The organism is Halomarinibacterium sedimenti (genome assembly GCF_019312585.1).
GTDB classification, from domain to species: Bacteria; Bacteroidota; Bacteroidia; order Flavobacteriales; family Flavobacteriaceae; genus Halomarinibacterium; species Halomarinibacterium sedimenti.
This window is the reverse complement of the sequence record NZ_JAHWDP010000002.1, coordinates 1-57,671: the sequence shown is the minus strand read 5'-3', so window position 1 is coordinate 57,671 and position 57,671 is coordinate 1. Positions and strand designations below refer to the sequence as shown.

The following is a 57,671-nucleotide window of genomic DNA, read 5'->3' as shown; positions in this document are numbered from 1 at the left end:
TAAGAGAAATATCAGATTGTAAAGAAATTTCCTTAGGGGAAGGCAGTGTATATAATCCAGCCTTGATTTTTAGATTAACAAAACACCTAAAAAACTACGATATTGTGCATACACATTTGTTTCCATCCCTTTATTGGGTGGTTTTTTCTTCTTGGTTATCGTTTAGTAAAACAAAATTAGTTTACACAGAGCATAGTACTAGTAATAGAAGGAGAAATAAACTCATCTTAAAAATGTTGGATAGAATTATTTACAGCGGTGTTGACAAAATAATTACCATTGCCGATGAAGTTGATTTTAATGTGAAAAAGCATTTAAGGACTAAGGAATCAAAATTCATACTAATAAATAATGGAATAGACTTAAAAAAGTTTGAAGAGGCCATTCCATATGAAAAGAGTAAATTTTTTAGACCTCTAGATACAATTTTAATCCAAGTTTCTTCTTTTCGAGAACAAAAGGATCAAGCCACGCTTATTAGATCTATTGCAATTCTTCCAGAAAATTTTAAGTTACTATTAGTAGGGGATGGGCCCTTAAAAAATGACTTAGAAACCTTAGTTGCTACTTTAAAACTTGAAAATAGAGTTAAATTTCTAGGGATAAGAAATGACATACCTAGGTTATTAAAAACAGCAGATGCTTCGGTTCTGTCTTCTTTTCATGAAGGTCTTTCACTATCAAGTATTGAAGGTATGGCTGTGGGCAAACCCTTTATTGCATCTAAGGTTCCTGGCCTTAGAGAGATAGTTGATGGATACGGATTACTTTTTAAAAAAGGAGACGAGCTTGATTTAGCGAATACATTAAAAAACCTTTTTCAGGATAAGAAGCGCTATGAAGAAATAAGCAAAAGATGTTATTCTAGAGCCCAAGATTTTAGCATTGAAAAAATGATTAATAAACATATTGAACTTTATAAAAATCTTTTAATCAAGTAAAGTTCGTTAAAAATGAAATCTAAACTAATACGTATAACAACAGTGCCAAGCTCTCTTAAAATTCTTTTAAAAGGGCAACATTCTTTTATGAGTGAATATTATGACGTTATTGGAATTTCAAGTAAAGGTGAAGATTTGGATGAAGTAAAAAATAACGAAGGAATTGAAACCATCGCCGTGGAGATGACGCGTACCATTTCACCTTTTAAGGACCTTCGATCTGTTTGGAAGCTTTATCGAGTATTTAGACGAGAGCGCCCCAAAATTGTCCACACGCATACCCCAAAAGCAGGTATAGTAGGAATGCTTGCGGCAAAACTGTCAGGAGTACCCATTAGATTACATACCGTAGCAGGGTTACCCCTATTAGAAGCTACTGGATTAAAGAGGTTCATATTAAATTCTGTTGAAAAATTAACGTATTCCTGTGCGACCAAAGTTTATCCTAATTCTGTAGGGCTATACAATATCATTTTGGAACAAAAATTCTGTAAAAAAGAGAAGTTAATGGTCATTTCAAATGGCAGTTCTAATGGTATTGATATTCATTACTTTAATCCAACCGCCGTTTCAAATAAACAACAAAAAGCATTAAAGGAACAATTACAATTAAAGCCAAACGATTTTGTTTTTATATTTATAGGAAGACTCGTTGGAGATAAAGGGATTAACGAATTAATAACCTCTTTTAAAACCATATCTAAAAGTCATAAAAACTGTAAACTTCTTTTGGTAGGTGCTTCAGAACCAGAATTAGACCCTCTTTCTTTCGAAACTATTTCAATAATGAAGGAAAACAAAGATATTATAGAAGTTGGTTTTCAAAAGGATGTGAGGCCTTATCTTTCTATAAGTAATGCACTTGTTTTTCCTACCTATAGAGAAGGGTTTCCTAATGTTGTTTTGCAAGCTTGTGCTATGGGGCTGCCTGCTATTGTGACTGATATTAATGGGTGTAACGAAATTATTATGGAAGGAAAAAATGGAACTATAATTACGCCTAAAGATATTGACGCCTTAACAAATGCAATGCAGAAGTTTTTAAAAGAAAAGGAACGTTGGCAAGATGTAAATTCCTATCGAAAAACTATAGTAGATAGATTTCAACAAGAAATAGTTTGGAAAGCATTATTAGCAGAATATAAAACACTGGAAGCTCATGTATGCTAATTTTATAAAAGTTATTTTGGATTTTTGTACAGCATTGGTCATTCTAATATTGCTTAGCCCAGTATTTATTTTTGTTTTTTTGGCTTTAACCATTGCAAATAATGGACAACCATTTTTTTATCAAATTCGCCCTGGTAAAAATGAGAAACTATTTAAAATAGTAAAGTTTAGGACAATGAATAACAAAAGAGACGACAACGGTACATTATTGCCAGATGCAAAACGATTAACATTTATTGGGAAACTTGTTCGTAAAACTTCTTTGGATGAATTGCCACAACTCTTCAATATTTTAAAATTTGAAATGAGTTTAGTTGGACCTAGACCTTTATTGCCAGAATATTTACCTTTGTATACCCTTGAACAAAAGAAAAGGCATCTCGTTAAGCCAGGAATCACCGGACTTGCTCAAGTGAGAGGAAGAAACCAAATGTTATTTAGTGAAAGATTGAAAAATGATATTTTTTATGTTGAAAATCAATCCTTTATATTAGATTTGAAAATCATTTTTGAAACGATATATACTGTTTTTTTCAAATCAAAAAATGTAGTTTTAGGTCAAACGGTAGACGAGGTAGATGACCTAGGTTTAAGTAGAAATTTAGATTCTAATCATTTTAAAACAAAAAAATGAACATCCACGGTAAAAAAATAATACTTCGCGCGATTGAAGAGGAAGATTTAGCTTTAATACACCAATGGTCCAACGATCCAGAAATTAACTACAATCTTGGAGGATGGCATTTCCCATCAAGCAGACAAGATCAACATAAATGGTTTCAGTCCTTAAGCCTAAAAAATAATGACCAAAGATTTGCTATTGAGACAAAGGAAGATGGAATAATAGGGATGGCAAATCTTGTAGACATAAATTGGAAAGATAGAAATGCTTTTCATGGCATGCTACTTGGATACAAAGAAATAAGAGGAAAAGGATATGGAGTCGATACCATAATGACCATAAATAGATATGCTTTTGAAGAGCTAGGACTTAAAAGACTAGATAGTACCATTATTGCATATAATGAAGCTTCCTTACACGTATACCTCACTAAATGTGGATGGAAAAAGGAAGGGGTTAAAAAGAATTTTTATTTCAGAAAAAACACTTGGTGGGATCAGGTAATTATGGGTATTACTTCGGAAGATTATTTTCAATTTATTTCAGAAAACCCATATTGGTAAGATGAAAAGAAAAGAATTCGGTTCCGAATTTCATTACCCAATCCATTCAAAATGGTTGCTAAAGGAATCCGATGAATCCTTTTTTTCTTCAAAAGGGTTTAGTTTTCATTTTTCTGGGCGCGCAGCACTTTATACTTTAGTTTCAGAGGGGATACAAACAAAAGGCTGGAAGAATTTATATTTTCCAAGTTATTATTGTCACGAGGTGATAGCTTACTTAAAGGATTTACCTATTAATGTTCATTATTTTAATTTCAATCCATTTTTAGATACAGAAATTTCCATTCAAGAAATAAAAGATGATCCTACAAGTGTTTTGGTGCAAGTTTCATTCTTTGGAGTTAAGTCTATAAACTTACCTTCTATTAAAAAGATAGCTATTATAGAGGATTATAGCCATAATTTATTGGCCCTTAAAGAAAGTAAGGCAGATTATTGTTTTGGTTCTTTACGTAAGGAATTGCCTATTCCTGTGGGTGGGTTTTGTTACTCACAAAATCATTCACTTGCCCAAAGCAATTCAAATAAAAAAGCAGAAGATGTAGCGAATGAGAAGTTAAAAGCTATGTTGTTGAAAGAGCAGTATTTAAGAGGGGAAATTGAAAACAAGGAAGGCTATAGAACTCTTTTTCAAAAAGCCGAGCAGGATTTTGAAAAAAAATACACAAACACAAGATTACCAGAAACTGCTACAAAAATTTTAAACTCCTTACATGTTTCAAAGATTTTAAAACAAAAGCATGAAAACGTAGAAGAGGCGCTTAAAATTCTCAACGATATTCCAAATGTTTCTTTTAATATAGATACTAAAGATGCTAATCCTTTCGGTCTTATTTTTAAATTGACCTCAAATAAAAGTAGGGAAGCCTTAAAAACATATCTCATTAAAAACAATATTTTCCCTGCTGTTTTATGGCCTAACCAAGTAAATAAAAAAGACCAAGAAATAGAAAAGCGCACCCTTTTTGTACACTTAGATTTTCGTTATACTTCCAAGGAGGTTACCTTTGTGGCCAATAAAATAAAGGCCTTTTTTAATGAATAGTTCACAAAAAATATTCTTGGAAAACCCAGAATGGGATGAAATAGTGCGCAGTTGCTATGCATACGATTTTTATCACACACGGTCTTACCATAAAATGGAAGTATCAACAACAAATCATAAAGCGGTTTTATTTGTGAGCTCTTTAGATTCAAATTTTATAGCCCTACCACTCCTAATTAGGGAAATTGAAAACACTTCTTATTTTGATGGTACTTCTGTTTATGGGTATTGCGGTCCTATTAGTAACCTAGAAGATAAAAAAATACCTCCATTGTTAGTTGAAAAATTTCAGACTGAAATAGAGAATTTTTTTAAAGAACAGAATATTATTTCGGTGTTTGCCAGATTACACCCATTAATTTATCAAGAATCCATTTTAAAAGGGATTGGAAATACAAAAGACATAAATCAAACTATTTTTATAAATTTAAAGGATACTCCAGAAGAACAGCGTAAACAGTACCGGAAATCTAATAAATCTGAAATAAATCAACTACGAGGCAAAAAGGGGTATGAAGTAATAAGAGCAACAACAGAAAAAGAAATTTTATTATTTGCTTCAATCTATAATGAAACCATGGAGCGTGTAAATGCCGGGGACTATTATTTTTTTGAAGAAGAATATTTCACTCAATTACTGAATAATTCTTCCTTTGAAGCACATCTTTTTTTAGCTATTAAAGATAAAGAATTTACGGCGGGTGCTATTTTTACAGTAACTAATGGAATTATGCAATACCATTTAGCTGGAACGAAAGAAGAATATAGTAAAGATACCCCTATGAAACTTATAATTGATGAAGCTAGATTATACGGTCATCAGAAACAATTAGAATTTTTACATTTAGGTGGTGGGCTTAATGGTAGTGATGATGACTCCCTTTTTAGGTTTAAATCTGGCTTTTCAAAAAATACGAGTCAATTTAGGACTTGGGAGTATATTGTTAATGAGGCTATATATAAAGAATTGGTTTCAAAAAATGGAGTTTCAAACAGTACTTTTTTTCCTCTTTATCGTGCAAAAAGAATCAATAAATGAAATCTAAAATCTATTTGTCATCTCCTCATATGGGAGGTAAAGAACATGTTTATGTTCAAGAGGCATTCGATACAAATTGGGTAGCTCCCTTGGGGCCTAATGTAACCGGATTTGAAACAGCCATAGAAAATTATTTAGGCGAAAGAAGCCGTGTGGCTGCATTAAGCTCAGGTACGGCAGCTTTGCATTTGGCTTTAATATTATTAGGAGTTAAAAAAGATGATGAAGTCCTTTGCCAGAGTATGACGTTTTCTGCATCTGCAAATCCCATTGTGTATCAAGGAGCAACTCCTATTTTTGTTGATAGTGAAAAGAAAACATGGAATATTTGTCCAGAAACATTAGAGGAGGCTATAAAAGACAGGCTTGAAAAAGGGAAGAAGCCCAAAGCCATTATTGCAGTTCATCTTTATGGAATGCCTTATAAGGTGGATGAACTTAGAGCAATTTCGAAAAAATATGAAATTCCTATCATTGAAGATAGTGCCGAAGCCCTAGGGAGCCATTATAAGGAACAAAAATGCGGAACATTTGGGGATATCTCTATTCTTTCTTTTAACGGAAATAAAATTATTACAACATCGGGTGGAGGGGCTTTAGTAACAAAGTCTCAAGCATTAAAGCAAAAAGCAATTTTTTTAGCCACTCAGGCTCGTGATGAAGCACCTCATTATCAGCATTCAGAAATAGGATATAATTATCGTCTTAGTAATATAAGCGCAGGAATTGGGAAGGGTCAAATGGAAGTACTCGATCAACGAGTTGCAGAACGGAGAAAAAACCACCAGTTTTATATTGAAGCTTTTTCAAACGTTAAAGGAGTTTCAGTTTTCTCAGAACCTTCGCCAGATTATTTTTCAAATCATTGGTTAACGTGTATATTAATTGATTCGAAGTTGGCATCATTTACACCTACAGAACTTAGGCTAGCTCTTGAAATAGAAAATATTGAATCGCGACCTCTTTGGAAACCTATGCATATGCAACCCGTGTTTAAAAACGCTCCCTTTTATGGAAAGAATAGGGTTTCAGAATCCCTTTTTTTACAAGGATTGTGCTTACCCTCGGGTTCTAATCTTACTACCGAAGATTTACAAAGGATTAACATGGTTATTCAGCAATTCGCATAGAGATTCTGTATCTTTGCTGCATTTATTTAAAATAAATATTGGAAAAGGAAAAGAATATATTGAAACACTTATATAGTGGAGATAATAAGATTAAACTGCTTGATCAGAGGTATTTACCGAGGTGGATAGTGGTTTTAATCGATACCGCCATTGCTGTGCTTTCTTTTTATTTGGCATATTTAATTTTAATGGGAACTCCCATAAAATTTCATACGGTATTAACGATATTTCAACAAGGAATAATTCTGGTATCAGTTAATCTTATTTTTTTCTTCTTGTTTAAAACCTATTCAGGAATTATAAGGCACTCCACCTTTACAGATATTACAAAACTTGCTTTTTCATCACTATTCACTTTTTTAACGGTTGTTATTTTTAATACTTCCTATGAATTAATCGAAGGCAATAAAATATTCCTCAACACGTCACTAATTTTATACATGTTGCTTTCGTTTTCCATTATGCTTCTATTTCGAATAGGAGTTAAAGAAACGTATCAATATTTACGAAATGTTTCATCTGGATTAACCAAAAAAAGAGTAGCCATTATAGGAGTAGATGATGATACTATTTCTGTGGGTAAAGCTTTAACAACCGAGTCAAAACTTCCTTTTAAATTAATCGGTTTTTTAACGCAACAAATTGATTCGAAACGATATAAAATTTTAGGTAAGCCAGTGGTGCCGATAAAAGCATCATTTTCTGAAACTGTTAAGGAATTACATTTGGATGGTGTATTAATAGTAAGTGAATCATTTTCTAGAACAGTAAAGAATAAAATTGTTGAAGATTGTCTCGATTTAGGTATTGAAGTTTTTAATGTTCCTTCCATGGAAAAATGGAATAAAAAAGAAGACATTACAAATCAAATAAAGCCCATTGAGATTGAAGATCTACTGGAACGCGAAGAAATTAAAATTGATGATCAACTCATCAAAAAAGACATTTCTGGAAAAACGGTTATGGTAACTGGAGGTGCTGGCTCTATTGGAAGTGAGATTGTTAGGCAGTTGGCAGAATTTTCACCTGAGTTGATTGTCATTTTAGACCAAGCAGAATCGGCGTTACATGATCTAGAATTATATTTAATAAAAAACTATCCAAACCTTAATTTTATTATTGAATTGGCGGACATAAGCAATATGTACCGCTTGGACTTAATGTTTAAGAAATATTCTTTCAATATAGTTTATCACGCCGCCGCCTACAAGCATGTTCCTTTGATTGAGAGAAATCCACACGAAGCTATTTATGTAAATATATTAGGAACGGTAAATCTTTCTATTTTGTCTCTAAACTATGAAATTGAAAAGTTTGTCATGGTCTCTACCGACAAAGCGGTAAATCCTACCAATGTTATGGGAGCATCAAAAAGAGCAGCCGAAATGTATGTACAAGCACTTCAAAATGAAAAGGGTGTTTACACAAGATTTATTACTACACGATTTGGTAATGTTCTTGGTTCTAGTGGGTCTGTTATCCCATATTTCAGGAAACAAATTGAAGAGGGTGGCCCAGTGACGGTTACCCACAAAGATATTATAAGATATTTTATGACAATTCCTGAAGCATGTCAATTGGTGTTACAAGCAGGAACCATGGGTAGAGGGGGTGAAATTTATGTTTTTGATATGGGGAAACCTATAAAAATATTGGATTTGGCAGAGAAGATGATTCGCCTATCTGGACTTGAGCCTTACAAGGATATAGATATTGAAATTACAGGGCTTAGACCAGGTGAAAAATTATACGAGGAGTTGCTTAATGATGTTGCCACGACATTACCGACACATCACCCCAAAATTATGATTTCTAAAATACCAGCTGGAGAATTCCTCGATATTAAAACGAAAATTAAAACCATTATAAAAACAGCTACCAAGCATGAGGATAGAAAGGTGGTTATGTTATTAAAGGAATTGGTGCCAGAGTTTAAAAGTGAAAATTCAACTTTTAAAGATTTGGACGTAATAATTGAAAGTGAATAACATTTGGAAAACTATAGTTCCTTTCCCTTAAGTTTTTGCATTTAACACTTATATTTATACTGTTATAACCTTGCTAATGAAAAAATTACCCCTCATCATAGTTAGCCTAATGCTATTTGCTTCTTGTGCTACAAAAAAACAAATACTATATTTTCAAGATGCTGAAGAGTTAAACAACCTTCTTTCAGAAAATATATTTGAACCAGAAATTGAAGCCAATGATATTCTTCATGTGATGGTTTCCTCTTTGGATGAAAATGTGGTAGCTCCTTTTAAAATGAATTCCCAAGAAGGAGTTTCAAACAATCAAAACCCACTACTAAGAGGATATTTAGTAAATAACAATGGGAATATTCAATTTCCAGTGTTAGGAGCAATCCATGTTGCTGGGAAGACAAGAGGTGAAGTGATTTTACTTCTTACTTCAAAACTTTCGGAATACGTAACCGACGTCGTTGTGGATGTCCGTATCATTAATTTTAAAGTTACGGTCATAGGAGGAGTAAACAATCCAGGGGTTTATAGAATTGATGATGAAAGAGTGACATTGCCGCAAGCAATTGGTTTGGCAGGAGATTTATCCTTAGACGGAAAGCGTAACAATATTATGATTATTCGTCATGAAGATGGAAAACAAAAAGTAACTCGGGTGGATTTTACAAAAACCGATTTTTTTGAAAGTCCTTATTATTTTTTAAAGCAAAACGATGTTGTGTATGTAGAACCTTCATTAAAAGGGGTGAAAAAATCAGGATTTATTCCCGATATTCCAGCACTTTTGTCCCTTGTCACAATCATTTTAAGTACAACCATTATCCTTACTCGATAATATGAAAACACACCACAATCCAAAACATAATGAACTTTCGGTAAGGGAAATATTAGAACAATATACGCGCTATTGGTATTTATTTATTTTTGGGGTTATAATTGCCGCGAGTTTGGCATTTATTTATTTAAGATATACTACAGTCTCTTACCTATCTAAAGGAACCATAATCATTAAGGATGAAAAATCTGATGGTGGAGCAGAAGAACTAGCCGCGTTTTCAAACTTGGGCGGATTTTTATCAAGATTTAAGAGCAGTAAAATTGAAAATGAAATCGCTATTTTTAAATCTAAGCGAATTATTAAAGAAGTAATAATCGCACTAGATTTAAATATATTATATGAATCTGTTGGGACCATTAAAACCACCGAATTATACCAATATAAACCCTTCCAGGTTCAATATTTATCTATCAATGATAGCTTGGGAGAGCCAAATAGAATGATTCCCAAATTATACTTCGAAATTGAAAACGAAACCCAATATAAAGTTTACAATGAATCCAACTCCATTGAAGGGGTTTATACTTTTGGAACTAAAGTAGATTTACCGTTTGGAAGCATTACAGTAATTCCTAATTTAGATAATGCTACCAAGTTTAAGAGCTTTATATCTAAAACGGTTTCTGTTTCCTATCGAGATGTAGATAAAGTTGCTGCCGTGTTTCAAAGAAGCCTTAATGTAGCAAATGAGCTTAACAACAGTAATGTTGTTGTAATAAGTATGCAAAGCCCCGTTCGAAGCAAAGCCGAAGATTTTATTAACGAATTGGTTTTTCAGTATAATAGAGACGCCATTGAGGATAGGGGGCAAGTTGCCAAAAAAACATCCGATTTTATCGACTCTCGTCTAGAAATTATTACCAAGGAATTAGATTCGGTTGAAACAAACAAGGAATCTTTTAAAAGCTCAAATAGGCTTACTAATATTGAAGCACAAGCACAACTTATTCTTGAAAACGCAAGTGATTTCGAAAAACGTCAATTTAATGTAAATACACAGATTGAGCTGGCAAATACAATGATTGACTATATGGAGAATTCTTCCAATAATGATTTGTTGCCTTCCAATATTGGAATAGAAGGGGGAGATGTTTCAGAATCTGTCAATAATTATAACGAACTCGTACTTCAGCGAAATAGACTTTTAAAATCTTCCACAGCAAAAAACCCTGTGGTGGTCAATGTGAATGATCAAATAGAAGAAATTCGTCAAAACATTTTAAATAGCCTAAAGAATACAACCAATTCCTTAAAGGTTTCCTTGCGTGATTTAAATTTTCAGGAATCTGTTCTTAATTCGAAATTGTCTAAGGTGCCCACTAATGAAAAAATTTATAGAGGGATAGAACGTCAACAAGGTATTAAAGAGCAATTGTATTTGTTTTTATTACAACAAAGAGAAGAAGCGGCGATATCTCTGGCGGTGACTGCACCAAAAGCAAAAGTAGTTGATAAAGCATATAGTAGCAGCACGCCTGTTTCACCTAAGAAATCATTAATTTATTTAGGTTCAATATTGGCAGGATTGCTTGTGCCATTCTTGTTTATTTATTCAAGGGACTTATTGAATAATAAAATTTCAAATCGCCGTGATATTGAAACTGGTATTTCTAATTTAAATTTAATTGGTGAAATTCCGAAACTTAAAAAGGATGAAGAGCAACTTATTCAGCTTAATGATAGAAGTATTTTAGCAGAATCCTTCAGGATTTTAAGAACCAATCTTCAATATTTATTCATTAATAAATTAGAAAATACTCATAAGTCCAATACTGTTTTTGTTACATCAACAATTAAAGGAGAAGGAAAGACCTTTGTGGCCTTCAATTTAGCCTTAACATTAGCTTTAACAGGAAAAAAAGTGGTGCTCGTTGGGGGAGATATTAGAAATCCACAATTGCATAGATATCTACCTAGAGAATTACAAAATCAGCCGGGCCTTACCGAATTTATTATGGATGCTTCCATTAAGGCAAGGGATATAGCTTCAAAAAGTAGTGAAAATGAGAATCTTTCCATTGTATTATCTGGCGCCATCCCTCCAAACCCTGCAGAATTGTTAATGCTCGATAGGACCAAGCAATTTTTTGAAGAGTTAAGAGAAGACTACGATTTTGTAGTGGTAGATACTGCACCTTCTATGCTTGTTACGGATACAATTTTAATTAATAAGTTGGCAGATGTTACATTGTATGTATTTAGGGCTAATTATACCGAAAAGCGATTACTCGAATTTGTAAATGACGCCATAGAGGATGGTCGTTTATTGAATGTTGCAGGGGTATTAAATAATGTTTCTTTAAGTAATTTTGGTTATGGAAACAAATATGGCTATAGTTATAGTGACGAAAAGCCATCCTTTAAGAATCGTCTTTTCCGAAGGTAATATGAAAAGGTTCATTTTCATCAACGCTATTTTAATTTGTTCGATGTTTACCTATGCACAACAAATTGAATGGCAAGGAAAAGTAGAACTTCTTGGTACATTTTCCTCCGAAGTATCAAATCCGTTTTGGTTTCACGCCAATACCAACACACAAGTAGGAACCTCTTCAAACTTTTCAGCATTAGGTGACGTGGAAGGAGCCTATGCTTTTTCTGAAAATGCTTCAATTAAAGCAGGCCTCTCCTTTTTTTATCGCGATGATGTTACAGATGAATTTCAACGTAAAAACGCTTTCGTGCAATTTCAAAATAACTGGTTAAGGGCGACCATTGGAGCTAAATCTGGCGAAATAAAACAACAAGGACTTTCGGCAACCAATAAAAATTTTTTATTTTCTGAAGATGCCCGCCCATTACCTGGGTTACTTTTGGAAGCGAATAATCCCATAAAAATTTCTGAAACTTTTGCCATCGATTGGGGAATTGGACATTATTATTTAAATGACAATCGATTTGTGGATGATGTGATGATTCACTACAAGCGTTTGGGCTTACAGATTCATTTTAATGAGGCAAACAAAGTCACAGCACAAATACAGCATTATGCACAATGGGGAGGAACCTCTCCAGAATTTGGAAAACTAAACAGCAATTTTGAAGCTTTTGTAGATGTGTTTTTTGCTAAAAGAGCTTCCGAAATTAGTATCGAAGGAGAACTACTAAATGCCGTGGGGAACCATTTAGGCAGTTATTTATTGGATTATAGTTTTAATGCTTCAGTAGGGGTTTTTTCTATTTATCACGAGCATCCTTTTGAAGATGGATCTGGAACTCGATTGGCAAATCTTCCCGACGGTGTTTGGGGTGTTTATTTTCAGCCAACCGAATCAAAAATAGTTTCTGGGGTGGTATATGAATTTATTGTTACCAATAATCAGAGTAAGGGAGGGGTGGGAGCCGATAATTATTTTAGTAATAGTGTTTATCGTTCTGGTTGGACGTACGAAGGTAACGCCATTGGATTGCCTTTTATAATTATAGATTCTAATGTGGAGATTACTGCTATCAATTCGCCAATCGTAAGCAACAGAGTGATATCGCATCATTTTGGCTTCGCAGGAACTGTTAAGGACATACTTTGGCAAGTAAAAAGTAGTTTTGTTAAAAATTTAGGAACATACAACAATCCTTTTCCCGAACCTATACGAGTTTGGTACAATTATCTATCGCTTCAATATCCAACTCAAAAGTATGGCACTTTCCGTTTACTTGGTGGAGTGGATACTGGTAAGTCAATCGATACTGTTGTAGGAGTAGGCCTAGGCTACTCTTATGCATTTTAAGGATTAATCGTCAATCTTAAGGATAAACCCCTGCTTATGTACATTTTCAATTGAAATGGCGGGATCTTTTTGAAGATACTTACGTAAATGGGTGATAAAGACGTTTAAACTTTTCTTATTGAAGTAGTCACTTTTCCCCCACAGAGTGCTTAAGATTTCTTTGTGAGTGCAAAGATTATTTTTATTAGATACGAGAAAATTAAGCAATTCTGCTTCCCGCTTTGTAAGCGTTATTTTTTCATTTTTAAAAGCTAATTGCTGATTTTTATAATGAAAATGATACTTCCCAATAGTGGTTGCCGCTTCGGTCGTTTCAATTTTTGGTGTGGTTTGAATTCGCGACAGGAGCGCTTTGATTCTTACCACCAATTCCTCTTCATCTATAGGTTTTTTTAAATAATCTACGGCTCCTATTGAAAAGCCTTTCAAAACATCCACCTTTAGTGACCGAGCTGTGAGGAATAGAAAAGGTATGGTAGGATGGATACTTTTAATATTTTTTGCCAACTCAAACCCATCTTTGTCGGGAAGCATCACGTCTAAAATGGCTAATTCAAAAATATGAGAATCCAATAGTTGTAATGCTTCGGAAGCGGTTTTTGCAAGGGAAATTTCAAAACCATTCATAGTTAGATACTCCCGCAGTAAATAGCCTAAGGTTGGGTCATCTTCTACCAATAAAATAGTCGCTAGTGATTTACTCATGTTGCAAAGGTAATTTCAATTTTATATTGGTTCCTCTTCCAACCTCACTTTCAACACTAATTTTCCCTTTATGCCTTTTCATAATTTCTTTAACATAACTAAGTCCTAAGCCGTATCCCTTGATGGTATGTGTGTTTCCTTTGGGTACTCGATAGTATTTCTGAAAAATTAACTCTTGCTCCTTTTTTGTTAACCCTATGCCATTGTCCTGAATTTCTATCACTAGATTTTTTCCTTTCTGAAAGGCTTTTAAAGATACTTTAGGCTTCTCGGAATACTTTTTCGCGTTGTCCAGTAAATTATTAATGGCATTTTCTAAATGGGACGCTTCCGTACGGATTATAAACTCTTTGTTTTCAATTTTGAATGAAAAGTCGGTGTCATCAAGTGTTGAGAGTTGTTTAAAATCTTCACAAATCCGTTCCAGAATAGGGGTGAAATCTACTTTTTTTAATTCAAATAATTGTTTCTTCGATTCCAATGTGCCTAGTTCCAATACTTTTTCAATATGGATTTTCATTCGCTCCGTTTGCTGCTGAATTAATTCAATAACAGGTTTTTGGGTTTCCAAAGCGTTTTCACTTAATATCTTCGTGGCTAACCCAATAGAAAAAACAGGTGTTTTTAATTCGTGAGTGAGGTTATTTATAAACTCATTGGTGGTTGTAATAATATTCCGTTGCCAATAAAAAGAACGTAGCACCCAAACGATCACAAAGATAATGGCAATAATAAAAATAAGACTCGGAATGGTAAGTCCGTTTAATTGAAAAAGGAAGTAGCTATTGATGTCTTTAAACTGAAGTTCTAATATTAATCTTTTGTTTAGTATGAGGGGTAAATACCCCTCTAATTCAATAGGATACGTTTTTATTTTTTCTGAAATATCATATACTTTTGGTGCCGTTAGATAATCGGATGAATCTTTTGTAAATAAACGGTACGAAAAATCACTTTCAATCCCATTTTCGGTTAATCGATGTGTGATAAAATCGTTTAAAAAATGCCTAGAAGCATCCTGAATACTATCGATACTTGTATTAAAATAGGAATTATCTTGCGTAATGGCATGACCTATTAAAAAGGTTAGCTGGTTTTGGGTTGCGAGATCTGCTTTTATTTCTTGTGTGGCATTGCCAATATTTCGTTGAAATTGGACTTTAGCTAAATTAATACCAATGTTGAGGTATTGGTATTGTACGACAAAGAGTCCTAATACCGACACAATAAGAATGATAATATAAAGCGTTCTACGTTTCAAAATGTGGTGCCATATTACTAATTTTTTTCCTTTTGAAGTAACGATAGGCCAATTTATAACTCGCTTAACTTTTCATTAATCTTTTTAATTTTCGAATAATCCCAATAAAAGCCTTACAACTGTATCTTTGAAAATGGTTTTAAAAGTTAATATTTATCCAAATTCAATTTAAAAGTTAGTAATTTTTTTCAAAAAACGCCGGGAACAATTTTCCCGGCGTTTTTTATAATTTATTTGAGCGTTTAATTGTTTGTTGCACCCGATAAAATGGGATGGTTTAAAGTAGAATTAAAAGCATAGTCAATTAAAGTAACTACTTCAGTCACCTTATTAAATTCAATTCGAATCCATCCAAAGTAATTAGAATTATTAATATTATTTTGAATCCCAACAATTTGTGCGGAATTTTCCCAACTTCCTTCGTAAGTGGTTATTCCATTTGAAAAAGTATTTCTTATTACTAAAGCTCCATAGTCGTTTGTCCATCGTTGTCCCTGAATTAAATCTTGATTTATTACGGTGCCTATTGGTTCTGATATTATTAACCCCATGTTGAGAAAGTTTTCATTTATGGGCGGGCCAGATTTAATTAAGTTGGGTCCTATAGGATTTATTCCCACATATAAGCGGTCCCCTTGAGTATTGGCCGTAAGTTCAACAAATATGGTAAAATCGACCATGCCGTCTTCTGAAATATCTAGCATAAGGGGTAAAGGATCACCTAGCCTTAAAATTCTACCATCTTTTTTATAAATAATTGTATTTTTTTGATTTGTAAAGAAACTAACTTCATTTCCATAGGATGTCCCTACACTGTTTGTAGCGTAAGCTCTTACATAGTATTTTTGGTTTGGAACAAGGTTTGAAAGCATACTATTGAATAAACTGGATTCTTGACTCTCTATGGTTTTAGTAGAGAGCGTTATGGAAGGATTCGATTTGATATCCCAACAAATCCCTTTTTTTATAACAGATGTACCACCATCACTAAGGACTAAACCACCAGAACTTGCCGTTGTTTCTGTAATGTTCGTTATTTTACTCGTTTGTAAAATAGGTATAGATAGTTCACTAAGGTCATCGGAATGACATCCAATAATGAGAAAATAGATTACGATAAGACAATAGGATAAATTAAATCTGATTTTCATAAGTGATATAATTAAAAGGATGTATCTAAGTGCTAAATCATTTTTATGATTTATTGTATTAGTGCTAATAAACTATTTATAAGATATAGATGGAAAAAGGCACTAGGATTTATGACCCAGCGCCTAATTTTGGTTAATTAGTTGAAAGATGGTTTGTGCTAATTTTAATTCTTTAATCTTTTAAAGATATATCTTGTAATAAAAATACCATTACTGTCACTTTCTCCGCTAAAACTTTCTACCCCGCTATTTACAAAGGCCAACTCCCAACCTTGTATCGCAAGATCATTTAGTTTTGATGTTACGACAGCGTCGTTAGCAGCTATGTTTTGAAATCGAATTCCTCCTAAGTTGAAAAAATTTAGAAGTTTGGTTTCATCAAAGTTTTTTAAACGGATTTCACCTCTGTCAGATTTATTTCGTTCATCATCCTCCGCGGTACGGCTAGAGGTAAACTCTTTATAATCTCTGGGTTCTTCGGAACTTATCATTCTAGACCTCCCTAAGCCATTGGGGATAATAGATTCTACTACCGTAATAGTCTTGTATTCTATGGTCTGTGACCAAGTAATATTGCCTACTAAAAATAGGGCAATAGGAATTAAAAATTGAATTAGTCTCATAATGTTAATGTGTTAGTTTTTAATGGTCATTCTCACATAAGAGAAATCACTTTCTAAAGGTTCATTTTTTAGATTATTTGATTTTTTTTCTGGAAGTACTTTAATTAGTAATGAATTGTTGGTTTCCCAAAAAAGTTCGTATGGAATCCACTTTTCATTTTTAGCCACATAATAATGAGATGCCTCTAAAACGCTATTCGTCTTATTGAGTTTTGATAAATAAATACCTTTAAGTGGTTTACTAGAAGTGGATACTAAATTTAAAGTGGCAAAATTTAAGTAATTGGGCGAAAAAATAGGGTTGGAGGTAACAGTAATAACCTCCGCCGTTTTGGCGTCTACTAAATACCATTCCTTTTCATCAAAAAAAGAATTGGAACCAATCAAGTAAGCATTAATAGAATTACTTTTCCCGAGGTAATAATAAGTACAAAGGTTGACATTAAACTCTGAAAGGAACTCATCTTTAAGACTGGTAATTGCTTTCCATTCTTCATTTATTTTTAGGTGAATAACACCATCAATTTTTTTTGCATCGCCTTCTTTCATTTCAAAGATTATGTCTTGATTTATCGATGCATTAATGTATTCCCTTTCTGTTGCTTTCTTAAAAGTAACTTTTAAAGAATGTTTCTTTCCCTTTAATTTACTCTTAGCTATAATTACATTTTCAATAGAATTGAGGCCAAGAGTTTCAGGCTCAATAATACTATGTCCGAAGTACGCATTCATAAAATACATTAAAGTAATGATTGGCGTAATGGCAATGATCTTATTCATATTTTCAAGGTTTAACCCATAGGATGTCTGCAAAAACATACTATAGTTGGTTTTATAAAAAATTATATTTTGTATGCCAATGAAATTAAGATGTTTCTGTTGCTAAACTTTGCATCATTGGCATCATCGCTTGCAATATTGCTTAACCCATGTAGGTAACTCGCAGCAATTGAAAAATTTGATGATATTTTATATCCAGCCATCCCTGTAATGCCAAAGTCAAATCTTTTTAGTCCGGCTCCATTTTCATCTTCACTTTTAAAGGCGTCCATATTAAACGATTCACTGTAAAGGACACCCTCTTCTTCAAATTCAAATGTCCCCTTTAATTTTCCAGAGAGGCCATAACCAAATGAAGGTCCGGCACCAATATAGAAGTTAGATTTGCCAATAGTATACACTACTATTACAGGAACCTCAATGTAGTTTAGATTGGCTTTCATTTCTTGATTAAAATCCTCGCCAGCTATGGTAGCTTCACTGGTTACTTTCACTCCTTTTTGCATAAAGTTTACTGAAGGTATCACACTAAAATTGTCTGAAATAGGGAATTCAACAAAAATACCCGCTGCAAAACCAGGTCTAAATTCCTTTTTGGTATTGTCAAGGTCATCATCTGTAAAAGTGGCGTTGCTTAATACACCTGAGGCTTGAATTCCATAATTAATTTGTGCTTTTACCCCTATAGAGCAAAGTAGAATGAATGCGGTAAACAATAGTTTTTTCATGTTTAAAGATTTAAGATTAATAGTTCGTTTTTTGATTATTGATGATTTAATAGGACAAATGTAGATGGCAGTGTTGTTTCCTAAAAAAATATCACGGCGAAGTAGCAATGAAATCTATTGAAGTGCAAAAAAGTATAGGTTGAAGTGAAAAATGTTTATGCTATTGATAATTAATGGTATATCTTTAATATGAGGATAGGTAACTATAATTTTTGGAAGTAAAACATCACGATTAAGCACTTTAGGATAGTAAAACAGCACTTCGGTGTTCAAATAATGCATTACGACACAAAAACCGATTATTAATAGGTGCTAAAGTGTAATTTTAACTCAAAAATTTAAACCATTTTACTTTATAAACTACTTAAGTGAATATGAGTATAAAACGTAGATATAGTTATTCGGTTTTAATCTCAATTAATATTGTAATGATAATAATTAGGTTAAAGGTATTTCCAAATGAACCTCCGAGTTATCATATCATTTTAACCATCACAGCTTTGTTGTTATTTATATTAGGTTGGGAAAGTACGGTACTATTGGACCGGCTTTTGGAAAAAATAATTCCCATTTCCAAAAAACCGTTACAAAAGATTTGCATTCAAATAATCCTCTCAGCCCTATTGATAATTTTTATCTCCTACAGCATTTTCTTTATTGCAAATCTATTCTTCGATTTGCAAATTATCCCAATGTGGAATAGTGTTGTTTATTTGATGAATTTCTTTATAGCCGTGATATTTAACCTAACTATTTTTGGGTATTATTATTTTGAAGAATGGAAATATAATTTAGTAAGTAGAAGCCATCTGGAAAAAGATCAGGCTATGGTTAGATATGATGCCTTACGAAATCAGTTAAATCCTCATTTTTTGTTTAATGCATTAACCTCGCTTAATAGCCTAATTTTCGAAAATCAACAATTGGCTTCCGAGTTTCTTCAACAATTATCAAAGGTATATCGATACACGCTTCAAAATAGAGACAAAGATGTGGTATCATTAAAAACTGAAATGGATTTTGTAAAGCATTACATTTCACTTATGAAAACTCGCTTCAATGGAGCCATACAATTTCAAATTGAAATAGCCGAAGAAGATTTAGAAAAGGGAATTGTTCCTGTAATATCACAAATGTTGATTGAGAATGTGGTGAAACATAATAGCATTACTTTAGAAAATCCACTCCTAATTCAGATAAAAACAGATGGGACTTATTTAATGGTAAAAAATAATGTCATTAAAAAAACGCAAGTTGAAAATAGCAATAAATTGGGGCTAGAAAATTTAAAAGACTTATATAAATACTTATCAGATAAAGGTTTAAGAATCGAATCAGATCCAAATAATTTTGCAGTGTATATCCCTTTAATTCATTAGTTATGATAAAAGCGATTATTATTGAAGATGAGCCATTGGTGGCAAGGGGACTTTTAAAACTAGTCAGTGAAATAGATTCGGATATTCATATAGAAATTGTTTTAAATTCTATTAAGTCCTGCTTAGCCTATTTTGCTTCTAATCCAGAACCCGATTTATTATTTATGGATATCCAATTAAGTGATGGAGTAAGTTTCGATTTATTTCAGGAAGTTCAAATAAATTGCCCGGTCATTTTTACTACCGCCTATAACGAATATGCCATAAGGGCTTTTAAATTAAATAGTATCGATTATTTATTAAAACCTGTGGATAAAGAAGAGTTAACCCAAGCCATATATAAGTTTAAGCGAATTAAAGAAATTAAAAACTTCACCTTTAACAACCAATTGGAAGCCTTAATTCGTGATTTAAATCTTTCCAAAGCACAAAAAATATATAAAGAGCGATTTATTGTTCATTCTGGAAAGGCGTTTATAATTGTAAGTCAGGAGAATATATCCTATTTTCAAAAAGATGTTCTTATTTATTTAGTAACTAAGGATAACCAAAAATTTATTACCGATTTCCAAACCATGGAAGAAATTGAAGAATTGGTAAATCCAAGTTTGTTTTTCCGAGCCAATAGACAAATCATTATAAAATCGGATGCCGTGGAAAGCTTTAAAGCCGACTCTTATGGAAAACTTATAGTAAAATTAATAGCCCCTGCTTCCATTTCTATAGATATTAGTAGGGAAAAGGCACAAGCCTTTAAAAAGTGGTTGCAGTAATTTCAATTTGTATTTTCAACCTTAAACAAAATGGGGAGTGCATATAAAACTCCTACTGGTTTTCCACGTTGTTTCCCAGGAATCATTTTAGGAAGCGATTCCACTAATCTAATAGCTTCTTGTTCTAAGCGTGGGTGAGGAGCTCTCGCACGCACGTTTACCACATTGCCTTCCTTGTCTATTTTAAACTGAACACTGATACGCTGCTTTCCCTCTAGACCCAAATCATTTGCCAATTCGGTATTAAATTTATTTTGTACAAACTCCATCACTTTTGCCTCCATACATTGTTTTCTGTCGTTGTTGTTGGTTTTAGATTCACAACCTGGGTAAATGGGTACATCTTCAATAACGGCAAAGGGAACGTAGACAATTTCCTCTTCTTCAACATCCACATCTTCAATTTCTTCAATTTCAACAATTACTTGATCTTGATCTGTTTCTGAAGACTCTATAAGTGTTTCATCCACTTCCGAATCGTTTTCTACTACCTCAATCACTTGAGTAGATATCGCTGGAGGCGGAGGTGGTGGAGGCGGAGGTGGTGTTAGTTGATCTGTAATAGGAATGACATCTTCAAGGTCATCACCTACATCTAATACTTCTCCAGAAGCCAAATCTCTGTCAAACGATTTACTTTCTATGGCTTGATAGGAGATAAAAAGCATCATTGCTAATCCCATTAAAAAGAAGGTACTACTCCAGTTGGCAAGGCTTACGCTCGGATTTTTCTTTAGTTCCATAATTCAAGAATTAAATGACTTTTAAATCGAGTAAAAAAGTACAATGGATATAAGAAGAAAAAAATGACAAAAATCATATCACTTTACTGAAAATGAGCGTTATACTTTCTTTAATAAAATATTATGACTGCAAAATATGCTAGTATAATTAAGAGCAGTACTTTTGCACTTTTAAAAACTGAATTGTGATTCAAGAACTTATTACAGTAATGCTATGGAGTATCTCTCCCTTTGGTGAAGCCAAGGTGGGGATTCCTGTGGGATTGCTTAATGGTACCAATATCTATTTGGTTTTTATTGTAGCCTTTGCAGCTAATGTATTGGTGTTCCCTATGATGATGTTTTTCTTAGACAAGGTTAATCACTATTTGTTGGCTTGGAATTTCTATAAAAAATCGGCCATCTGGGTTGCCAGACGAGCTAAGACAGGTTCTGGGAATAAAATTCAGAAGTATGGATTTTGGGGATTATTGCTCTTTGTTATGATTCCGTTGCCAGGAACCGGTGTGTATGCAGGTAGTATTGCGACCTATCTTTTCAAAATTGAAAAGAGCAAAGCATTTTACGCCAACACCATTGGTATCTTTTTGTCTTCCTTGATTGTTTGGGGAACAACTGTTCTTACCATGAAAGGAATTTACTAATGTTCCGCTAGAAAAAGCTCCTGAGGTTATTTTTTAAAGTCCATACAGTGTAACATATTGTAACCATTGTCGTCTTAAAACGTAAGGAATTCGGCAATTTGTTCGTTGCTTCCATTTTCATTTATATTCAATTTAAATACCTAAAGTAATGTGTAAACATGCTTGCGTTGTTGTATTCTTATTTTTTAGCACATATACTTTTCAACTTTTCGCTCAATCTCAATGGGATACAGAATCTGCCACCCAATCCAGTGTTATAGATCGAATAAATTTAGGAATCAACTACCTATCTAAAAAAGAGTATGCCAAATCGATAGAAGAATTGGTGTATGCTCGCGAAATCTCAATTCAAAATTCATGGTATCCTCAGGTTTTCAATGCCACCTTAAACATTGGCACCAATTATTTCTTAATGATGGATTATGGGGAAGCATTTCATTATTATTTACTGGCGTATGAAACTGCTTTAGCTCATCTTGGGCCAAAGCAGGAAATGCAGGTTTTTAATAATGTAGGCGTATTGTACATTGAAGATAAGGATTTTTACAAGGCAAAGGAATCCTTCCTTAATGCCTATGAAATAGCCGCACAATTAGGCGACAAAGAGCAAATGGGGGCCTATGCCATAAACCTCGCTTTGGTTGGGAATGAATTGGGGGAATTGGAATTTTCAGAAAGGTATATAAATGAGGCTTTACCGCTATTAGAGGAATCTCCCAATGTCTTTTTGTTAGGACAAATTGCAAAAGCCGAAAACCTTTTATTAAAAGGGGATCTTTTGAGTGCTGAAAAATTAGCTCTAAGTATTTTACCTCAGATGGAAAATCTTTCTCATTTAAAAGAGAGAATAACAGTAAACGATAAAATTTCAGTTTTAATAATTCTTGCAAGGGTATATGAAAAGTTAAATAGGCCCGAAAAAGCTCTGGAATTTGCGTTATTGGCACGTTCGGCCGAAAAAAACATTGAAGCTAGAATTAAAATATACACCTTACTTTCACAGCTTTACAGCCAATCTAACGATTATGAAAAAGCCGTTTCCTATAAAGATTCTGTCATTATTGCAACCGATTCCTTATATGCCATAAAGAATGGCATGCTCTTTAAAAGTGAACAATTGAAATTTCAAGTTCAAAACTATAAAAAGGAGCTCATAGAAAGTAAGGATTTACTTAAGCAAGAAAGACAGTTTTATTATGTCTTGATTATTTGTGTTGTAGTTTTTATGGGATTTTTGGTTTTGTTTTTTAAGAACACCTCCTTAAAACATAAACAGCGAAAGAAAATAGTCGAACTGGAATTAGAAAGGGAGAAAAATGAAACTCTTTTAAATGCACAAAAACATCAAGAAAAAGAGGCTTTAGTTTTACTTGAAAGAGAACGTTTAAAGAATGAATTGGATGTAAAAAATAGAGAGCTTACTGCCAAAGCATTGTACCTATCCAGTAAAAACGAACTTATAGAAGAGATTGTCGAATCTATATCCAAGAATACTCAAATAGAAAATAATGCCTTATTAAAGAAACAAATTAATGATCTTAAAAAGCATTTGAAAAAGGACCGACAATGGGATAGCTTCTTTATTCATTTCGAGGAAGTAAATCAAGGGTTTCTTAATAAGCTAAGAGCACAACATCCCGAATTAACACCTGGAGATATTCGTTTTATCACTTTTTTATATATGAATTTAAGTTATAAAGAAATAGCATCTTTATTAAATATTACTCCACAATCTTGTCGAAAAAGAAAGGAACGAATCTCAAAAAAAATGAATTTGTCAAGTAATACTTCCCTTCACGTATATCTTGCAAATATTTAAACCCGTGTCACGAAATTGCTAACCACATGTCACAAAATGTCCCACCTTTTTACAATGAATAATACGCCGGAAATTTAAATTTATCGTTCAATTTTCTAAACAGTATAATTGAACACAAATTATTAATAACCTATTTTATTTTAAAAACGATTAAATGAAAAAAACAAACATTACAAAAAGTATTATTATCCTAGGTTGCTTATTTGGGATTACAACCTCCAAAGCTCAATTTACACAGAGTGCAAAAATTGTAAGTGAAAATAGAGAAAGTCGTGCAGAGTACGGCACTTCTGTTGCTATTAGCAACGAATTTGCAATGGTTGGTGCTTCGCGCGAAACCATTGCTTCAGGTGCTGCCTATATCTACGGGAAAGATATTGACGGGAATTGGAATTTTACACAAAGGCTCGAAGCTTTCGATCCTAATGAAGGTGCAGAGTTTGGTGGAGGAGCAAAATTTTCAGATGATTATCTTGTGGTTGCTGCCGGAAGGGCTGATGTAAACGGATTGCAGAGAACAGGGGCACTGTATGTTTACGATTATGAAAATAACAACTGGGAATATAGCACGAAACTTGTGGCTTCAGACTTGAGTGCTGAAGCGAAGTTGGGAATGAATCCTACGTCATTGGACGCTGAAGGAAATACCATTGTAGCTGGAGCTCCGGGAGATAATTCTTGGACGGGTGCAGCGTATGTATTTACAAATAATGGAGGTACTTGGGAAGAAGCGCAAAAAATAGTAAGCCCATCACCTCAACCCTCAGATGTTTTTGGAATAGGCGTTTCTATTTCTGGTGACTATTTAGCCATAGGAGCTAATGAGGTAGACGGACGTAAGGGTGCTGTATATATGTATATGAAGGATACCAGTGGAGTTTGGGAATATGCACAAACATTGGTAGCATCTGACGCTACAGACGATTCTTTCTTTGGCACTTCGGTAAGTATATCTGGGGACCAATTAGTAGTAGGTGCTTATGGAATGAACCTAGAAGAAGGAGCGGCATATGTGTTTGAAAAAGATGCTCAAGGAACATGGGTAGAAGTCCAAAAACTTATGGGAAATGCTACCACAGAAGCCGCTCAGTACGGTTGGGATACCGATATTCAATCCAATATAATAATGGTAAGCGCACCACACATCTTCGGATTTGAACCAGGAGAGGTTTATTTCTACAAGAAAGACACCAATGGTTCATGGGTGGAAGATCAAATTGTTCTTGGAAACGACACCGTAGGGGAGGACTTTTACGGTTGGAGTGTTGCTATGCATGAGCAGCAATTAATTGTTGGAGCCCCCTGGGAAGACCACGATGCCAATGGAGGGGATGAGATAGACCGTGCCGGATCTGCCTATATTTTTGATAATCCTAATATCTTGGGTGGTTTACCAAATAATACCTTAGATAGCTTTACAGTGTATCCAGTTCCTGCCAAAAACAGTATCACTATTGAGTCTGTTAACGCTATTTCAAAAGTTGTGATAAGTAATCAATTAGGAATGACCCTTAGCGTTGAAAGTGTTACAGATATTAAGGAACATACCTTTGATATTTCGTCGTTTACAGAAGGAGTCTATTTTATAAAAGTGTACCACACAGATGGTAAAAAATCGACACAGAAAATTGTGAAAATGAACTAAAGTGTGTTTTTTGTTTGTTAACAAAAAGGCTGTCTTATTTTGGGCAGCCTTTTTATTTATAGACGCACACCGAAAAGTAATTTACTTCCCAATACAAAAATTAGCAAATATATTTCCTAATAAATCGTCGTTGGAGATTTCGCCAGTGATTTCGCCAAAGTGGTATAAGGCTTGCCGAATGTCAATCGCCAGTAGATCGCCGCTTAGGTTGGCATCAATGCCTGCTTGTACTTTCTGAATTTCTTCTAATGCCTTTAATAACGCATCATAATGACGGGAATTGGTAACGATGGTTTCGTTGTTGCGAAGGGCACCCGTATTGACAAAGTTAAGCAGCGTGTTTTTTAAGGTTTCGACACCTTGTCCTGTTTTGGCAGATAAACTTATGGTCTGTGACCCTTCGACTGCACTCAGGGAGACTTGTAACTTCTTTATTTCTTCTTCCGAAAGGGTATCTACTTTATTGGCAATGACCACCAAGGTTTTTTGTGGAAACTTGTTTTTTACTTTCTCTATTTCTTGTAGGACGCTTTGAGATTTCTCACCTCCGTTCGAAATGACAGTGGCGTCGAATAAGTAAATCACTACCTGGGCTTGTTCCATCTTTTGGAACGTCTTCTGGATGCCTAAGCCTTCAATGGTATCTGTCGTTTCTCGGATACCGGCGGTATCGATAAAGCGGAAGCCTACACCGCCAATGGTGATTTCATCTTCTATGGTATCGCGGGTGGTTCCTGCAATGTCGCTTACAATGGCGCGTTCTTCGTTTAGTAAGGCATTGAGTAGGGTAGACTTCCCTACATTGGGTTCGCCCACAATGGCCACGGGAATTCCGTTTTTAAGGACGTTTCCTGTAGCAAAGGAATCGATAAGGCGTTTTAATACGTGGGTGATTTTGGATATCAAGGCTTGAAATTCGTCTCTATTGGCGAATTCTACATCCTCTTCGGCGAAGTCGAGTTCGAGTTCGATTAAGGAGGCAAAGTTGAGGAGCTGCTCTCTAAGGGCCTTTATTTCGGATGAAAACCCACCCCGCATTTGCTGTATCGCCAATTGGTGACTCGCTTCGGAGTCTGAAGCGATTAAATCGGCGACGGCTTCTGCCTGACTTAAGTCCATTTTTCCGTTGAGGAAGGCGCGCAAGGTAAATTCTCCTGCCTGTGCCATGCGAGCTCCTTTCCGAAGGCATAGCTGGATGATTTCCTGCTGAATGTAATTACTGCCGTGGCAGGAAAACTCCACCACATCTTCGCCTGTATAACTGTTGGGGTTTTTAAACACACTCGCCAAGACCTCGTCCACCACACGGTCGCCGTCCTTGATATGCCCTAAATGAATGGTATGCGTCTTTTGTTGGGAGAGCTTTTTCCCAGATACCGAAACAAACACACTGGAGGCAATGTCCAAGGCTTGTTCGCCCGATAGGCGGATAATAGCAATGGCACCCGCTCCGGCAGGGGTGGCTAAGGCAACAATGGTGTCTGTATGCGTCATAGCGGCAAAAGTACGAAATAGAAAGGATTTGTGAAGGGTAAAGGGTGAAGGGTAAAGGGTAAAGGGTGAAGGGTGAAGGGTGAAGGGTGAAGGGTGAAGGGTGAAGGGTGAAGGGTGAAGGGTGAAGGGTGAATTGGTTTTTGGATACACCCTACTTTGACTGGACTTTGACTGGACTTTGACTGGGCTTTGACTGGGCTTTGACTGGGCTTTGACACTTCGACAGGCTCAGTGCAGGCTGGGCTTAGCTCCATAGCTAACATGGGATTGTCTCTAGCTTGGTTTTAGGAAGCTAGGGGGGAAGAAAGCACTAGGCAAACGGATGGAGGTTGGTGGATTAGTTGCCGCCTCCTTTTACGATGCCTATAGGTTTGCCCGTTTGGCAATCTAGGCGTAAAAGCTCACCGGGTTGTACACCGTATTTAGGTGGTGTTACTTTGTAATTTCCAAAACCGTTTTCTGCAGACACCATGAGTATTTCTGTACCATCCCTTGGGTCAATCATGGGGCTTTTGCAAGATGCATTGTCTAATGCTATGCCCTGTGCAGGGACAAATGCCTCTGGGGTGTCTTGGGCTTGTTTGGTGATGTGGGTATTGCTATTTGATTTTTGAGAGGTGCCACACCCTAACAGTAGGGTTGCGAATAAGGCACCAAAGATACCATATTTTAGGGTCTTCATAGGATGATTATTTGAGTATATTAAAAATACTTTAAAAACCTATATCTTGGTTGTATGTGAATAAAAAAAATAGGGGTGTTTGGTATTATTTTACATATGATGTTGACCCGACTTCCCCCCAAGCAGACCCGAAGGAGCCCCCAAGTGGCTGGAAGTTAAAAACGGCTTTGATTTGAAGAGGTAGGAGGTTGGTTTCGAAACAAATAGCTATCTATGATTTATATACGATTGTTGGCGGTAGTATTTTAATCCTCTAAATACGTACAATCAGTATTCAAATTCAAAATATTATCAAAGTAATCTATTGCAATTGAATTATTCAATCCTAGTTTATATGTGCCATATGAGGAATAGTTGATATCGAGATGATGAAGGGGATGCAATCTACCATTTACATATTTTGGATCATAATCATATCTTACATAGGATGGTTCTGATTGAAATATTTCTTCTAACAGAGATATCCCAATATTTTCAACTGTATTAGATTCGATGTAATAATCAGTTACCGAGGGATTTAATTTAAAACTAGAATCTTCTAGAATAGATAAGACACTTGATAAAGCCTTACTATCTATCGAAATTCCTGAAAAGGAACTTATTTCGACTATTTCATCATCTTCGGTAATAACTGAAAAAGGGAATGCTACACTAAAAAATTTATCCTGTCGATAAAAAAAAAGTCTGCTCATTTTGTCAACACATATTTTGAGTTTGCATTTACAATTAGAAGTAGATGTATCAATATTAAGCAGAAGATACCTTGTTGCGAAGACAACTAATCTAGCATAATCTATTTTGTCCCTCAAAGGCGAAAAAAAATCGTCTTCTTGAAAAGGTAAGATATCACGATTAATAATTTTCATTTACCCTTAACATATTTAAGATTATCCTTAACAAAGTCCTTTAAAGTCAACTGATCACTTTCAATCATATCCATTTGTTGTGTAGCCTGAAGTAATTTATCTTGGTATTTCTTTTCGATTTTTAACTCTTTAAAAATTTCCATCATTAAATCAAAATGTGATAATTTCTTCAAGCTGTATTTGAAACGTGTACGAATTTTTTCCTTTTCTGCTTCCGTAGGTTCTTTAATTACCATTTCTTTTTCTAAAACTATATGCTCTAATCCTTCTTGCATTCCAACAGTAAGTCCAGATTTGTTACCAGGCTGAGTAAGAAAAAACGATTTTATAAACGAACGAGTTAACATTGTGTAAAGTGAATTTCTATAACTTGGACTATCTGTTATTCTTTTAGTAACACAAATGACAAATGGAAACTCTAAACCTTTGACATTATTCCTATTACTAATTAATAATGTGTTTAGTTGTTTCTCTTTAGTTTCATAAGCCTTATTAACTATCCAACCCAATTCTTGCTGTATTTTGACCTGTACAATGTCAGCAAACCGATAAATATCTTTGCTAGAATCTAATAAAATTATACCAATATCGTCAGGTTGGACTGTGTCATTTTCAGATATAATTTCTTTTAAAATTTTTATCACACTATCCGAAAAAGTGTCTTTTGCCTCAACTATCCTAATACTTTCAAAATTTTCATCCAAATCTTCAAACCTTCTTAAGGGTTCTCGACTTAAATAGTAATTTGAATTTTTCACCTCTACATTATATCCGCAATCCTTCCATTCTTTTTCTTCTAACCAACGCAATTTTGTTTCTTCGAAAAGTCCCATTCCTAGTCCGTGAGCGAACATTAAAGTTTTTGGATCTGTTCGGTAACATTTGCCTAATAAAAAGTCAGGTTCAATAGAACTTAAAATGTTTTCATCGAAAATGCTTTGAAAAATATCTCCAGCTACATATACATTTTTTTCGGTAACTAGTTCACATAGTTCAAAGAAATTTTCGTCAAAGTCCTGACTTTCATCAATAAACATATAAGTTAGAGCATATGGAATATCAGAGTCTATGTATTTTTCTTTTATTGACTCGATGGCCATTTTACAAGCTTTGCTGAAAGACATTTGAAATGAGTACCTATAGAAGGGAATTTTATAAAAAGCACAAATATATCTGTAAGCACCAGAGTTTGGGAAAGAACTGGAACCCCAAGCATTTGTACACCATAATCTTTTATCCCATTCAATTTGTTGTTCGACTTTCATAAAATTGAAAAAGTCTGGGATTCTTTTTTTTAGATTATCAGCAAGTATCCTGTTGTGGCAAGTAAAGAAAATCTTAGACGAGCTATCATTAATGTATAAATCTTTCAATTTATGCAAAAGCAATTCAGTTTTACCAGTACCTGAAAGCCCTTGAATTCTTATCTTTTTCTTATCTGGATTTTGATAAATAAATCTAGTTTGGTCGCCATCAAATAGTTGAATTTTTTGCTTTACTTTATCTAATAATGTAATAGGAACTTCTTCTTTAACTCTATTTATGTCGTTTATACTACCAATAAATAGAGATATTAATAAATCTAATTTTTTCTTATTAGATTCATCTTTAACTTCTAATTCTTTTAGAAAATCTTCAACATCCTTAATTTCGTTTAATTCTATTTCAGTTTCAAGTAATGAGGTTCTCCACTTCCTAGGCCTTCCCACAATATCTTTATAGAGATATTTATCGGATATAGAGCCTATATCTTCGATTATATCTTCAACGTAATCTTCAAACTGCTCATCATTATCTCCGTAATTTATGATTGCAATTTTATTCTTTGGTGAAAGTATAATTAATGCCTTTGAATACTTATATGAATATTTTTGGTCAGTTAGTGGTCTATCAAGAACATAAATTAAACTTTGCTTCTGGTTAGAATAGTCTTTTAGAGAATCAATAAGACCTGCATTTAACGCATTCTTTTCAGCGTGAAGGAAAAAGTAACTACTCATTTATAATTTTTTCTAAAGATAATAGGATTTTTGAATTTCATAATTGTGTTTTTCTTTTATTACCGCCAACGGTCTCGGCTATGAGTAGTTGCTTGGTTTAGCACTTAACTTTACAAGCCTGCCTGCCGGTAGACAGGTACACACCAAACTGAAAATCCACAAGGATTTTCGTTAATAATCTAGAACTATCAACAATTTATATCTGTTGTTCACAAGAGTTAATTTTTAGAGAATTATTCATCTTCCTCAATTGTATGTTCTCTATCAGTTTCAAGATTTGGGTCATCATAGATTAGATTATTAGTAATGTTAATGGTTACGTTAAGTCGCTCCATAACATCTCCAACCGATAGTTCCACAGCTGGAAATACATCAACTAAAACTTCATTTTCATTAGTGCTTTCTACATTATCTCTACATATTAGCGATACACTAATCTCATCAGTTCCGTATAGTGAAATTCCTATTATTGTAAATCTTTCTCCTAAATTGCAAAGTTCAGCTATTTGATTATAGTTAATATTTGCAATGTCCGCTGCGGCGTGCCCTATTCTATCGTTGTATTGTACAGATGCTTTCATAATTTATTGATTGTATTTTTGTTTTTTTTCAATGTTTGCCAATTCTTAAAATATTACCTTTTATCACAGTTATCCAATTCATTTACGGAGATAAAATGATAAAAACTAATTGCGCTAATTTTTTTGTGGGGGAGTTGTGCCAAATATAGTAAAAAGTCTTTTTTGTGGGTAAAAACATGCTTAAAAAATGTGTACCCATCATGTAGTGCCATCTAGAATAGGGCTGTAGCTTAAAACAATTCCTTTTTTACGGTGTCATAATAACTATCGCTTACGGCAATTCTATGTTCTCCTAGGAGTAGGTCTCTGCCTTTAAGCCCTGTTACTTTTTGTTTGTTGACGATATAGGAACGATGTACCCGTAAAAAGGTATGAGGGAGGGTGGCTTCTAATTTGCTAAGCGACTGGTACGCCATGATTTTTTTGCCGTTGTCGAGGTGGTAGGTAACGTATTCGCTTTCGCTTTTAATAAAAAGAATTTCGTCGATTGCCACTTTATGCAGGTCGTAGCCCGATTTAATGACAAGGGAATCTTCTTGTTGGGCTTCGGGTTTTGGGAATTTTTCTACGGCGCTTACAAACCGTTTAAAGGTAATGGGTTTAAGTAGGTAGTCTAGGGCGCTTAGCTCGAAGCCTTGTAAGGCATATTCTGAATAGGCGGTGGTAAAGATGATACGTATGCCCGATTTTGAAATCATTTCGGCAAACTCGGTGCCTTTAATTTCGGGCATTTGGATGTCTAGAAAGATTAGGTCTATGGTATTGTCTTTAAGGAAGGATAGGGCTTTCAATGGATTTTGGAAGGCGCCTTTATACGCTAGGTAGTCTATTTTATCTACATAGGTTTTAAGCAGGGTTCTTGCCAATTCCTCGTCGTCTATGATGATACAGCGTATGGAACTCATTCTATTTCTAGTTTTAAATAGACGGTAAAGCTACGGGTTTTTGTGATGGTTAATTGGTGTTTTTCTGGATACAGAATTTCCAATCTTTTTTGCACATTGGGTAAGCCAATTCCGCCTTGCGCATCGGTAGAGATAGCGGTGGTAGGAATGCTATTTTCTACGGTAAACTCTATGGTATGTCCTTCTTGTACCAACGAAATATGCACGTAATTATCCTTACCCTTTTCGATGCCACTATGCTTAAAGGCATTTTCTATGTAAGGTACAAAAAGCATTGGTGCCACCAAGGCATGGTCGTTTTGGATGGTTTGGGTAAACGAAATATCGAAGGGGTTGCTACTTTTTAGTTTAAAGAGCTCAATATAGTTAGTAATGTAGTCTAGTTCTTTGCGTAACGGGACTTTGGGTTGTTCGCAATCGTAGATAACGTAGCGGAGCATTTCTGAAAGGGTGCTAATACTTTCCTGAGTTTTGTTGGAGTTGGTGACCGAAAGGGCGTAGATGTTGTTGAGGGCATTGAAAAGAAAATGCGGATTGATCTGCATTTTAAGGAATTTAAGCTCACTGTCTATGAGTTCTGCTTTTGCTATGGCAATGCTTTTTTCCTTTTGTTGGGCATCTATAAACGTTTCTAAAAGTACCGCTATGACCGAGGAAATGGTAAGTATTAATAATTGAATAAAGAATCGGGAGGGCAACACTCTAGGGTTTCTCTCAAAATTGTTGAGGGGTGGTTTATCCATGGGTGGTTTTGGACCCATTTCGGAAGCAAAATAGGCACCTAGTAAGATTGCTGAAATGGAGGCAATAAAGAACAGTAGGTATTTCTTTTTAAATAGTAATTGGGGAACCGCCATGTAGATAAATAGGAAAAGCAAGAGTATTTGAAACACAAAGGCAGGCCCATTGTCTCTAAGAAATTGCATTTGGTTGCCGATAGAAAACCAAAGCAGACTCCAGATCCCTAGCCAGAGTAGTACTTGAATGATATATCTACTGAATCGATTCATGTGTTTAAAATAGTAAAGAAATAGGAGTGAGGAAGGTTTTTTTTTAAAATAGTTCCTTGGATTCCATCCGTCCTATTTTGTATTTCATTGGGCAAATTAAAGGAATAAAAAAGGAATGGTATGCCAAAAACGGCGGTTTTACACGGGTAACTAAGAGGGTTTGTCGTGGGTGAAAAACCATTCACTGAAAAGGTTGGGGGTTTGGCTGAAATTGCCTAATAGAATAATAGCTACCTAATTGAGATTGTTGAATATTGCTTTTAGTTAGTGGAAGAATTCGTTCGTTAGGCGCGGGTTCTCCATATGAAAGAGCTCCAATAATTTGGACCGTTTACATCTTATGAGTTGATTTTAAAAATCCTTCCATTGGGTGAAAAATTCCATTCGCTGAATACTAGTACCCCTTCACTGAAAGTCGCTTTTTTGCATTGAACTATTACGCACCTTTGAGGTCATAAGAGTGAATTTAAAAATAAGAATTATGAAAACAACGAATGTAAAAATGGGATTATTAGCTGTGGTATTTAGCTTGGGTTTCGCAACCATTTCCACAGCACAGTCTAGAGATAGAAAACCAAAAACACAACCTACCTATAGCGAATTGCTTGAAGAAATGGATTCTGGAATGGACGGTAAACTTTCGGCTGCAGAGGTTAAAGGACCCCTTAAAGAAATGTTTGGTGATATAGATACTAACGAAGATGGTTACATCACCCAGGAGGAGTTTGAAAACGCTCCCAAGCCCAAAGGAAGAAAGCCTGAGGGAAGAAACTAACTTGTTTTGTTTTTGTTTGTTTGATTTGGATAAAAGCTTCATAAGCAATTATGGAGCTTTTAATTTCAAATTCAGAACAAAATGCTAAACCTATTTTAATACCTACTACTAATAAACTATAAATCTTAAATAATTAAATATGAAAAAAGTAAGCTTCACAAAGAATAAAGTAGCGGGCGCATTTCTTGGAGTCCTTGTGCTTTCCATCGCTTTTATAGCGTGCTCTAATGATGATTCTTCAGGAACTGTTACCGAAGAAGAAGAGGAAGAAGTAGTCACCGAGTTACATGCCGCTTTTTCGGCATTTAATTCGGATGCAGTGACCATTTATCTCGATGGATCGAATGTAGTGATTGAGACCACGGGATTGCCTAATCACGAAACGGTATATTGGGGTGTGGGTCATGAGCTTTACCGTGACGAACCCGATGTGGCATTAACACCCTCCAATATGTCTAGCAATAATAATGCTACCTCCATCACTGTGGATGCCACACCCGATTTATCAGGAGCTACCGTAGCCACTCAATTAAACACTATTGGTATTGCGGTAAGTGGAGCCTCCATATTTAATGATTCGGAAGGGAATGGTCCTTTGGATCAAGCGGCAGCTAGCTTAGATTGGACAGGAGCTCATATTGGCCCAGGAGTATATCATTATCACTTAGAGCCAAAGGCGTTTACCGATGATGATGACAACTTGGTTGGAATCTTACTGGATGGTGTATTTCTCTACGGAAGAAAATGTAATTCAACGGGGACCTATCCTACCGATTTAGATGCGTCGGGAGGGCATACGACAACCACGCAATATACCGATGGGGAAGAAGAGTACCATTATCATATTATTAACGAATTATACTCAAATACAGGATCTTATATCGCGTTTGCGGGTCCATATCAAGGGTATTAAAATATACAGCATGAAGTTCTATTTAGTACTTATGGTTTCTTTTTTACTTTGCACAGGGTGTGGAGATACGGTTTGGAATACACCCGTTGAAAGTGACTCGACCCTACAAGCAAAGGGGATTGAAATTGACACTATGGAGGTACTAAAAGAGGTGTTGGTGCTTAATCAGCTTGAAGGCAGATGGTATTATAATGACCAGCCTTTTTCCGGTTATTCTGTAAAGTATCACTCAAATGATACGCTAGGAGAAAGGCTTGGTTATTATAACGGAAAGCGAGAAGGTATTGCCCAAAAATGGTCGGATCATGGGGTGTTGCGTATTGAATCGTATTATAAAGAAAACAGATTGGACAGTGTCTATACCACTTGGTGGGAGAACGGTGCCATAGCGTCACAATCGTATTACAAAGATAGGGTAAAGCAGGGTTATGAAAGAGAATGGTACCCCACGGGGCAATTGGCAAAAGAACGTCAGTTGGTAGACGGAAATGAAAACGGGTTGCAAAAAGCTTGGTTGCAAAACGGAAAACTCTATGTGAATTATGAAGCTAAAAATGGGCGCATCTTTGGGATGCGAAAAGCGAACTCTTGTTATACATTGGAAGATGAAAACATTGTTAGAGATAAAAAAATATAGTCTTTTAAGCGGTATTGTATTGCTGTTTTGCGTAGGATGTAACAACGAAATAAAAAAGGAAAATATAAACGTTGTTGAAACTAGCAGAACGGACTACCTGCCGTATTATAGTGATGAATCTTTTACGCCTCATTGGTTCACCCCCGGGTCTAAAGAGGAGCAAGCCTTTCATAAAATTCCAGATTTTACTTTGGTGAATCAGTTAGGCGATACCGTTACACAACAAACATTTGAAGACAAGATTTATATTACCGACTTTTTCTTTACTACCTGTCCTGGGATTTGCCCAAGGATGACCGATAATATGTGGAAGGTTCAAGAGGAATTTAAAAATGATGCTGAAGTACTATTGTTGTCACATTCTGTGATGCCTTCGACTGACTCGGTAGCGGTGTTAAAAGAATATGCCAAAAATCATAACGTTATCGATGGCAAATGGCATTTGGTGACAGGGGATAAGAATGAAATCTATACGCTTGGTAGGGCATCCTATTTTGTTGAAAATGATTTAGGAGAAGAAAAGAGTATGGATGATTTTTTACACACTGAAAACTTTCTACTGATTGATAAGGACAAACACATTAGGGGCATTTATAACGGTTTAAACAGGGCTTCTATACAGCAATTGATGGTGGATGTAAAATCGCTAAAGGAAGAGGATAAAGGGTAATCTATTGAGATAGGGGTTAAATTTAAATAGTAGGTATAAGATCTCAAGAGTTAGATAGGTCTAACTTAAAAGGAATAACATTTTTATACTCTAGTGTACTAAAAGTACTTTTGTAGCCTGTAACATTTTTTAAAATTTCCTACTTATACAATAGATCAATCAAAACTATCATCATGGAAGTTCTCAATCACACCCAAAAACGCACCGATAACCCCTTATTGGTCATTACGCACCTTTCGCAATTACTTACCTATTTTACAGGATTTGGAGGTCTAGTAGTGCCGCTTATTTTATGGCTTACCCAAAAAGATAAGGTGGAGGATATGGACGCACATGGGAAGCAAATTATTAACTTTCAGATAAGTTTAATTCTGTATATGATTATTGGAATCCCTGCTATTTTATTATTAGGTGTAGGTATTTTGATCCTCATTTTTGCATGTATCATTGGTTTTGTAATGCCTATTGTAAATGCTATAAAAGCCAGCAATGGAGAGGCGCCAAGTTACTTTGCAACCTTTCGAATTATTAAGTAAAAAGTAAATTCAAAGGGGGACTAGTACCACTTTCAACCCCACTGTTTGCAGATGTTTTTTTAAATTGGCCCATATTTGTGGCATACTAATTAAAACATAAACTATTATGAAATCTTATCTAACTAAAACTAACATGATGACAAAAAATGTACTTATTGTATTTGTCTTTTTAGTTACTTCGGCACTTTTTGCACAAGAGACTAAACAAAAGGAGAATAAAGGAGTTTTCACCTTCGAAAGCACCGTTATCGATTACGGCAATATAGAATACAACTCTGATGGAGTACGTGCGTTTACATTTACTAACACAGGTAATGCACCTATTATTATTACCCAAGTAAAAGGGAGCTGTGGTTGTACGGTACCTACCAAACCCGATGGACCTATTATGCCAGGAGAAACTGCGGAGATTGGTGTAAAATATGCCACTAATAGAGTAGGGCAGTTTACCAAAACGGTTACGGTTACTTCTAATGCAAGTGAACCTACTATTGTTTTAAAGATAAAGGGAAAAGTATTGCCTGAAAAAGAAAAAGGAACCAGTGATATGGAGTAATCCTACTTCATTCTATTGAAAAAGGAAGCCATTGGCTTCCTTTTTTTGTTTTATGACCTCACAAAATTAAAGTCCTGAAACCAAAATGTTATTAAATGATCCCGTCATAGTAATGGTGGTTCCTGTATTGATATTCGCTGTAATATTAAAAGTTCCCGTCACCACACGATTGCTAGGATCGTTATTGCTTTCTTTGTTTTGGGTAATTTTCATACTTCCCGAAATGGAATTGTAAATTACTTGTGTTTGTGCGTCACGGAATAAGGCACTGGTTTGAAATCCGTTGGAATCGATATTTCCAACTTCTTTGGTGACGCCATTGGTAAAGCCACCCGTACTATTCATAAAAAGCCTAATGGTGTTTCCGTTGGCATCTACCACGGCAATGGTAAACCCATTACTGCTGTCTGCAGAATAGCTTCCTAAAGTGGCTGCTAGATTACTGTAAGGACCACCATTAATAGTTGCGTTAAACGTTGCCTCTGCGTCGGTATCACTTCCACCATCATCTTTTTTGGAACATGAGAGGATAAGGATTGATAAAAATAATAGGCTAAGTGTCTTAAGAATTTTCATAAATAGAAATGTGTTACGTTAGTATTGGTTTTTGTTTATACTAATGACACATCGTAACATAGATATAATGTCATCACTACATAAAAAAACCCACCTATTGGTGGGTTTTACACTTAAAAAATAGTTTGGCTAGTTATTGAGCATTACAGGCATCACAAGCATAGTCACTTGTTCGCCTTCGTCCAAACCGTCCACGGGGGTTAAAATCCCAGCACGATTTGGCAGCGACATTTCTAAAGAAACTTCGTCGCTTGTTAAGTTATTCAACATTTCGGTAAGGAAACGCGAGTTAAATCCTATTTGTATATCATCGCCTTGATACGCACAGGTTAAGCGTTCGTCGGCTTTGTTGCTGTAGTCGATATCTTCGGCAGAAACGTTCAATTCGGCCCCCGCAATTTTTAAACGGATTTGATGCGTGGTTTTATTACTAAAAATACTCACACGACGTACCGAGTTTAAAAATTGGTTTCTGTCGATGGTTAATTTGTTTGGATTCTCTTTTGGGATTACCGCTTCGTAGTTAGGATATTTTCCATCTATTAAGCGACATACCATTTCGGTATTTTCAAATGTAAACTTGGCGTTGCTCTCGTTATACTCGATGGTTATATCTTCTTCGCTACCTGCCAAAATTCCTTTTAAAAGATTTAGCGGTTTTTTCGGCATAATAAATTCAGCCGTTTCCGAAGCTTTTACATCACTACGGGTGTATTTTACCAATTTATGCGCATCGGTTGCCACAAAGGTCAATTCTTCAGTAGAAAACTGAAAAAACACACCACTCATCACAGGACGCAAATCATCATTCCCTGCGGCAAAAATGGTTTTGCTAATGGCAGTTGCTAATATATCTCCTTGAATTTTAGTAGCACTGGGCTCTTTTAATTCAATAGCATTAGGGAAATCTTCACCATCGGCATACGCAAGCGCATATTTACCGCTACTAGAGCTAATTTCTACGGTGTGATTGTCTTCTACCGTAAATGTAAGTGGTTGCTCTGGAAAGGTTTTTAGCGTATCCAACAGTAAACGAGCTGGAATACACACAGCGCCCTTTTCGTTGCTTTCTACATTCAGTTTTGAAGTTATGGTCGTTTCAAGATCGGACGCAGAAACCTTTAGGCTGTTTTTATCCAATTCGAACAAAAAGTTATCTAAAATAGGGAGGGTATTGTTATTGTTGATAATGCCCCCAAGCACTTGTAATTGTTTCAGTAAATATGAACTCGATACAATAAATTTCATTCAGTTATTTTTTCGATTAAAGCTTCTTACAAATATATCCCAAAACGCTTGTTTGCTAAAACAAACTTATTAACAACTAGCGTGTGTATTTTCTTTTTCTGAAGTAGGAAAATAAAATTCCAAAGACTGCCAATAATCCCAATGGTAACAATAGGTTCAAGAATTGCCAAGTGCTTCTTTTCTCTGCTGTTTTTTGTGGATCGAGAAAAGGAATGGCAATTTTCTTTGTTCGAATGTTTATAAGTCCGCTATCCTCCAAAAGATAATTGACCGTATTGAGCAAAAACTCCTTGTTTCCATAATAGGTGTTTGTCCATTTATCAAACCCCAATTCTAAAGGTCGTCCACGATCCAATTGGTTTTTAATAACATCTCCATCACTAATGATAACCATTTTTGTGGGGGTACTTTTTACAAAATCCTTTTCCGCTTTAAATGGCTTTATTCGGTTAGCATATACCGAAGTAAATTCGCCTTCCAACAACACTGCTAACGGAATTTCACCTGCTGTAAATTCGGAAGGGTCTGGACCTTCGTTCATGATTTTTAAATTTTGCGGAATCTCTTTGTTGATATCAATTTCGGCAGGTAATCCTACTTTTTTTGAAATGGGTGAAGTACTTAGTAATACCGTTTTTTTGATGCTATTGGGCAGGGTATCAATAGCGGAAGCATAATCGAATTTCACGGCTTCTATGTTCGTTACAATGGGGTGGCTATTGGCGCTCTGAGATAACGGACTAAACAACCAAGGGTACTTGCTATACTGACTTTCGTTATTATCACCCGTGGCTAAGGCAATAGGAGCTGCATATACATCCTTTACCAAATCTGGGTTGATACGCACACCATATTTAAAGAAGAAATCATTTAAGTTTAAGTCTTTACCAAAGGCAAACGTGGTACTTGATTCGGTGTCTATTCTTTGTTCGGTGGCATCGACCAACCAAAGGGATGCGCCGCCGTTCATAGTAAATTGATCGAGGGTATATTTTTCTTCTTCCGTAAACGGAATTTTGGGTTGAGCTGCTATGAGTAAATCGTATTTTTTTAGTTCTTCGAGCGTTCTTTGCGGACTTATCGCTACCGAATCTAAGGTGAATTGCCCAATGTAGTAATACTCTCCAAGGGTTTTCAGGAAATCGGCTATGTATTTGTCTTCTAATTCCGCATTCCCTTTTAAAATGGCAACCTTCCTTTTCTTGGGTTGCGTAAGTTTACTAAAACCATCGGCAAAAGCGTATTCAAGGTTTTGGATAGAATTGTTAATCCGTTCTTCTTGCGTACTACCCAATTGATTTTTTAATAACGGAATACGAACCGTTTTTTCATTGTGATAGGCGAGTGCCCAAGGGTATACAATTTCGGAAGTGAGTTTGCCATTCTCTTTAATTTCAACTTGTGCCCCGGTAAGTCCGAATTCGGTCATTTGCTCCTGAATGGCGGCAATGTCTTCTTCTCCTTCAAGTGGGTTGATAAATTCGAAAATTACATTAGAATTATACGCCGAAAATTCTTCTAGGAGCTGTTCAGTTTCAGCTTGTAAGCGTTTAAATTCTGGGGGTAAATTGCCATGCAAAAACACATCCACATAAATGGGGGAGTTGGTCGTTGCAATGGTGTTTTTAGCAGCTTCAGAAAGTGTGTATCGTTTGTCTTGAGTAAGGTCGAAGCGTTTGTACACCCATTGCCCTAATAGGTTAATGAGCACAATTATTGCAATGGCAATTCCAAGGGTTTTTATGTTTTGTGGGTTTTTCAGCATTACTTTTTCTTCAGATTTAAAAAAGTGAGTACTAAAAAGAATCCTGATACACTTAAGAAATAAACAATATCCCTAGTATCTAGTACGCCACGCGCCACACTATTAAAATGTGTTTGCATTCCTAAAAATGAAACATCTAAGGCATTAATAGCCGTTGAAATTCCGTCAAAGGCGTAATACATAATAAAGCAGAGCAGTACGGCGATGATAAAGGCTACGATCTGATTTTCAGAAAGGGTAGAAGAAAACACACCGATAGCTGTATAAGCCATGGCTAGGAATAACAACCCAATGTAAGAGCCAATGGTACTTCCTAGGTCCCAATTGCCAGGAGGATTTCCTAAATCTGAAATGGTGAAAACATACAAAAGGGTGGGGAGTAAGGCAAGTAGTATTAATAGTAGCGCTCCAAAATATTTTCCAAGAACAATGTTTTGTAAAGAAATAGGCTTCGTAAGCAATAATTCTAGTGTGCCCATACGTTTTTCTTCGCTAAAGGCACGCATTGTTATTGCAGGAATAAGAAATATAAAAACCCATGGGGCAAGTTCGAAGAAAGGTGCTAAATCGGCAAAGCCATTGTCAAAAATGTTGAAGTTGCCCGAAAACACCCAAAGAAATAAGCCGTTAAGTACTAAAAACACTCCTATGACCAAATAGCCTATAGGCGAAGCAAAGAAGCTGTTTATTTCCTTTTTTATAAGTGCAAGCATAGATTATCTCAATTCTTTTTCAAAACATAAACTGTTTTCTACCCCAGCATATTGCCCGTAGTTGTCCATTCTATTGTAGCCATTTTTTTTATAGAGTGCAATGGCTTCGGGTTGTTTTATCCCTGTTTCTAATACAGCCGAAGTAAACCCTAATTCTTTTGCCCAAGTTTCTAATTCATTTAAAATAGAAGAGGCAAATCCTTTCCCTCTTTGTTGTGGCAGGGTGTACATACGTTTTATTTCAACTGAATCCACTTCAAAAGGCTTAAATGCGCCACATCCTACCGGAATTTCTTCCGCATAGCAAACCACCACATTTTTCAACATACCAATTTTATTGAATTGGTTGTAAAAAGCGTGGTCCTCCCCATCACGAATGGCTAGGTCTGCATCAAGTAGTTTTACCAATGCAACAAAGTCTTTATTTTCTGAATTTGTTCTTATAATCTTCACGGTAAATTAACTAAGGTATCCACACTCCAAGCTTCGGCTTTTTCTTTAAACATGGGTTTTGTAACACTCCAAACCTCTTTAAATAAATCACTATTTCTATAGTTTTCAAGGTCATCTTCGGCGTTCCATCTGCTATAAGTGAAAAATATATTTTCCTGATTTTTATCGCGATATAATTCTAACAATTCACAGCCTTCAAACCCACGTATCTTTTCTTTTACCTCTTCAAAATTATTCAAAAAAGCAGGAATGTGTTGAGGTTCAAAAACCATTTTTACAATTCTTGTAAACATTATTCAAAATTTACGGTGATAGTATCCCAATATTCAAGTCCGAATAGGGTAGAAGCACTACCCACGGTTTTAGGGTTACTTTTATAAATAGCCAATTCTAAATAATTAGATGAATTCCAAAGGGCTAATTTTTTTCCGTCTTCTTCACGCTTTTCTGGTGGAAGGTCAAAATTAATGGCATCACTGTAATTTTTATGCACATTAGAAAAGGTAGCGGTACGTGCAGAAATTTTAAAATCACGTCCCATTCCAATTTTTTCAAACAAACTTTTGGTAATATTTGTTATTACATTTCCGTAGTTATCAATATAAATAACCGTACCCAAAATCTGATTTGCTTCAGGATTTACCACGGGTCTTATTCCTTTCAGTTCCTTTAAATCATCAATGAGTTTTCCAATTACTTCCAAGGTTCCTCCACGGGCAATATGGCACGCTACTTTTACAAATACATCTAATACCGGGAAATTAGATTCTACACGATCGTGAATATTAATCTCCACAATTTTTTCGGGTTTTATTTCTGAAGCTAATAAAGAAATAATGCCATTGTTAGCACAAACAAAAAAATGACCATCGAGCGCCACGGCAATGTGTTTGTTTTCGGCATTGAGTTCACTGTCAATTCCAATAATATGAATCGTACCTTTTGGGAAACTTCTGTAAGCGTTTTGAATGATATAAGCGGCTTCCGTAATATGAAAAGGAGAAATAGAATGTGAGATATCAACAATGCGAAGCGATTCCAATTCACTATATATAGCACCCTTAACGGCACCTACATAATGATCTTTCTCTCCAAAATCTGTCGTTAGGGTTACAATGGGCATTCTGAAAAATTGTTGATATTTTGTTAAAACAACTCGTACAAAAATAAGGTACTTTTGCGATTAGAAAAACTATATTTACAATAACTATGTATCTCTCTTAAAATTATATCGCTTTTGAACGAACTTATAGTCGAACTTACTGAAATTAGCCCCAGAGATTTCTTTGGAAATCAAAATGCTAACATTGAACTTATCAAAAAATACTTCCCTAAACTTAAGATTGTTGCCAGAGGAAATAAAATCACTGCCTACGGAGACGAAGAAATTCTTGAAGAATTTGACACCCGCCTTACCTTAATTTTGGAGCACTATGCTAAATACAACAAAATTGATGAAAACTCAATAGAAAGGGTTTTGTCTAGTGATAGCAAGGAAGAATATCAAACGTCCGAAGGGAGTGACCAAGTACTATTACACGGTGTTAATGGAAAACTTATAAAAGCACAAACCGTCAATCAGAGGCGTTTGGTGGAATCTATGTTCAAAAATGATATGGTTTTTGCCATTGGACCCGCTGGAACAGGAAAGACCTATACGGGTGTTGCCTTAGCGGTTAAAGCGTTAAAGGAGAAACAAGTTAAAAGAATTATTTTAACTCGACCAGCCGTGGAAGCAGGTGAAAATTTAGGATTCCTCCCAGGAGACCTAAAAGAAAAACTTGATCCTTATATGCAACCTCTGTATGATGCCTTGCGGGACATGATTCCCCATGAAAAATTGGAATCTTTTATTGAAAAAGGAGTCATCCAAATTGCACCCCTTGCATTTATGAGAGGAAGAACCTTAGACAATGCTTTTGTAATTTTAGACGAAGGTCAAAACACAACTCATGCACAAATGAAGATGTTTTTAACTCGAATGGGGAAAAATGCAAAGTTTATGATTACGGGAGATCCAGGTCAAATAGATTTGCCTAGGAGAGTGATTTCAGGTTTAAAAGAGGCGTTATTAGTTTTAAAAGAAATAGAAGGTGTTGGAATGATTTACTTGGATGATAAAGATGTGATTCGCCACCGTTTAGTGAAGAAAGTAATTGCAGCGTACGATGCCATTGAAAATCGAAACTAATGAGTAATACCATTATTGATACTAACTTTCAGTTTCCTGGACAGAAGAAAGTCTATAAAGGAAAAGTGCGTGAAGTATATACCCTAAAAAATGATATTTTGGTGATGATTGCTACCGATAGGCTTAGTGCTTTTGACGTAGTGATGCCAAAGGGGATTCCGTATAAAGGGCAGATATTAAATCAGATAGCCACCAAAATGATGAAGGATACTGAGGATTTGGTGCCTAATTGGTTGCTAGCTACCCCAGACCCTAATGTAGCCGTAGGAATCGCTTGTGAACCGTTTAAAGTAGAAATGGTCATTAGAGGCTATTTAAGTGGCCACGCGGCACGCGAATACAAAGCAGGAAAACGAATGATTTGCGGTGTACCAATGCCCGATGGGATGAAAGAAAATGATCAATTTCCAACTCCTATTATCACGCCTGCGACCAAAGCCGAAAAAGGCGACCACGATGAGGATATTTCTAGGGAGAATATATTAAAACGGGGCATTGTTTCTGAAACAGATTACCTTCAGTTGGAGGATTATACTCGTAAATTGTTTCAAAGAGGTACTGAAATAGCGGCTGAGAGAGGTTTGATTTTGGTAGATACAAAGTATGAATTCGGAAAAACTAAAGAAGGTAGGATTGTTTTAATTGATGAAATCCACACGCCCGATTCTTCACGTTTTTTCTATGCTAATGGCTATCAAGAAAGACAACAAAAGGGTGAGCCTCAAAAACAACTTTCCAAAGAGTTTGTGAGACAATGGCTAATTCAAAATGGGTTTCAAGGATTGGAAGGACAACAAGTACCTTTTATGAGCGATGAATACATTGAAACGGTTTCTGAAAGATATATAGAACTCTACGAAAACATTACGGGGGAGGCTTTTGTAAAGGCCGATGTTTCAAAAATTCAGGAACGAATTGAAAAAAATGTTTTGGCGTATTTAAAACATTAATCCTTTTGGGTTATCTTATTAGGATATTCAATTTCATAAGAAGTATTTGCCTTAAGACCTTCGAGTGTATAACGCTCACCATTACTCCAGCGAACCTCAAGGGTAACCATTTTATTTATGCCAAGTCCAAAATGTTGTTGCTTTGGATGTACTGATAGATATCCTGTAGTACTGTGAATTTCTCTCCAAATGGCTCCGTTTATAATGATTGAAGAACCTATAGCATCGTTATTAATTTTAGCCTCTGGATTCCCAATGAGTTTTATTTTAATCCAATCATTTTCATTGGATGTTTTATTCTCTAGAAATGTAGCCTTTTCATGATAATTATTGATAATAATATCAAGATCGCCATCTTCATCAAAATCGAAATAAGAAGCACTTCTTGCATTGCTATTTAAATCGAGCGCAAACTCTTCGGCCTTGTTAAGAAGAATACCCTCCTCATTTACAAAGAATACATTTTTTTCACGATCACTTTGGGCATATTCTATGGATTTTGATTCTTCTTCTCGTTCAAAATAAAATGGATTTTCACTAGAATATACGCTGAAGTCATTCATACCATTTAAACAATACAAATCTTCGTCTCCATCATTATCAAAGTCAAAAAAATCGGCATCCCAAGACCAACCAGTGGCCGAATATCCTCTTCCTATATTATCTGAAAGTTGATAGGAAATTTCAGAATTATTAACTGAAGATAGAAACAAATCATTGGCTTCCACCGTTCTAATATTCGCCATTTTTTTTGGGTCAAATTTCATGGTGGTATTTTCATTGGGACTCACATATTTTTCATCCTTTTGCATGACTACAATATTGGATATGTAAAAATCTGGATAAAAATCTCCGTTCAAATCGGTGATCCCAACGTTCATAGTATAGGAAGGCTTATCGGTTCCTAATTGCTTGCTTATTTCAGAAAAAGTACCATCTTGGTTGTTTATATAATATTTGTTGACTCCAAAATCATTGCCAACAATAACATCTTGCCAACCATCTTGATTAATATCAGAGTGACCAACCGCCTGAGTCCAACCTGTATCTGAAGAAATGTCGCGCAAATAATCAACTTCTTCAAACTTAAAATTTCCTAAATTCCTGAAGAGCTTGTTAGGCATTCCATTTTGGTTGTCTCTTCTAATGGTAGGAAGTATCCCTTCAATGTAATTTCCAAAATAACCAATATAGATATCCAGCAATCCGTCATTGTCAAAGTCGAAAGCCGTTGCCGGACCCGCTACAGCATTTTCGCCTCCTAAATTAGCTATGTTGGATACATCCACAAATTCTAATTCGCCTTGGTTATTGTACAATTTATGTTGTGCGTTGACGTACGAGATAAAAACATCCTGTGTCCCGTTATTGTCGAAATCTGCAATAATTGGTTGTCTTGCTTCACCGTAGGACTTTAAGTCATTGTCCCAAGCGTTTAAAAGGGTACTTTGGGTAACATCCTTAAAACTTCCATTTTGTTGATTAATCAAAAGCTTGTTGCCAAAACCTCCTAAAAGAAGAATGTCCATCCAGCCATCGTTGTTTAGGTCCTCACATGCCACACCAGATCCCCCAAAAGCAGGTGGTATTGAAAGTTTAATAACATTTTCTTCTAGGGATGTTGAGTAGCTTCTTATAAACCTATTGAGCCAGTCTGATGATTTATGTTCAAAATCTACCCCCGTAATATTATTTACAATATCAAATTTTCCAATTGATGATGTTGAGGAATTATTTGATGAGTTAATTTTAGAAACCTCTTTCTTTACATCCGTAAAATCATAGGTATTTATTAAGGATTGGATGTGCTTACGTGCTTTTTCAATAGCTGAAATATCAAGAACTGTTTTAGCATCATTTTTTGAAATTTCTCCGGCTACACGAAGCACCAATACTCCAAATTGTGCAATCCCTTCAACCAATTGTTCAGCTGCATTAGGATCAATACTTTTTATATTTTCTTTTGCTAAATCATCTAAGGCATAACCTAATATCCTCCAATGAAATCCACTATCTCGAAAGGCATCCAAATCGTAGGATTCTATCGCAATTTTTTCAGTCAAATTATTTGGAAAAAAGGTGACATCTTCAAAAGTATTTGTTTCACTTGGTAAAAATAAATGAAGTGCTTTTTGAACTTGAATAGGTCGAATTATTTGAGAATTTGATGCTGAGCTATTTTTATTTGAAAGTTCTAATAAAGACTTTGTAAAACCAATTAAGGATTCTATATAGTAGGATCGAAGATTATTTGAAGTTGGTAAATCTGTAGGCCATTTTTGACGTGCAAAATACACTTGAATATTTCTCAAAAAAACACTTTCTGAAAGCTGATTGTAGGTTGTATAGGCTTCGATTTTTTTAGTTATTATTTCTTCAAGAATTTCATTGTTTTCTGAAGCTTTTATTATTTTCCTATCTTGTTTTGGATACTTCGAAATTGATAAAGAATTTTTGTTTTTTGATTCATTTAGAATTAATAACCAACTTTCTTTTAATCGTTCTTTAGAAATTGTTTTTTCATTTGCTTTTCGAGCATTGATGTCGGCTATTTTTAAAGTGACTAACGTAATAAGATTTACATATTCATTTGCAAGTTGCAATGCTTCACTATCAAAAGCCAACAACTTATTTTCAGAAAAATAAAATAAATCTTGCTCTACCGATAATAAAGAACGGTATCCATAAGAAACAGATGCGTATTGTCTATAATCCTTGGCGTTTATAGTAATGGTTCCTGTAGTGAGTTTGTATTGATAATTTCCATTTTCTAGTAATTTGTATTCGGTTAAATCTTGCAATACGGACTCTAGGTGTATTCTTTTTATTTTTAAATGATTGCCGTTTTTGGCAAGGGCAGAACCTTTTTCCTTTAAATAATAAATAAATTCTTTCTGAATATCAATCTTTAAATTTCGGGCTTCTTCTTCTAGTGGAGTGCCATACATAAAATCTTCAAGTCTATTTGCGGTAGCATAACATTTGGGATCCCGTTCTTTTTCTAAATCATAAATTTTATCAATAATATCTGAAATGCTTGAAGACTGTTGGGCATATAACCCCATTACCTGAAATAAGGTGATAAAGACAAAAACCCGTTTAAATTGATTTAAAACCATAAAGTTATTTAACTCATAATAATTCAATAAATATAAAACAATTAAAAACAGAGCTATGGTATTTTACTAACCCTTTATCTTGATTTTGGCTTTTTAATCGATTAAACCATTTAAAGTCCAGAATACAGAATTAATTTTTTTAAATTTAGAAAACTAACTAACCAAAATCCTTTTTATGAAATTCCATTCTTTTATTCTATTATGTGTTTTTCTTGTGTTGCCAATTAGTATTATGGCTCAAGAATCTGATTCAAGTTTGGCACAACCTCCTATAGGTAGTCCAATTGTAGATCGTGATGTTCCCACGAGAGATATTATTCATGCTGACGATGTCATAATTAATGGCGGAAGTCTTTGCGTGGGCTTTGATTGCGTGAATGGTGAAAGCTTTGGGTTTGACACCGTTCGATTAAAAGAAAACAATTTGCGTATCCACTTTGATGATACCAGCGTAGGCACCTTCCCTGGAAATGATTGGAGAATCACTATTAATGATCAAACAAATGGAGGAGAAAGTTATTTTGCTGTTGACGATGCTACTGCTGGTAATAACCCTTTCCGCATTGAAGCAGGAGCGGGAGCCAATGCTATTCATGTAAGTAGTAGTGGAGGTAATGTAGGATTGGGGACTAATACCCCTGTGGTCGAATTACAAATAACAGACGGCGATACACCTACTATGCGTTTGGAACAAAATGGATCAAGTGGATTTACGCCGCAGACATGGGATATTGCTGGAAATGAATCCAATTTTTTTGTTAGAGACGCTACTAATGGTAGTACCTTGCCTTTTAGAATACAGCCTGGAGCACCAACTGGAACATTAAGCCTAGGTGACGATGGAAATATTGGAGTGGGTATGGCAGGTACAAATTATCCTAACCCAAACGCATCAATTGACCTAAATGCTACAAACAAAGGACTTCAATTAAATAGATTGACAACAGTACAACGTGATGCACTAGGGGTCGCTCTTGGCGCGGCAGAAGTTGGTGTCGTGGTTTTTAATACAGATGATGGTTTGTTATATACATGGGATGGCGCTCTTTGGAAAACTGCAGGGGCAGATGACCAGACTGCTGATGTCTTTCAATTAAACGGGAATGACTTAGAACTGTCTTTAGAGGATGATGGAGTTGCAACTCTAACTGTTGATCTTTCTGGATATTTAGATAATACCGATGACCAAGTTGCGGATGTCTTTCAATTAAACGGGAATAACTTAGAACTTTCCTTAGAAGATGATGGGGTAGCTACACAGACAGTTGATTTATCAGGATTTTTAGATAATACCGATGACCAAGTTGCGGATGTATTTCAATTGAATGGAAATAACCTAGAACTTTCCTTAGAAAATGATGGGGCAGCAACACAAATAGTAGATCTTTCAGGGTATTTGGATAATACCGATGACCAAGTTGCGGATGTATTTCAATTAAATGGAAACAACTTGGAATTGTCTTTAGAAAACGATGGTGCCCCAACACAAACTGTGAATCTTTCAGGATACCTAGATAATACCGACGACCAACAATTATCTTTAACGGGTAATACTTTAGCACTTGAAGATGGAGGGAATGTTGATTTATCAGGATATCTAGACAATACCGACAACCAAAACATTTCTGGTTCAGGACTGGCGGGTAACATATTGACTATTGGTATTTCTGGAGGAACTTCAGAAGATGTGGATCTTTCGGTTTTTAATAATTCAGGTACAGATGACCAACAATTGACACTCACTGGGAATTCTCTTGATTTAGAAGATGGAGGAAGTGTTGATCTTTCGGGATATTTAGATAATACAGATAACCAAAGTATTACGACGTTCAATCTAGAAGGAAATTTGTTAAAGCTTCAGCTTGAAAATTCGAATGTTGTGGAAGTGGATTTATCTTCCATTTTAATTCCATTAGAAGTAGAAAACGCTAGTCAGCAGCTCCAAATAGATGATCTTATAGCTCGAGTAGAATTTTTAGAGGCTTGTGCTTGTCAATTACCAATAGATGATATTATTTCAGACCCAAATAGTCCGTACTTATTTCAAAATATACCAAACCCATATGGGGATGTCACAAGTATTAGATATTACATTCCTTTTGAATATAATAAAGCAGAAATTGTCTTAACTACTGTTACAGGTCAAATACTAAGGAGGATCCCTGTAAATAAAGTAGGAGAGGGAAGTATTGAATTTAGTAGAACTGCTTTAAGCTCAGGGATATACTTATATACATTGTACCTAGACGGAAAAAGAATCGATACAAAAAGAATGTTAATAGATTAATTTGATAATAAATAGTGTAATAAAAATTAGCCTTCATTTTTTTGGAGGCTTATTTATTTTTAAAACTATACACATATCCTAAGCTAAATTCTGTAAAATCAGCCTGACCTAGATTTGAATTTATATGTGCTGCCACAAAGAGGTTATGTGTTGGGACATCATTATTACCAAACATATAGTATTTAATCCCCATTCTGGACGAGATAATATGTTTTAGTTTAAACTTGGTGGTAAATTCACCTAAGACCCAATCTTCTGGTATCTCCCTTGGGGTGTTATCCCACCCTTCATTAATTCGCCAATCAATTTTGTAGGCAGGTTTAAATACATTGGCGCCAATTTGTAAATCAATACCTATGTGGTTTAATAGAAACTCTCCATTAATTGTAATACCTAATGCAGTTGCGTTATACCAAGGATTTTTTCTGAAATCTTCAAACTCTCTACCATCCTGAACCAATGATTCATTATTTTTTATATAATCATAATAATGATCATAATAACGGTAATAGAATCCAATTCCTAATTTATAGGTTTTGTTAATCACTTTTCCATATTCCCCAGCAATGGTGTAAATCGGTTTTTGATCATTAAATGCAAGAGATAGCACATTATTTCCTAAACCAAACCGAAGCGAGGCAAACCTATATTGGCTTTTTTCTGGAATTACTCTTTCAACGGTACTTTCTGCGGAAGGCTTGTGATACGGGTTTTTTATATCTATTGAAAAACTACCTAAAAAGGAATTCAACCCTTGATTGGGTAACTTAGTATGCCCATTCGAGTGGTGATAATACCCAATTCCAATACGCCAATCAAGTTTTTCTGTTTTAATAAACTCGTAATTAAATCCTGCTCGAAATGACCAAGAAACATCTGTAGTAATGGCTTGATTAAATGGGTTTTCGACAGGGTCATACTTTATTGGGAAGTAAGAAACACCCATTCCAGTTAGAATTTTTAGTCTTTTACTTTTAAAAATATTGAATTCAATAATAGGCATGGCAGAAATAGCATACCCAATTTCCTCACTATTACCAAAATCTGTTAAACCAAAATTAATGGCTGTTTTAGGCGCATTAAGCCAATATGCCCATTCTTGGGGATTGTTGTGGTGTTCTCTTCCGAAGCCAATAATGAGCTGCTTTTGAAGCGATCTATCTGGAAAGAAATCGTTTGCTTCGGCAGAAATCCCTAGCATAAACTCAGGAGTAATTACAAATTCCGAAGCCTTTGAAATTGAATTTTCCTGCGCAAAAGCGCAAAGTGTTCCGATGAAAAATAAAGTGGTTAGTATGTTTTTCATTGAGTACAAATAAAAACATTTGATTTGAATTTTAAAATTATAAATTGCAATAAGAAATATTAACCTTGGATATACTCAACGCTTTTGAACAACTAACCTCGCAAATGGCTTCCATTGCTTGGGGCTTACCTTTGCTTATCATTTTAATAGGAGGAGGACTGTATTTATTAATACGAATTCGCTTTTTACCCTTTCGATATTTATTCCATGCGGTAGCTGTTTTACGAGGAAAATACGATGACGAAAATGATGAGGGAGAGATTTCTCATTTTCAAGCCTTAACCACAGCATTGTCTGCAACGGTAGGGATGGGTAACATTGCAGGGGTCGCTGTAGCGATCACATTGGGTGGGCCGGGAGCTGTATTTTGGATGTGGGTGAGTGCCGTTATAGGAATGTCCACCAAATTCTTTACAGCCACCTTGGCCATATTATTTCGGGGAAAAGATAGTGAAGGCAAAACGCAAGGAGGTCCTATGTATTTTATTATGGAAGGGCTTGGAAAAAAGTGGAAACCGCTGGCTGTGATGTTTAGTATTTCTGGGCTTATTGGAGCTTTACCAGTGTTTAATGTAAATCAACTTACACAGGCGATTGATGATATTTTATTGCAACCAGCAGGCTTATCTATGGGTTTTAAATCTAATTTAGTCATTGGAATTATTCTGGCTACCATTACGGCCTTTGTTATATTAGGAGGTTTATCGCGTATTAGTAAAACCGCCGAGAAATTGGTTCCTACAATGGTAGTGTTGTACTTTGGATTAGTACTCATTATTTTAGGGGTGAATTATGAAATTGTTCCATATTATATAAAACTAATTTTCACCGATGCTTTTTCTGCTTCCTTTTATAAAGGAGATGCTTTTTTAGGGGGTGTTGTAGGTGGGTTGATTTTATTAGGGATTAGACGAGGTGCTTTTTCAAATGAAGCGGGGATAGGTACAGCGCCTATGGCACATGGCGCTGCAAAAACCAACGAACCAATTAGAGAAGGGTTGGTTGCGATGCTCGGTCCAGCAATTGATACTTTAATTGTTTGTTCATTAACAGCTTTAGCCATTTTGGTTACTGGAGTTTGGGAAACAAGTGATAGTAATGGGGTTTCTTTAACGGCAACTGCCTTTGAAAATGCCATTCCGTATGTTGGAAAATATGGGTTGCTGCTGTGTATTTTAATATTTAGTATTTCTTCTCTTTTTTCGTATTCGTATTATGGGACAAAGTGTATGTCTTTCCTTTTTGGAGCAGAAAAAAAACACATCTATAATTATTTTTACATTGGAAGCATCATTTTAGGTGCCACAACGACCCTAAATACAATGCTCAATCTTATTGATACTTTTTTTGCATTGATGGCAATTCCAACTATGTTAGCAACTGTAATTTTAGCTCCAAAAGTGATTGCAGAAGCGAAAAAGTATTTTAATAAAATAAAGGAGAATTCTATTTAAAAGATTGTAACACAGATTCCAACTGTCTTGTAAAAATGGTTGCACCAGAAGGGTTTAAGTGACTATGGTTCCAAAAGTTCTTTAATGAATAATGAATGGTGTCTGTTTCAGCAGTTAGGAATTTTACTTCAGGATATTTTTTTTGAATCACGTTAAAAATACTGTCCCTTCTATTTAAAATTTCAGGATTTCTTTTTTTTAGAAAGGTTAGATACATAGGTGTGGCAGAAATCACCACGTTTTTGTTTTGTTTTTTTAATGAATCAAGAAGTTTGAAAAGAGTTGCTACGTTCGTTTCAAAAAGATTCAAATTTGGTTCAATATTAATTCTAAATCGCTTTATGGTGTCAATTTTCACTTTGTTATAATTCTGCTTAGTAAACTGCCCATAACCATCATTACTATTAAAACCGTATTCATTAAATGAAGGAATATTCTTTTTATCAATATAGTATTCTTCAATTCTTTCAGAAAAGAAGGATGGGTTTGAAAGGTAAACAAGTCTGTCTTTAAAATAAGCAGTTCTCTCAAAGCAATTGACATCATAATACTTGTAATAGAGGCTATTCTTCCAGAAGTCTTTTCCGTTAGGGGCTATTTCAAAATGACTATAGGATATTTCAAGAACAACATTCTTTACTGAGGGGAACTTTTCGCGTATGCCATTATAAAGCTTTAAGTCCGTATCAAGGAATTGATTCCCGGAAGCTAAATTAAGTGTTGGGGATTCCATCCATTCTGGATTTACGGCATTCATTAAGTGTGAGGTCCCTAGAATCAATGTTTCAATAGAATCTCCACTTTTTTCAATGTATTTTTTATTAACCGAAAAGTGTGAAGGGATCGAGATTGTCAGCCATTCTACAGCCAAAAAACCAACCAAAACTGGAATAAAAAATAGGAGGCTATATGTGATAAACTTACGTTGCATTAAAACTGAAAATAGATAAAAGCTTCTTTTGGCTCGGCATACCGAATGATAATAAAAATGAAGGCGTAATAAGCAACCCATCGTACTGGTTTTGGCACCCAATTTTCAAATTGTTGCAATGGGTAATCTTTCTTTTTGGAAAGTAATTCAGCAAAAAGGATAAAAATTAAATAGCCCAATTTCCAACCGATTAAAGTTGTAAAAGCACCGTCCAAAGCGAAACTGAAAATTCTACTAAAAATAAGATCCAGTTGTTGGTAGCTTTGTGCTCTAAAAATTAAACATAAAACCGTGTATAAACCAGTTGTATATATAAATGAAAAAATATAGGGTGTAGATGTTAAAAATTTTCTAAGAGTTATTTTATTTTGAAATAGTGATATCCGCTCTAACACAATAATAAGTCCATTTAAGAAGCCAAAGACTAAAAAATTCCAATCTGCCCCATGCCAAAAGCCAACCAGCGTCATAGTAAGAATAATCCCAATACCTCCAACAACAGGACTTTTTTTGAATGAAGAAACAAATGGAATGTAACAGTAATCAGTAAACCACCGTGTGAGTGTAATATGCCACCTTTGCCAAATATCCGAAATACTAGTAGCTAGGTAAGGCAAATTAAAGTTTTTACTTAATTTAAACCCAAATAGTTTTGCTGTGCCAATGGCAATATCTGTATACCCAGAAAAATCACAATAAAGTTGAAAGAAAAAGAGTGTGCCAGCAAAAAGGAGTGTGATAAAGTTGTAATCACTGGGCTGATTGTAAACCATGTCTACGGCAAGGCCTAACTTTTCGGCGACAATAATCTTTTTAAAAAGTCCCCATAAAATTTGACGTAATCCTTCTTTGCTTTTTTGAAAATCGAATTTCCTTTGCTTGGCAAACTGCGGGATTAGGTCTTTGGCTTTTTCAATAGGTCCTGCAACCAATTGGGGAAAGAAACTCACAAAACATAGAAAATGAATCAAGTTATTGGTAGGTGGTATTTTCTTCTTGTAAACATCAATGGTGTAGCTCATAGTTTGGAAGGTGTAAAAACTTAATCCCACAGGGATAGCAACATTCCAAAAGTTATAAGTTGAAGATGATTCTATGTTGAATAAGGCTTCAAAACTTTCAATAAAAAAATTGAAATATTTGAAGAGAAAAAGTACTCCTAAATTCCAAAGAATACTAGACCACAGTAGTACTTTCCTTTTTGAATTGCTTCGGCTTTTTTCAATATAAAGCCCAGCTAGATAATCCACTAAAGAACTTGCGATGATAAGAATTAAAAAGCGCCAATCCCAAAAGGCATAAAAGAAGTAACTCGCTACTAAAATGAACAAGTTTTGGGCTTTCAATCGTTGTACTCCAATACCCCAATAAATGCAATAGGCAATGACTAGAAATAAGCCAAAATCAAAAGAATTGAATAGCATTTATAAGTTCTTTGGGTTAAAGATAAAAAAATGGGAGCCATTGGCTCCCATTCAGTAATTATTTAATCGAAATAACTAAAAGATTCCCCATCTTTTAATTTGAGCAATGATTCGTAAATTAATTTTATGACATTTTCAACATCATCTCTATGTACCATTTCTACCGTGGTGTGCATATAGCGTAGGGGTAAAGAAATAAGGGCGCTCGCTACACCGCCGTTGCTGTATGCAAAAGCATCTGTATCGGTGCCAGTAGCTCTAGATAAAGCCGCTCTTTGAAAAGGGATTTTATTGGCTTCTGCGGCTTCAATAATTAAATCTCGAAGTTTTTGTTGGACCGCTGGAGCATAAGCAATAACTGGACCTTCTCCAATTTTCGCAAAACCTTGTTTCTTTTTATCGATCATTGGTGTAGTCGTGTCGTGGGTAACATCGGTAACGATAGCTACATTTGGTTTTATACGTTCGGTAATCATTTGCGCCCCTCGCAAACCGATTTCTTCTTGAACAGAGTTAGTGATATATAATCCAAAAGGAAGTTTCTTTTTGTTTTCATGAAGAAGCCGAGCCACTTCAGCAATCATAAAGCCACCCATTCGATTATCCAAAGCACGGCATACAAATTTGTCTTTGTTTAAAATATGAAATTCGTCAGGGTAGGTAATGACACAACCTACATGGACTCCCATTTTTTCAACTTCTTTATTGTCTTTTGCACCAATATCAATAAAGATGTTGTCAGGTTTTGGTGCTTCTTCTTTTGCTAATGTTCTGGTATGTATTGCTGGCCAACCAAATACACCTTTCAAAATTCCCTTTTTGGTATGGATATTTACGACTTTAGAAGGTGCTATTTGATGATCACTTCCTCCGTTCCTAATAACATATATAAGACCATTGTCACTAATGTAGTTTACGTACCAAGAAATCTCATCGGCATGACCCTCAATAACCACTTTGTACTTTGCTTTGGGATTTACTACTGCTACTGCCGTGCCATAGGTGTCTGTAATAAATTCATCTACATAAGGTTTTAAATACTCCATCCACATTTTTTGGCCATCCCATTCGTATCCAGTTGGTGAAGCATTGTTTAGATATTTTTCTAAAAAAGTGAGTGATTTTTTATTCAAAATAAATTTTGCCATATCGGTTTTTTTAATTGCTTTCAAAATTAGGAATTAATTAATAACCTTCCCACGTCAATTTGTTATTTTTGGAACGATTTTAGAAGAAAGACAGTTACATTTAAAGAATTCATTTTTGAAACACCTATTATATATTTTTCTTTTTATAATTCCAACTGGCGTATTTGCTCAGGATACTATTTCGTATAATGAAGTTAAAAGTGATACCTCGGAAGTATACTATTATATAATAGAAGGGGATACCATTCCAAGAGAATTTATAGATCTTGACGAAGTTGTTTTGTTGAACAAGCTTCAGTTCAATTCAAAAGAAGACAGAAGACGGTATTTAATCCTAAGAAGAAAAACTAGAAAGGTGTACCCATTTGCAAAGCTTGCTTCGGAAAGATTAACCGTTATGACCGAAAGATTAAATACGATAGAAAGTAAAAGATTAAAGAGGAAGTATACAAAACGCATTCAGAAGTATATTGAAGAAGAATTCTCTGAAGAATTAAAAAAGCTTACCCGAACGGAAGGTCAAATATTGGTAAAGCTAATACATCGCCAAACTGGAAGAACGGCATTTGATCTAGTAAAAGAACTACGGACAGGATGGAGAGCCTTTTGGTATAATACCACGGCAAGTATGTTTGATATTTCTTTAAAGGAAGAGTATAAGCCTTATGAGGTAAAGGAGGATTACTTAATAGAAGACATCTTGGAACGCTCCTTTCAATCTGGACTTTTACAAAGACAGAAGCCAGCCTTCAATATTGATTATTTAGAATTAACCTCCCATTGGAATAATTCCGTAAAATAAACTTGCACACTTTTAGAAAATAGTGTAATTTAGTAGTTCCGCTTTTTGAAAAAACTCACTCAATATTCAAGCACTCAGGTGTTTACAAACTGTTAATAAAAAAGGTTGAATTTTTTTAATAATAGTTTTGGTTAATTGAAAAAAGCAGTTGTATATTTGCACCCGCTTAAGGGGAAGGTGTGGGATTGAAATAAGATGATTTGGTAATAAAAAATGTGGTTCGATTCCACAGCGTCTAACGAGTAAAAGTTCATTGATATATTGAAATTGACAGCGTAGGAATATATATTTTAGGATATATATTTCAGACGAAAATTAAACTAGACTAAGTAAAATACCTGAGATTTTTTTGAGGGCTTTTTGTTGTGAT

Annotated in this window: 53 protein-coding genes (1 of these 53 running past the window's edge); 27 read left to right on the top strand and 26 right to left on the bottom strand. The window is 35.1% G+C overall.

Going from position 1 to position 57,671, the window contains the following annotated elements; genetic code table 11:
- The 11 genes from KXJ69_RS04940 to KXJ69_RS04890 all read left to right on the top strand — a co-directional run.
- Positions 1-941 carry the 3' portion of a glycosyltransferase gene (locus KXJ69_RS04940; protein WP_219051864.1) on the top strand. 145 nt of this gene lie to the left of the window's left edge, so the window shows 941 of its 1,086 coding nt (coding positions 146-1,086); the start codon falls outside the window, past its left edge; it ends in the stop codon at positions 939-941.
- 12 nt (positions 942-953) lie between these two features.
- Complete coding sequence (locus KXJ69_RS04935; protein ID WP_219051863.1) at positions 954-2,111, top strand: glycosyltransferase family 4 protein; 1,158 nt, start codon at positions 954-956, stop codon at positions 2,109-2,111.
- A complete protein-coding gene (locus KXJ69_RS04930) occupies positions 2,101-2,745 on the top strand; it encodes a sugar transferase (RefSeq protein ID WP_219051862.1) in 645 nt (214 codons plus the stop codon). Before KXJ69_RS04935 ends, KXJ69_RS04930 begins: the two co-directional genes overlap by 11 nt.
- Positions 2,742-3,296, top strand: a complete 555-nt coding sequence (locus tag KXJ69_RS04925; protein WP_219051861.1) for a GNAT family N-acetyltransferase — start codon at positions 2,742-2,744, stop codon at positions 3,294-3,296. The genes KXJ69_RS04930 and KXJ69_RS04925 overlap by 4 nt, the downstream gene beginning before the upstream one ends.
- A gap of 1 nt (position 3,297) precedes the next feature.
- Positions 3,298-4,341 carry a hypothetical protein gene (locus KXJ69_RS04920; RefSeq protein WP_219051860.1) on the top strand — a complete coding sequence of 348 codons (1,044 nt, stop codon included), beginning with the start codon at positions 3,298-3,300 and terminating at the stop codon, positions 4,339-4,341.
- A complete protein-coding gene (locus KXJ69_RS04915) occupies positions 4,334-5,380 on the top strand; it encodes a GNAT family N-acetyltransferase (RefSeq protein WP_219051859.1) in 1,047 nt (348 codons plus the stop codon). Before KXJ69_RS04920 ends, KXJ69_RS04915 begins: the two co-directional genes overlap by 8 nt.
- Complete coding sequence (locus KXJ69_RS04910) at positions 5,377-6,510, top strand: aminotransferase class I/II-fold pyridoxal phosphate-dependent enzyme (protein WP_219051858.1); 1,134 nt, start codon at positions 5,377-5,379, stop codon at positions 6,508-6,510. The genes KXJ69_RS04915 and KXJ69_RS04910 overlap by 4 nt, the downstream gene beginning before the upstream one ends.
- 59 nt (positions 6,511-6,569) lie before the next feature.
- Positions 6,570-8,498, top strand: a complete 1,929-nt coding sequence (locus KXJ69_RS04905) for a polysaccharide biosynthesis protein (protein ID WP_255571209.1) — start codon at positions 6,570-6,572, stop codon at positions 8,496-8,498.
- 76 nt (positions 8,499-8,574) lie between these two features.
- Positions 8,575-9,327: a polysaccharide biosynthesis/export family protein gene (locus KXJ69_RS04900; protein ID WP_219051856.1), complete on the top strand. Its 753-nt coding sequence runs from the start codon at positions 8,575-8,577 to the stop codon at positions 9,325-9,327.
- A gap of 1 nt (position 9,328) precedes the next feature.
- Entirely contained in the window at positions 9,329-11,716 is a 2,388-nt protein-coding gene (locus KXJ69_RS04895; RefSeq protein WP_219051855.1) for a GumC family protein, read from the top strand.
- A 1-nt stretch (position 11,717) separates the two neighbouring features.
- Positions 11,718-13,058, top strand: a complete 1,341-nt coding sequence (locus KXJ69_RS04890; protein ID WP_219051854.1) for a capsule assembly Wzi family protein — start codon at positions 11,718-11,720, stop codon at positions 13,056-13,058.
- 3 nt (positions 13,059-13,061) lie between these two features.
- On the opposite strand, the gene KXJ69_RS04885 is transcribed toward KXJ69_RS04890, so the two are convergent.
- The 6 genes from KXJ69_RS04885 to KXJ69_RS04860 form a co-directional block, all read right to left on the bottom strand.
- Positions 13,062-13,763 carry a response regulator transcription factor gene (locus tag KXJ69_RS04885; RefSeq protein WP_219051853.1) on the bottom strand — a complete coding sequence of 234 codons (702 nt, stop codon included), beginning with the start codon at positions 13,761-13,763 and terminating at the stop codon, positions 13,062-13,064.
- Complete coding sequence (locus KXJ69_RS04880; RefSeq protein ID WP_255571208.1) at positions 13,756-15,024, bottom strand: sensor histidine kinase; 1,269 nt, start codon at positions 15,022-15,024, stop codon at positions 13,756-13,758. The genes KXJ69_RS04885 and KXJ69_RS04880 overlap by 8 nt, the downstream gene beginning before the upstream one ends.
- Before the next feature lie 242 nt (positions 15,025-15,266).
- The gene (locus KXJ69_RS04875) at positions 15,267-16,175 is read right to left on the bottom strand and encodes a hypothetical protein (protein WP_219051852.1); all 909 of its coding nucleotides are present in this window, start codon (positions 16,173-16,175) and stop codon (positions 15,267-15,269) included.
- A gap of 164 nt (positions 16,176-16,339) precedes the next feature.
- On the bottom strand, positions 16,340-16,789 hold the full coding sequence (locus KXJ69_RS04870) for a hypothetical protein (RefSeq protein ID WP_373422836.1): 450 nt from the start codon (positions 16,787-16,789) through the stop codon (positions 16,340-16,342).
- A gap of 21 nt (positions 16,790-16,810) precedes the next feature.
- Positions 16,811-17,578, bottom strand: a complete 768-nt coding sequence (locus KXJ69_RS04865; protein WP_219051850.1) for a hypothetical protein — start codon at positions 17,576-17,578, stop codon at positions 16,811-16,813.
- A 62-nt stretch (positions 17,579-17,640) separates the two neighbouring features.
- Complete coding sequence (locus KXJ69_RS04860) at positions 17,641-18,306, bottom strand: porin family protein (RefSeq protein WP_219051849.1); 666 nt, start codon at positions 18,304-18,306, stop codon at positions 17,641-17,643.
- Positions 18,307-18,680: 374 nt separating this feature from the next.
- On the opposite strand from KXJ69_RS04860, the gene KXJ69_RS04855 reads away from it, so the two are divergent.
- Together KXJ69_RS04855 and KXJ69_RS04850 are read left to right on the top strand one after the other, a co-directional pair.
- Entirely contained in the window at positions 18,681-19,685 is a 1,005-nt protein-coding gene (locus KXJ69_RS04855; protein WP_219051848.1) for a sensor histidine kinase, read from the top strand.
- 2 nt (positions 19,686-19,687) lie between these two features.
- Complete coding sequence (locus KXJ69_RS04850; protein WP_219051847.1) at positions 19,688-20,458, top strand: LytR/AlgR family response regulator transcription factor; 771 nt, start codon at positions 19,688-19,690, stop codon at positions 20,456-20,458.
- Positions 20,459-20,460: 2 nt separating this feature from the next.
- Here the strand turns inward: KXJ69_RS04850 and KXJ69_RS04845 are convergent, their stop codons facing one another.
- A complete protein-coding gene (locus tag KXJ69_RS04845; RefSeq protein ID WP_219051846.1) occupies positions 20,461-21,201 on the bottom strand; it encodes an energy transducer TonB in 741 nt (246 codons plus the stop codon).
- A 209-nt stretch (positions 21,202-21,410) separates the two neighbouring features.
- On the opposite strand from KXJ69_RS04845, the gene KXJ69_RS04840 reads away from it, so the two are divergent.
- The 3 genes from KXJ69_RS04840 (at position 21,411) to KXJ69_RS04830 (ending at position 25,309) form a co-directional block, all read left to right on the top strand.
- Positions 21,411-21,845, top strand: coding sequence for a COG2426 family protein (locus tag KXJ69_RS04840; protein WP_255571271.1), 435 nt, complete (start codon positions 21,411-21,413; stop codon positions 21,843-21,845).
- Positions 21,846-21,993: 148 nt separating this feature from the next.
- Positions 21,994-23,664, top strand: coding sequence for a tetratricopeptide repeat protein (locus KXJ69_RS04835; protein ID WP_219051844.1), 1,671 nt, complete (start codon positions 21,994-21,996; stop codon positions 23,662-23,664).
- 154 nt (positions 23,665-23,818) lie between these two features.
- Complete coding sequence (locus KXJ69_RS04830) at positions 23,819-25,309, top strand: T9SS type A sorting domain-containing protein (RefSeq protein WP_219051843.1); 1,491 nt, start codon at positions 23,819-23,821, stop codon at positions 25,307-25,309.
- Positions 25,310-25,390: 81 nt separating this feature from the next.
- Here the strand turns inward: KXJ69_RS04830 and mnmE are convergent, their stop codons facing one another.
- From mnmE to KXJ69_RS04795, 7 genes are all read right to left on the bottom strand, one after another.
- On the bottom strand, positions 25,391-26,803 hold the full coding sequence (mnmE, locus tag KXJ69_RS04825; protein WP_219051842.1) for a tRNA uridine-5-carboxymethylaminomethyl(34) synthesis GTPase MnmE: 1,413 nt from the start codon (positions 26,801-26,803) through the stop codon (positions 25,391-25,393).
- 337 nt (positions 26,804-27,140) lie between these two features.
- Positions 27,141-27,485 (bottom strand): hypothetical protein, encoded by a 345-nt coding sequence (locus KXJ69_RS04820; RefSeq protein ID WP_219051841.1) that lies wholly within the window; start codon positions 27,483-27,485, stop codon positions 27,141-27,143.
- 245 nt (positions 27,486-27,730) lie between these two features.
- Positions 27,731-28,351: an STM2766 family helicase-associated protein gene (locus tag KXJ69_RS04815; RefSeq protein WP_506737245.1), complete on the bottom strand. Its 621-nt coding sequence runs from the start codon at positions 28,349-28,351 to the stop codon at positions 27,731-27,733.
- Complete coding sequence (locus KXJ69_RS04810) at positions 28,348-30,351, bottom strand: STM2767 family DEAD/DEAH box helicase (protein ID WP_219051839.1); 2,004 nt, start codon at positions 30,349-30,351, stop codon at positions 28,348-28,350. The genes KXJ69_RS04815 and KXJ69_RS04810 overlap by 4 nt, the downstream gene beginning before the upstream one ends.
- Before the next feature lie 233 nt (positions 30,352-30,584).
- Positions 30,585-30,932 (bottom strand): hypothetical protein, encoded by a 348-nt coding sequence (locus tag KXJ69_RS04805; protein WP_219051838.1) that lies wholly within the window; start codon positions 30,930-30,932, stop codon positions 30,585-30,587.
- A gap of 230 nt (positions 30,933-31,162) precedes the next feature.
- Positions 31,163-31,837 (bottom strand): LytR/AlgR family response regulator transcription factor, encoded by a 675-nt coding sequence (locus KXJ69_RS04800; RefSeq protein ID WP_219051837.1) that lies wholly within the window; start codon positions 31,835-31,837, stop codon positions 31,163-31,165.
- Positions 31,834-32,847 (bottom strand): sensor histidine kinase, encoded by a 1,014-nt coding sequence (locus KXJ69_RS04795; protein ID WP_219051836.1) that lies wholly within the window; start codon positions 32,845-32,847, stop codon positions 31,834-31,836. The genes KXJ69_RS04800 and KXJ69_RS04795 overlap by 4 nt, the downstream gene beginning before the upstream one ends.
- 481 nt (positions 32,848-33,328) lie before the next feature.
- Between KXJ69_RS04795 and KXJ69_RS04790 the strand changes: the two genes are divergently transcribed.
- The 6 genes from KXJ69_RS04790 to KXJ69_RS04765 all read left to right on the top strand — a co-directional run bounded on the left by KXJ69_RS04790 (position 33,329) and on the right by KXJ69_RS04765 (position 36,934).
- Positions 33,329-33,622: an EF-hand domain-containing protein gene (locus tag KXJ69_RS04790; RefSeq protein WP_219051835.1), complete on the top strand. Its 294-nt coding sequence runs from the start codon at positions 33,329-33,331 to the stop codon at positions 33,620-33,622.
- Between the two features lie 139 nt (positions 33,623-33,761).
- Positions 33,762-34,535, top strand: a complete 774-nt coding sequence (locus KXJ69_RS04785) for a YHYH protein (RefSeq protein ID WP_219051834.1) — start codon at positions 33,762-33,764, stop codon at positions 34,533-34,535.
- Positions 34,536-34,545: 10 nt separating this feature from the next.
- Positions 34,546-35,172, top strand: coding sequence for a toxin-antitoxin system YwqK family antitoxin (locus tag KXJ69_RS04780; protein WP_255571207.1), 627 nt, complete (start codon positions 34,546-34,548; stop codon positions 35,170-35,172).
- Positions 35,141-35,842, top strand: a complete 702-nt coding sequence (locus tag KXJ69_RS04775) for an SCO family protein (protein WP_219051833.1) — start codon at positions 35,141-35,143, stop codon at positions 35,840-35,842. The genes KXJ69_RS04780 and KXJ69_RS04775 overlap by 32 nt, the downstream gene beginning before the upstream one ends.
- Before the next feature lie 173 nt (positions 35,843-36,015).
- Positions 36,016-36,378, top strand: a complete 363-nt coding sequence (locus KXJ69_RS04770; protein ID WP_219051832.1) for a DUF4870 domain-containing protein — start codon at positions 36,016-36,018, stop codon at positions 36,376-36,378.
- A 106-nt stretch (positions 36,379-36,484) separates the two neighbouring features.
- Positions 36,485-36,934: a DUF1573 domain-containing protein gene (locus KXJ69_RS04765; protein WP_255571206.1), complete on the top strand. Its 450-nt coding sequence runs from the start codon at positions 36,485-36,487 to the stop codon at positions 36,932-36,934.
- Between the two features lie 66 nt (positions 36,935-37,000).
- On the opposite strand, the gene KXJ69_RS04760 is transcribed toward KXJ69_RS04765, so the two are convergent.
- The 7 genes from KXJ69_RS04760 to KXJ69_RS04730 form a co-directional block, all read right to left on the bottom strand.
- On the bottom strand, positions 37,001-37,510 hold the full coding sequence (locus KXJ69_RS04760) for a hypothetical protein (RefSeq protein ID WP_219051831.1): 510 nt from the start codon (positions 37,508-37,510) through the stop codon (positions 37,001-37,003).
- A gap of 129 nt (positions 37,511-37,639) precedes the next feature.
- Positions 37,640-38,758, bottom strand: coding sequence for a DNA polymerase III subunit beta (dnaN, locus tag KXJ69_RS04755; protein WP_219051830.1), 1,119 nt, complete (start codon positions 38,756-38,758; stop codon positions 37,640-37,642).
- 76 nt (positions 38,759-38,834) lie between these two features.
- Positions 38,835-40,523, bottom strand: coding sequence for a gliding motility-associated ABC transporter substrate-binding protein GldG (gene gldG, locus KXJ69_RS04750; RefSeq protein WP_219051829.1), 1,689 nt, complete (start codon positions 40,521-40,523; stop codon positions 38,835-38,837).
- On the bottom strand, positions 40,523-41,236 hold the full coding sequence (gene gldF, locus KXJ69_RS04745; protein WP_219051828.1) for a gliding motility-associated ABC transporter permease subunit GldF: 714 nt from the start codon (positions 41,234-41,236) through the stop codon (positions 40,523-40,525). Before gldF ends, gldG begins: the two co-directional genes overlap by 1 nt.
- Positions 41,237-41,239: 3 nt before the next feature.
- Positions 41,240-41,689, bottom strand: a complete 450-nt coding sequence (locus tag KXJ69_RS04740; RefSeq protein ID WP_219051827.1) for a GNAT family N-acetyltransferase — start codon at positions 41,687-41,689, stop codon at positions 41,240-41,242.
- Positions 41,686-41,982, bottom strand: coding sequence for a putative quinol monooxygenase (locus KXJ69_RS04735; RefSeq protein WP_219051826.1), 297 nt, complete (start codon positions 41,980-41,982; stop codon positions 41,686-41,688). Before KXJ69_RS04735 ends, KXJ69_RS04740 begins: the two co-directional genes overlap by 4 nt.
- Entirely contained in the window at positions 41,982-42,812 is an 831-nt protein-coding gene (locus KXJ69_RS04730; protein WP_219051825.1) for an SAM hydrolase/SAM-dependent halogenase family protein, read from the bottom strand. Before KXJ69_RS04730 ends, KXJ69_RS04735 begins: the two co-directional genes overlap by 1 nt.
- 114 nt (positions 42,813-42,926) lie before the next feature.
- On the opposite strand from KXJ69_RS04730, the gene KXJ69_RS04725 reads away from it, so the two are divergent.
- Both KXJ69_RS04725 and KXJ69_RS04720 read left to right on the top strand, forming a co-directional pair.
- On the top strand, positions 42,927-43,880 hold the full coding sequence (locus KXJ69_RS04725; RefSeq protein ID WP_219051824.1) for a PhoH family protein: 954 nt from the start codon (positions 42,927-42,929) through the stop codon (positions 43,878-43,880).
- Positions 43,880-44,830 carry a phosphoribosylaminoimidazolesuccinocarboxamide synthase gene (locus KXJ69_RS04720; protein ID WP_219051823.1) on the top strand — a complete coding sequence of 317 codons (951 nt, stop codon included), beginning with the start codon at positions 43,880-43,882 and terminating at the stop codon, positions 44,828-44,830. Before KXJ69_RS04725 ends, KXJ69_RS04720 begins: the two co-directional genes overlap by 1 nt.
- Here KXJ69_RS04720 and KXJ69_RS04715 read toward each other — a convergent pair.
- On the bottom strand, positions 44,827-47,949 hold the full coding sequence (locus tag KXJ69_RS04715; RefSeq protein WP_219051822.1) for a CRTAC1 family protein: 3,123 nt from the start codon (positions 47,947-47,949) through the stop codon (positions 44,827-44,829). The genes KXJ69_RS04720 and KXJ69_RS04715 overlap by 4 nt on opposite strands.
- 175 nt (positions 47,950-48,124) lie before the next feature.
- On the opposite strand from KXJ69_RS04715, the gene KXJ69_RS04710 reads away from it, so the two are divergent.
- The gene (locus KXJ69_RS04710; protein ID WP_219051821.1) at positions 48,125-50,236 is read left to right on the top strand and encodes a T9SS type A sorting domain-containing protein; all 2,112 of its coding nucleotides are present in this window, start codon (positions 48,125-48,127) and stop codon (positions 50,234-50,236) included.
- A gap of 49 nt (positions 50,237-50,285) precedes the next feature.
- Here KXJ69_RS04710 and KXJ69_RS04705 read toward each other — a convergent pair whose 3' ends face one another.
- Positions 50,286-51,542, bottom strand: coding sequence for an acyloxyacyl hydrolase (locus tag KXJ69_RS04705; protein ID WP_219051820.1), 1,257 nt, complete (start codon positions 51,540-51,542; stop codon positions 50,286-50,288).
- A gap of 65 nt (positions 51,543-51,607) precedes the next feature.
- Between KXJ69_RS04705 and KXJ69_RS04700 the strand changes: the two genes are divergently transcribed.
- Positions 51,608-52,996, top strand: coding sequence for an alanine/glycine:cation symporter family protein (locus KXJ69_RS04700; protein WP_506737244.1), 1,389 nt, complete (start codon positions 51,608-51,610; stop codon positions 52,994-52,996).
- Here the strand turns inward: KXJ69_RS04700 and KXJ69_RS04695 are convergent.
- From KXJ69_RS04695 to KXJ69_RS04685, 3 genes are all read right to left on the bottom strand, one after another.
- Positions 52,989-53,927 carry a hypothetical protein gene (locus KXJ69_RS04695; protein WP_219051819.1) on the bottom strand — a complete coding sequence of 313 codons (939 nt, stop codon included), beginning with the start codon at positions 53,925-53,927 and terminating at the stop codon, positions 52,989-52,991. The genes KXJ69_RS04700 and KXJ69_RS04695 overlap by 8 nt on opposite strands.
- Positions 53,927-55,351, bottom strand: coding sequence for an MBOAT family O-acyltransferase (locus tag KXJ69_RS04690; protein ID WP_219051818.1), 1,425 nt, complete (start codon positions 55,349-55,351; stop codon positions 53,927-53,929). The genes KXJ69_RS04695 and KXJ69_RS04690 overlap by 1 nt, the downstream gene beginning before the upstream one ends.
- 62 nt (positions 55,352-55,413) lie before the next feature.
- The gene (locus tag KXJ69_RS04685; RefSeq protein WP_219051817.1) at positions 55,414-56,499 is read right to left on the bottom strand and encodes a M42 family metallopeptidase; all 1,086 of its coding nucleotides are present in this window, start codon (positions 56,497-56,499) and stop codon (positions 55,414-55,416) included.
- 115 nt (positions 56,500-56,614) lie between these two features.
- On the opposite strand from KXJ69_RS04685, the gene KXJ69_RS04680 reads away from it, so the two are divergent.
- Positions 56,615-57,301: a DUF4294 domain-containing protein gene (locus KXJ69_RS04680; protein WP_219051816.1), complete on the top strand. Its 687-nt coding sequence runs from the start codon at positions 56,615-56,617 to the stop codon at positions 57,299-57,301.
- Positions 57,302-57,671 lie beyond the last annotated feature (370 nt).

Excerpts from the sequence above, each read along its gene's own strand:
- KXJ69_RS04935 (WP_219051863.1), top strand. The coding sequence starts at position 954 with ATGAAATCTAAACTAATACGTATAACAACAGTGCCAAGCTCTCTTAAA.
- KXJ69_RS04930 (WP_219051862.1), top strand. The coding sequence starts at position 2,101 with ATGTATGCTAATTTTATAAAAGTTATTTTGGATTTTTGTACAGCATTG.
- KXJ69_RS04925 (WP_219051861.1), top strand. The coding sequence starts at position 2,742 with ATGAACATCCACGGTAAAAAAATAATACTTCGCGCGATTGAAGAGGAA.
- KXJ69_RS04920 (WP_219051860.1), top strand. The coding sequence starts at position 3,298 with ATGAAAAGAAAAGAATTCGGTTCCGAATTTCATTACCCAATCCATTCA.
- KXJ69_RS04915 (WP_219051859.1), top strand. The coding sequence starts at position 4,334 with ATGAATAGTTCACAAAAAATATTCTTGGAAAACCCAGAATGGGATGAA.
- KXJ69_RS04910 (WP_219051858.1), top strand. The coding sequence starts at position 5,377 with ATGAAATCTAAAATCTATTTGTCATCTCCTCATATGGGAGGTAAAGAA.
- KXJ69_RS04900 (WP_219051856.1), top strand. The coding sequence starts at position 8,575 with ATGAAAAAATTACCCCTCATCATAGTTAGCCTAATGCTATTTGCTTCT.
- KXJ69_RS04895 (WP_219051855.1), top strand. The coding sequence starts at position 9,329 with ATGAAAACACACCACAATCCAAAACATAATGAACTTTCGGTAAGGGAA.
- KXJ69_RS04890 (WP_219051854.1), top strand. The coding sequence starts at position 11,718 with ATGAAAAGGTTCATTTTCATCAACGCTATTTTAATTTGTTCGATGTTT.
- KXJ69_RS04885 (WP_219051853.1), bottom strand. The coding sequence starts at position 13,763 with ATGAGTAAATCACTAGCGACTATTTTATTGGTAGAAGATGACCCAACC.
- KXJ69_RS04875 (WP_219051852.1), bottom strand. The coding sequence starts at position 16,175 with ATGAAAATCAGATTTAATTTATCCTATTGTCTTATCGTAATCTATTTT.
- KXJ69_RS04865 (WP_219051850.1), bottom strand. The coding sequence starts at position 17,578 with ATGAATAAGATCATTGCCATTACGCCAATCATTACTTTAATGTATTTT.
- KXJ69_RS04860 (WP_219051849.1), bottom strand. The coding sequence starts at position 18,306 with ATGAAAAAACTATTGTTTACCGCATTCATTCTACTTTGCTCTATAGGG.
- KXJ69_RS04855 (WP_219051848.1), top strand. The coding sequence starts at position 18,681 with ATGAGTATAAAACGTAGATATAGTTATTCGGTTTTAATCTCAATTAAT.
- KXJ69_RS04850 (WP_219051847.1), top strand. The coding sequence starts at position 19,688 with ATGATAAAAGCGATTATTATTGAAGATGAGCCATTGGTGGCAAGGGGA.
- KXJ69_RS04845 (WP_219051846.1), bottom strand. The coding sequence starts at position 21,201 with ATGGAACTAAAGAAAAATCCGAGCGTAAGCCTTGCCAACTGGAGTAGT.
- KXJ69_RS04840 (WP_255571271.1), top strand. The coding sequence starts at position 21,411 with ATGCTATGGAGTATCTCTCCCTTTGGTGAAGCCAAGGTGGGGATTCCT.
- KXJ69_RS04835 (WP_219051844.1), top strand. The coding sequence starts at position 21,994 with ATGTGTAAACATGCTTGCGTTGTTGTATTCTTATTTTTTAGCACATAT.
- KXJ69_RS04830 (WP_219051843.1), top strand. The coding sequence starts at position 23,819 with ATGAAAAAAACAAACATTACAAAAAGTATTATTATCCTAGGTTGCTTA.
- mnmE (WP_219051842.1), bottom strand. The coding sequence starts at position 26,803 with ATGACGCATACAGACACCATTGTTGCCTTAGCCACCCCTGCCGGAGCG.
- KXJ69_RS04820 (WP_219051841.1), bottom strand. The coding sequence starts at position 27,485 with ATGAAGACCCTAAAATATGGTATCTTTGGTGCCTTATTCGCAACCCTA.
- KXJ69_RS04815 (WP_506737245.1), bottom strand. The coding sequence starts at position 28,351 with ATGAAAATTATTAATCGTGATATCTTACCTTTTCAAGAAGACGATTTT.
- KXJ69_RS04810 (WP_219051839.1), bottom strand. The coding sequence starts at position 30,351 with ATGAGTAGTTACTTTTTCCTTCACGCTGAAAAGAATGCGTTAAATGCA.
- KXJ69_RS04805 (WP_219051838.1), bottom strand. The coding sequence starts at position 30,932 with ATGAAAGCATCTGTACAATACAACGATAGAATAGGGCACGCCGCAGCG.
- KXJ69_RS04800 (WP_219051837.1), bottom strand. The coding sequence starts at position 31,837 with ATGAGTTCCATACGCTGTATCATCATAGACGACGAGGAATTGGCAAGA.
- KXJ69_RS04795 (WP_219051836.1), bottom strand. The coding sequence starts at position 32,847 with ATGAATCGATTCAGTAGATATATCATTCAAGTACTACTCTGGCTAGGG.
- KXJ69_RS04790 (WP_219051835.1), top strand. The coding sequence starts at position 33,329 with ATGAAAACAACGAATGTAAAAATGGGATTATTAGCTGTGGTATTTAGC.
- KXJ69_RS04785 (WP_219051834.1), top strand. The coding sequence starts at position 33,762 with ATGAAAAAAGTAAGCTTCACAAAGAATAAAGTAGCGGGCGCATTTCTT.
- KXJ69_RS04780 (WP_255571207.1), top strand. The coding sequence starts at position 34,546 with ATGAAGTTCTATTTAGTACTTATGGTTTCTTTTTTACTTTGCACAGGG.
- KXJ69_RS04775 (WP_219051833.1), top strand. The coding sequence starts at position 35,141 with ATGAAAACATTGTTAGAGATAAAAAAATATAGTCTTTTAAGCGGTATT.
- KXJ69_RS04770 (WP_219051832.1), top strand. The coding sequence starts at position 36,016 with ATGGAAGTTCTCAATCACACCCAAAAACGCACCGATAACCCCTTATTG.
- KXJ69_RS04765 (WP_255571206.1), top strand. The coding sequence starts at position 36,485 with ATGAAATCTTATCTAACTAAAACTAACATGATGACAAAAAATGTACTT.
- KXJ69_RS04760 (WP_219051831.1), bottom strand. The coding sequence starts at position 37,510 with ATGAAAATTCTTAAGACACTTAGCCTATTATTTTTATCAATCCTTATC.
- dnaN (WP_219051830.1), bottom strand. The coding sequence starts at position 38,758 with ATGAAATTTATTGTATCGAGTTCATATTTACTGAAACAATTACAAGTG.
- gldG (WP_219051829.1), bottom strand. The coding sequence starts at position 40,523 with ATGCTGAAAAACCCACAAAACATAAAAACCCTTGGAATTGCCATTGCA.
- gldF (WP_219051828.1), bottom strand. The coding sequence starts at position 41,236 with ATGCTTGCACTTATAAAAAAGGAAATAAACAGCTTCTTTGCTTCGCCT.
- KXJ69_RS04735 (WP_219051826.1), bottom strand. The coding sequence starts at position 41,982 with ATGTTTACAAGAATTGTAAAAATGGTTTTTGAACCTCAACACATTCCT.
- KXJ69_RS04730 (WP_219051825.1), bottom strand. The coding sequence starts at position 42,812 with ATGCCCATTGTAACCCTAACGACAGATTTTGGAGAGAAAGATCATTAT.
- KXJ69_RS04720 (WP_219051823.1), top strand. The coding sequence starts at position 43,880 with ATGAGTAATACCATTATTGATACTAACTTTCAGTTTCCTGGACAGAAG.
- KXJ69_RS04715 (WP_219051822.1), bottom strand. The coding sequence starts at position 47,949 with ATGGTTTTAAATCAATTTAAACGGGTTTTTGTCTTTATCACCTTATTT.
- KXJ69_RS04710 (WP_219051821.1), top strand. The coding sequence starts at position 48,125 with ATGAAATTCCATTCTTTTATTCTATTATGTGTTTTTCTTGTGTTGCCA.
- KXJ69_RS04705 (WP_219051820.1), bottom strand. The coding sequence starts at position 51,542 with ATGAAAAACATACTAACCACTTTATTTTTCATCGGAACACTTTGCGCT.
- KXJ69_RS04695 (WP_219051819.1), bottom strand. The coding sequence starts at position 53,927 with ATGCAACGTAAGTTTATCACATATAGCCTCCTATTTTTTATTCCAGTT.
- KXJ69_RS04690 (WP_219051818.1), bottom strand. The coding sequence starts at position 55,351 with ATGCTATTCAATTCTTTTGATTTTGGCTTATTTCTAGTCATTGCCTAT.
- KXJ69_RS04685 (WP_219051817.1), bottom strand. The coding sequence starts at position 56,499 with ATGGCAAAATTTATTTTGAATAAAAAATCACTCACTTTTTTAGAAAAA.